This window comes from Streptomyces sp. NPDC048361 (assembly GCF_040651795.1).
GTDB lineage: Bacteria > Actinomycetota > Actinomycetes > Streptomycetales > Streptomycetaceae > Streptomyces.
Map to the genome: position 1 here is coordinate 55234 of NZ_JBEZKW010000027.1, position 40970 is coordinate 96203.

37 protein-coding genes, 1 pseudogene and 1 riboswitch (1 of these 39 running past the window's edge) are annotated in these 40970 nt (G+C 72.5%); of the genes and pseudogenes, 21 read left to right on the forward strand and 17 right to left on the reverse strand.

Going from position 1 to position 40970, the window contains the following annotated elements; translation table 11 throughout:
• Positions 1–415 carry the 5' portion of an Asp23/Gls24 family envelope stress response protein gene (locus AB0D31_RS17590; RefSeq protein ID WP_362723424.1) on the reverse strand. It extends 86 nt beyond the left edge of the window, so 415 of the gene's 501 nt are visible here — the first part of the coding sequence; its start codon is at positions 413–415; the stop codon falls past the left edge of the window.
• Positions 416–503: 88 nt separating this feature from the next.
• On the opposite strand from AB0D31_RS17590, the gene AB0D31_RS17595 reads away from it, so the two are divergent.
• A complete protein-coding gene (locus tag AB0D31_RS17595) occupies positions 504–1172 on the forward strand; it encodes a hypothetical protein (RefSeq protein WP_362723427.1) in 669 nt (222 codons plus the stop codon).
• Between the two features lie 91 nt (positions 1173–1263).
• Here the strand turns inward: AB0D31_RS17595 and AB0D31_RS17600 are convergent, their stop codons facing one another.
• The 4 genes from AB0D31_RS17600 to AB0D31_RS17615 form a co-directional block, all read right to left on the reverse strand.
• Positions 1264–2064, reverse strand: coding sequence for an enoyl-CoA hydratase/isomerase family protein (locus AB0D31_RS17600; protein ID WP_362723429.1), 801 nt, complete (start codon positions 2062–2064; stop codon positions 1264–1266).
• Between the two features lie 149 nt (positions 2065–2213).
• Entirely contained in the window at positions 2214–2435 is a 222-nt protein-coding gene (locus AB0D31_RS17605) for a helix-turn-helix domain-containing protein (protein WP_005477683.1), read from the reverse strand.
• Positions 2436–2810: 375 nt separating this feature from the next.
• A complete protein-coding gene (locus AB0D31_RS17610; RefSeq protein ID WP_267053905.1) occupies positions 2811–4409 on the reverse strand; it encodes an ABC-F family ATP-binding cassette domain-containing protein in 1599 nt (532 codons plus the stop codon).
• A gap of 147 nt (positions 4410–4556) precedes the next feature.
• Complete coding sequence (locus AB0D31_RS17615; protein WP_362723432.1) at positions 4557–5405, reverse strand: hypothetical protein; 849 nt, start codon at positions 5403–5405, stop codon at positions 4557–4559.
• A gap of 156 nt (positions 5406–5561) precedes the next feature.
• On the opposite strand from AB0D31_RS17615, the gene AB0D31_RS17620 reads away from it, so the two are divergent.
• Both AB0D31_RS17620 and AB0D31_RS17625 read left to right on the forward strand, forming a co-directional pair.
• Positions 5562–6458, forward strand: coding sequence for a neutral zinc metallopeptidase (locus AB0D31_RS17620; RefSeq protein WP_362723435.1), 897 nt, complete (start codon positions 5562–5564; stop codon positions 6456–6458).
• Between the two features lie 90 nt (positions 6459–6548).
• On the forward strand, positions 6549–6938 hold the full coding sequence (locus AB0D31_RS17625) for a VOC family protein (protein ID WP_362723438.1): 390 nt from the start codon (positions 6549–6551) through the stop codon (positions 6936–6938).
• A 245-nt stretch (positions 6939–7183) separates the two neighbouring features.
• On the opposite strand, the gene AB0D31_RS17630 is transcribed toward AB0D31_RS17625, so the two are convergent.
• The 3 genes from AB0D31_RS17630 to AB0D31_RS17640 form a co-directional block, all read right to left on the reverse strand.
• On the reverse strand, positions 7184–8545 hold the full coding sequence (locus AB0D31_RS17630; protein ID WP_362723515.1) for a hypothetical protein: 1362 nt from the start codon (positions 8543–8545) through the stop codon (positions 7184–7186).
• A 355-nt stretch (positions 8546–8900) separates the two neighbouring features.
• Positions 8901–10028 carry an alpha/beta fold hydrolase gene (locus tag AB0D31_RS17635; RefSeq protein WP_362723440.1) on the reverse strand — a complete coding sequence of 376 codons (1128 nt, stop codon included), beginning with the start codon at positions 10026–10028 and terminating at the stop codon, positions 8901–8903.
• A gap of 116 nt (positions 10029–10144) precedes the next feature.
• Entirely contained in the window at positions 10145–10798 is a 654-nt protein-coding gene (locus AB0D31_RS17640; protein ID WP_362723443.1) for a class II aldolase/adducin family protein, read from the reverse strand.
• Positions 10799–10904: 106 nt separating this feature from the next.
• Here AB0D31_RS17640 and AB0D31_RS17645 point away from each other — a divergent pair, with 106 nt between their 5' ends.
• From AB0D31_RS17645 to AB0D31_RS17680, 8 genes are all read left to right on the forward strand, one after another.
• Positions 10905–11693, forward strand: coding sequence for a lysozyme (locus AB0D31_RS17645; protein ID WP_362723445.1), 789 nt, complete (start codon positions 10905–10907; stop codon positions 11691–11693).
• Between the two features lie 131 nt (positions 11694–11824).
• The gene (locus AB0D31_RS17650; protein ID WP_362723447.1) at positions 11825–13075 is read left to right on the forward strand and encodes an inorganic phosphate transporter; all 1251 of its coding nucleotides are present in this window, start codon (positions 11825–11827) and stop codon (positions 13073–13075) included.
• A 31-nt stretch (positions 13076–13106) separates the two neighbouring features.
• On the forward strand, positions 13107–13331 hold the full coding sequence (locus AB0D31_RS17655) for a hypothetical protein (RefSeq protein ID WP_100574363.1): 225 nt from the start codon (positions 13107–13109) through the stop codon (positions 13329–13331).
• Positions 13332–13522: 191 nt separating this feature from the next.
• A riboswitch (cobalamin riboswitch) is annotated at positions 13523–13664 on the forward strand.
• Positions 13665–13758: 94 nt separating this feature from the next.
• Complete coding sequence (locus AB0D31_RS17660; protein WP_362723518.1) at positions 13759–14715, forward strand: cobalamin biosynthesis protein; 957 nt, start codon at positions 13759–13761, stop codon at positions 14713–14715.
• Positions 14697–16241 (forward strand): cobyric acid synthase, encoded by a 1545-nt coding sequence (locus AB0D31_RS17665; protein ID WP_362723450.1) that lies wholly within the window; start codon positions 14697–14699, stop codon positions 16239–16241. The genes AB0D31_RS17660 and AB0D31_RS17665 overlap by 19 nt, the downstream gene beginning before the upstream one ends.
• A 52-nt stretch (positions 16242–16293) precedes the next feature.
• Positions 16294–18342 (forward strand): putative cobaltochelatase, encoded by a 2049-nt coding sequence (locus AB0D31_RS17670; RefSeq protein ID WP_362723453.1) that lies wholly within the window; start codon positions 16294–16296, stop codon positions 18340–18342.
• A complete protein-coding gene (gene cobO, locus AB0D31_RS17675; RefSeq protein ID WP_362723456.1) occupies positions 18342–18950 on the forward strand; it encodes a cob(I)yrinic acid a,c-diamide adenosyltransferase in 609 nt (202 codons plus the stop codon). The genes AB0D31_RS17670 and cobO overlap by 1 nt, the downstream gene beginning before the upstream one ends.
• On the forward strand, positions 18944–20404 hold the full coding sequence (locus AB0D31_RS17680; protein ID WP_362723459.1) for a cobyrinate a,c-diamide synthase: 1461 nt from the start codon (positions 18944–18946) through the stop codon (positions 20402–20404). The genes cobO and AB0D31_RS17680 overlap by 7 nt, the downstream gene beginning before the upstream one ends.
• A 5-nt stretch (positions 20405–20409) precedes the next feature.
• Here AB0D31_RS17680 and AB0D31_RS17685 read toward each other — a convergent pair whose 3' ends face one another.
• Positions 20410–21132, reverse strand: a complete 723-nt coding sequence (locus AB0D31_RS17685; protein ID WP_362723461.1) for a ZIP family metal transporter — start codon at positions 21130–21132, stop codon at positions 20410–20412.
• An 88-nt stretch (positions 21133–21220) separates the two neighbouring features.
• On the opposite strand from AB0D31_RS17685, the gene cobC reads away from it, so the two are divergent.
• Positions 21221–22810 (forward strand): Rv2231c family pyridoxal phosphate-dependent protein CobC, encoded by a 1590-nt coding sequence (cobC, locus tag AB0D31_RS17690; protein ID WP_362723464.1) that lies wholly within the window; start codon positions 21221–21223, stop codon positions 22808–22810.
• 98 nt (positions 22811–22908) lie between these two features.
• Here the strand turns inward: cobC and AB0D31_RS17695 are convergent, their stop codons facing one another.
• Positions 22909–23883: an SCO1860 family LAETG-anchored protein gene (locus AB0D31_RS17695; protein ID WP_362723467.1), complete on the reverse strand. Its 975-nt coding sequence runs from the start codon at positions 23881–23883 to the stop codon at positions 22909–22911.
• 353 nt (positions 23884–24236) lie between these two features.
• Positions 24237–25322, reverse strand: a complete 1086-nt coding sequence (locus AB0D31_RS17700; protein ID WP_362723470.1) for an amidohydrolase family protein — start codon at positions 25320–25322, stop codon at positions 24237–24239.
• Positions 25323–25423: 101 nt separating this feature from the next.
• Between AB0D31_RS17700 and AB0D31_RS17705 the strand changes: the two genes are divergently transcribed.
• From AB0D31_RS17705 to AB0D31_RS17730, 6 genes are all read left to right on the forward strand, one after another.
• Positions 25424–26518, forward strand: a complete 1095-nt coding sequence (locus AB0D31_RS17705; protein ID WP_362723473.1) for an aminotransferase class V-fold PLP-dependent enzyme — start codon at positions 25424–25426, stop codon at positions 26516–26518.
• Between the two features lie 358 nt (positions 26519–26876).
• Complete coding sequence (ectA, locus tag AB0D31_RS17710; protein ID WP_362723475.1) at positions 26877–27398, forward strand: diaminobutyrate acetyltransferase; 522 nt, start codon at positions 26877–26879, stop codon at positions 27396–27398.
• Positions 27395–28666: a diaminobutyrate--2-oxoglutarate transaminase gene (gene ectB / locus AB0D31_RS17715; RefSeq protein WP_362723478.1), complete on the forward strand. Its 1272-nt coding sequence runs from the start codon at positions 27395–27397 to the stop codon at positions 28664–28666. The genes ectA and ectB overlap by 4 nt, the downstream gene beginning before the upstream one ends.
• 160 nt (positions 28667–28826) lie before the next feature.
• The gene (locus tag AB0D31_RS17720) at positions 28827–29231 is read left to right on the forward strand and encodes an ectoine synthase (protein WP_362723480.1); all 405 of its coding nucleotides are present in this window, start codon (positions 28827–28829) and stop codon (positions 29229–29231) included.
• A 2-nt stretch (positions 29232–29233) separates the two neighbouring features.
• Positions 29234–30094, forward strand: coding sequence for an ectoine hydroxylase (thpD, locus tag AB0D31_RS17725; RefSeq protein WP_362723483.1), 861 nt, complete (start codon positions 29234–29236; stop codon positions 30092–30094).
• A gap of 193 nt (positions 30095–30287) precedes the next feature.
• Positions 30288–30956: a hypothetical protein gene (locus AB0D31_RS17730; protein WP_362723486.1), complete on the forward strand. Its 669-nt coding sequence runs from the start codon at positions 30288–30290 to the stop codon at positions 30954–30956.
• A gap of 123 nt (positions 30957–31079) precedes the next feature.
• On the opposite strand, the gene AB0D31_RS17735 is transcribed toward AB0D31_RS17730, so the two are convergent.
• Positions 31080–32153: an alkene reductase gene (locus AB0D31_RS17735; protein WP_362723487.1), complete on the reverse strand. Its 1074-nt coding sequence runs from the start codon at positions 32151–32153 to the stop codon at positions 31080–31082.
• A 128-nt stretch (positions 32154–32281) separates the two neighbouring features.
• Here AB0D31_RS17735 and AB0D31_RS17740 point away from each other — a divergent pair, with 128 nt between their 5' ends.
• On the forward strand, positions 32282–32782 hold the full coding sequence (locus tag AB0D31_RS17740; RefSeq protein ID WP_362723490.1) for a MarR family transcriptional regulator: 501 nt from the start codon (positions 32282–32284) through the stop codon (positions 32780–32782).
• A gap of 68 nt (positions 32783–32850) precedes the next feature.
• Here AB0D31_RS17740 and AB0D31_RS17745 read toward each other — a convergent pair whose 3' ends face one another.
• From AB0D31_RS17745 to AB0D31_RS17760, 4 genes and pseudogenes are all read right to left on the reverse strand, one after another.
• The gene (locus AB0D31_RS17745; RefSeq protein WP_362723493.1) at positions 32851–33900 is read right to left on the reverse strand and encodes an aminotransferase class V-fold PLP-dependent enzyme; all 1050 of its coding nucleotides are present in this window, start codon (positions 33898–33900) and stop codon (positions 32851–32853) included.
• 129 nt (positions 33901–34029) lie between these two features.
• Positions 34030–34740 (reverse strand): DsbA family oxidoreductase, encoded by a 711-nt coding sequence (locus tag AB0D31_RS17750; RefSeq protein ID WP_362723496.1) that lies wholly within the window; start codon positions 34738–34740, stop codon positions 34030–34032.
• A 148-nt stretch (positions 34741–34888) separates the two neighbouring features.
• Positions 34889–35392: pseudogene (locus AB0D31_RS17755) on the reverse strand (GNAT family protein); the annotation flags it as partial.
• A 41-nt stretch (positions 35393–35433) separates the two neighbouring features.
• Entirely contained in the window at positions 35434–36393 is a 960-nt protein-coding gene (locus tag AB0D31_RS17760) for a helix-turn-helix domain-containing protein (RefSeq protein ID WP_362723499.1), read from the reverse strand.
• A gap of 70 nt (positions 36394–36463) precedes the next feature.
• Here AB0D31_RS17760 and AB0D31_RS17765 point away from each other — a divergent pair, with 70 nt between their 5' ends.
• Positions 36464–37876: an MFS transporter gene (locus AB0D31_RS17765; RefSeq protein ID WP_362723502.1), complete on the forward strand. Its 1413-nt coding sequence runs from the start codon at positions 36464–36466 to the stop codon at positions 37874–37876.
• A gap of 184 nt (positions 37877–38060) precedes the next feature.
• Here AB0D31_RS17765 and AB0D31_RS17770 read toward each other — a convergent pair whose 3' ends face one another.
• Positions 38061–39590, reverse strand: coding sequence for an aldehyde dehydrogenase (NADP(+)) (locus AB0D31_RS17770; RefSeq protein WP_362723505.1), 1530 nt, complete (start codon positions 39588–39590; stop codon positions 38061–38063).
• Positions 39591–39765: 175 nt separating this feature from the next.
• Between AB0D31_RS17770 and AB0D31_RS17775 the strand changes: the two genes are divergently transcribed.
• Positions 39766–40536, forward strand: coding sequence for an IclR family transcriptional regulator (locus AB0D31_RS17775; RefSeq protein WP_362723508.1), 771 nt, complete (start codon positions 39766–39768; stop codon positions 40534–40536).
• The last annotated feature ends 434 nt before the right edge of the window (positions 40537–40970 follow it).

Genomic DNA, 40970 nt, shown 5'->3' on the forward strand with positions numbered 1-40970 from the left:
GCCCGGTCATCCGCTCGACGGCGGAGATCACGTTCTCGCGGACGTCGCGGGCCACTTCGGCGATGGACACGCCGTAGTCCACGACGATCTCCAGGTCGAGCGCGGTCTGCACCTCGCCCACCTCGGCCTTCACGCCGCGCGTGACGCCCGACTTGTTGCCGCCCGGCACCCGGTCCCTGACCGCCCCGAACGTGCGGGAGAGCCCGCTGCCCATCGCGTGGACGCCCACGACGTCACGGGCCGCGAGACCCGCGATCTTCTCGACCACGCCGTCGGCGATCGTGGTGCGGCCGCGCCCCGCCGGGTCGCCGCCGCCACGCTTGACCGTGGACGGCTTCCTGGCCTGGTCGGCCGCACCGCCGAGCGGGTCGTTCGCGGATGCACCGGGCCGGTTGCTCTGTTCGCTGTCGCTCATGACCATTCGTCCCTTCGCCCTTGGACTCCAATGCCCACATTAAGTGCGCTTGCCCCGACTCGCGCCCGCGATGCGGCAGGCTGGGGGCATGACGGGTGATGGATGGAGTACGGCGGTACGCCGTCGACTGGGGCTGGGCCGGCTGCTCGCCCTCGGTGGTCGCGAGGACGGCGTGTGGATCACGGAGCGGGCCGCGGTGTCGGTGCTGCGGGCGGCGACTGCCGCGGTGCCGGGCTGCGCCGTGACGTCGCTACGGCTCGCCCCTGCCGACCCCGGGGCCCTGACGGAACCGGTGGTCCCGGCACCGCCGTCAGCGCTCTCCCCCGGCCCGCTCCGCATCGCGGCACAGCTCGCGGCGCTGGGCGGCCGGCCGTTGCCGGAGCTCGCGGCGACCGTGCGGGAAGCCCTGTTCACGGCGGCTCGGGACCGGCTCGGGCTCATCGTGTCGGATGTCGACGTCGAGGTGACGGCCCTCCTGGACGAGCTGCCGGATCCCCCGGACGGCGGTCCCCCGCCCGGCCCAGCGGACCCGGCGGCCTCGGTGGCGGCGACCGCCGCGTTCACCACGCCCGGGGTGGCACGGCTGACGTCCGAGCTGGGCCCGCCGGTACACACGGCGGACGGCCACATCCGCGTGGAACTGGCCACGGACCCGCTCCACAACCCGCTGGAGGTCGCGCGGGCGGTCCGCGCGGAGGTACGCCGGGACGTCCCCGACGCGGCCTCGGTGGCGGTCCTGATCACCTGGGCGGGCTGACCCGGAGCGCGGGCAGCGGCGGGCCGGGTACATGAGCCGGCAGCGGCGGGCCGGGCACTGAACCGTCCTGGGCGATCCCGGGCGGCGCCGCTCAGTCCGAGAGGCCCGCGAGGTCGCGCAGTCGGCGGGCCTGGGCGGCGCGCTCGGCCAGGCGCTGCTCCTCGTAGCTCCGCCCGGCGGCGCCCCGCAGCAGTGCCTTCGTCTCGACGACGGCGTCGCGGGGCGCGGCGAGCAGCGCGCCCGCCAAGTCCCGTACTGCGGAGTCGAGTTCGTCGCCGGGCACGGCGAGGTTGGCGAGGCCGGTGCGCTCGGCCTCCTCCGCCCCGACGAACCGTCCCGTCGCGCAGATTTCGAGCGCGCGGGCGTATCCGACGAGCCCGACGAGCGGGTGCGTGCCGGTGAGGTCGGGGACGAGACCGAGGCTGGTCTCGCGCATGGCGAACTGCACGTCCTGCGCGACGACCCGGAGGTCGCAGGCGAGGGCGAGCTGGAAGCCGGCACCGATCGCGTGCCCCTGGACGGCCGCGATCGACACGATGTCGTTGCGGCGCCACCAGGTGAACGCCTCCTGGTACTCGGCGATCACCGCGTCGAGCTCCTGGTCGGAGCCGCGCGCGAGGTCGAGGAAGGAGGGCTCGCCGTCGAAGCCTTCGGGGGTGAAGGCCTGGCGGTCGAGGCCGGCGGAGAAGGACTTGCCCTCTCCGCACAGCACGACGACGCGGACACTGCCCGGAAGCGACCGTCCGGCCTCCGCCAACGCCCGCCACAGAGCGGGAGACTGAGCGTTGCGCTTGGCCGGATTGGTCAGGGTCACGGTGGCGACCGCGTCATCGACGGAGAGCCGGACACCGTCCTTGTCGAATACGTCGAGTGCGGATGCGGGCGTAGCCATGGGGCGCCTCCGGGTGCGTGGCCGTCAGTGAATGACCGCCTCGGCGGTCATTAAGTGACTGCACAGTAACCACCCGGTCGACCGCTGAGCCGACCGGGTGGCCACCACCGCAACCGGTGGGCCACAGGAGCTGCCCGGGACCGCCTCGGTCAGGCCGAGGCGGTCTTCTTGCCCCGTGTCGCTCCGCCGCGTCCACGGAGAGTGACCCCGGACTCGCTGAGCATCCGGTGGACGAACCCGTAGGACCGGCCGGTTTCCTCGGCCAGCGCCCGGATGCTCGCACCGGAGTCGTACTTCTTCTTCAGGTCTGCCGCGAGCTTGTCGCGCGCGGCGCCGGTAACCCGGCTGCCCTTCTTCAGAGTCTCGGCCACCCGTGCCTCCTCATGGGAAGTGCGCTCTGGACTTCTCATGATCACCCCTCTCGCGCTTCCTGGCCACCCATTCGGCAAGGTCCGTGCAACAACCTTGGAGGCGTGGACGGCGTCCGGGCGGGGCGGAATAGCGCATTCCGCCTGCGCTTGGACATATCCAGGCCCGAAAGTCGATACGAAGCGCCAGGTCAGCGCTGTGTTCCGGGTCACACACGGAAAAAGGCCCGTCCCACAAGGGACGGACCTTGATCCCGCGCATGACACACCGGGGTACGAGACGCTCTCACTCAGATTGAGGATCACGCGTAAGCCGAATGATCCAGAGGAAGTGGATCAGTGGATGGATCATGCGCGGAAGCCGCGCCGGAGCAACGGTCAGGCGAGCGCGACCAGGTCCGCGTAGTCCGGGCCCCACAGGTCCTCGACGCCGTCGGGCAGCAGGATGATCCGCTCCGGCTGGAGCGCCTCGACGGCGCCCTCGTCGTGGGTGACCAGGACGACCGCGCCCTTGTACGTACGCAGCGCGCCGAGGATCTCCTCGCGGCTGGCGGGGTCGAGGTTGTTGGTGGGCTCGTCGAGCAGCAGCACGTTGGCGGACGACACCACGAGCGTGGCCAGGGCGAGACGGGTCTTCTCGCCGCCGGAGAGGACCCCGGCCGGCTTGTCGACGTCGTCGCCGGAGAAGAGGAACGAGCCGAGCGTCTTGCGCACCTCGACCAGGTCCAGGTCGGGCGCCGAGGAGCGCATGTTCTCCAGGACCGTACGCTCCGGGTCGAGCGTCTCGTGCTCCTGCGCGTAGTAGCCCATCTTGAGGCCGTGCCCCGGGGTGACCTCGCCGGTGTCCGCCTTCTCGGCCCCGGCGAGCAGCCGCAGCAGGGTCGTCTTGCCGGCGCCGTTGAGGCCGAGGATGACGACGCGTGAGCCCTTGTCGATGGCCAGGTCGACGTCGGTGAAGATCTCAAGGGAGCCGTACGACTTCGACAGGCCCTCGGCCGTCAGCGGCGTCTTGCCGCAGGGCGCGGGCTCGGGGAAGCGCAGCTTGGCGACCTTGTCGGAGACGCGGACCGCTTCGAGGCCGGACAGGAGCCGCTCGGCGCGCTTGGCCATGTTCTGCGCGGCGACGGTCTTGGTGGCCTTGGCGCGCATCTTGTCGGCCTGCGAGTTGAGGGCCGCGGCCTTCTTCTCGGCGTTCTGGCGCTCGCGCTTGCGGCGCTTCTCGTCGGCCTCGCGCTGCTGCTGGTAGAGCTTCCAGCCCATGTTGTAGACGTCGATCTGGGAGCGGTTGGCGTCCAGGTAGAAGACCTTGTTGACGACCGTCTCGACGAGGTCGACATCGTGGGAGATCACGATGAAGCCGCCGCGGTACGTCTTGAGGTAGTCCCGCAGCCAGACGATGGAGTCGGCGTCGAGGTGGTTGGTCGGCTCGTCGAGGAGCAGGGTGTCGGCGTCCGAGAAGAGGATCCGGGCGAGCTCGATGCGGCGGCGCTGACCACCGGAGAGGGTGTGCAGCGGCTGGCCGAGCACCCGGTCGGGCAGGCCGAGCGCGGCGGCGATGGTGGCGGCCTCGGCCTCGGCGGCATACCCGCCCTTGGTGAGGAACTCGGTCTCCAGGCGCTCGTACTTCTTCATCGCCTTCTCGCGCGTGGCGCCCTTGCCGTTCGCCATGCGCTCCTCGTTCTCGCGCATCTTGCGCAGGACTTCGTCGAGGCCGCGGGCGGACAGGACGCGGTCGCGGGCGAGCACGTCGAGGTCGCCGGTGCGCGGGTCCTGCGGCAGGTAGCCGACCTCGCCCGAGCGCGTGATGGTGCCGGCGGCGGGGATGCCCTCGCCCGCCAGGCACTTGGTGAGGGTGGTCTTGCCCGCTCCGTTGCGGCCGACAAGGCCGATGCGGTCGCCCTTGGCGACGCGGAAGGATGCGGACTCGATGAGGACTCGGGCGCCGGCGCGCAGCTCGATGCCGGTGGCGGTGATCACGGAAAGACTCCAGGGCGGTATGGACGGCGGACGGGACGGCAAGAGGCGCCGCGCGAAGCGCGTCCTTGGAAGGGCGGTGTCGGGCGACGGCAGGGCGTGGAGGTCGACGCCGCCTAATGCACAAGGAGAATTGCCATGGGGTCAATTCTAACTGGGCGGTGCAACCCGCTTTCCGCCCCCGTCCGCACGCCGCTCACCTGGGAGGTCGTTGCCGAGCGGGGTGCGGTGCCCGGTGATCTCGCCGAGGCCGTCGACGGCGGTCATCTGCCCGCTCCAGGAGCCGCGGTTCCGGCAGGGCCGCGCGATCAGCAGTACGCCTCGGGTGTGCGCCGTGCGCGCGGGGTCGAAGGCGCAGCCGTCGCGGGCGGTGAGCAACCAGCGCAGATCGCCGTCGGCGGCCCGGAAGGCGCTGACGCGTTCGGGGGTGACGACGGCGAGCATGCGGGCGCCGGGGTCGAGCCCCTGGAGTACCCCGGCGGCCCGCTCGGACCGCCCCGCGAGCCATCCGGCGAGACCGGGCACGGCCCGGTGCCAGCGCACCCGGTGGCCGCGATTGTCCTGGGCAGTGCCGTCGTCGTGGCGGGTGCCGTCGTGGCCGCGGCCGTCGCCGGTGTTCGCGCCCCTGCCCGTGCCCATCCCCATCCCCATGCCCATGTCCATTTCCGCACCCGTACCCGTACCCGTGCCCAAGGGGTCGGTGTCCGTGTCCGTGACCATGCCGTCGGACCACACGGCGAAGGCGTGTCCGGGGGCCCGGTGCAGGGCGAGGGGCCGGCTGCCGCTTCTGCCGTACGTCCACTCCCGCGCCCCGGTCGCGCCGTCGTACGCCTCCACGACCGCGCCCCGGATCCGTACCGAGACGGGTCCGGCTCCCGTTGCGGCGAAGGTCTCGAAGCGGTCGCCGTACGGGGTCTGGCGGGTGTGCTGTGCCGCGGTGACCAGCGGCAGAGCGAGTACGGCGGCGACTGCGGTCAGTGCGAGGCGGGTCCGGTCCATGACGCGCCGAGCGTATCCGCCGACGCGGCAAAACGGGCGTACCGCAATGAGCTGGTCGATACTCGGGGTGACCTCTTTGATACGCGGGGTGGCTCCGGGCGGACCGCTCCGCGTGCGACCCCGATGGAACACGATGGAACACAGGGTGGTGCGCCCATGCAGTTCGACGACGACGCCGATCTGGACACCTCGGAGGTCAACGACGCGCGGGGCGGAGGCCGTATCCCGGGCGGCCGGGCCACGATCGGCGGCGGGATCGTCGGTGTCATCGCGCTGCTCCTCGGTCTGTTCTTCGGCGTGGGGCCGGAGCAGCTGGGGCTTTCGTCGGGCGACACCGCGCCGGGCGCGAGTTCGTCGTCGCAGGCACAGGTCGGCCAGAGCTGCCGTACGGGCGCGGACGCCAACACCAAGGAGGACTGCCGGATCGTCGCGGTGGTCAACAGCGTCCAGGACTACTGGGGTCAGGAGTTCCCGCGCCGCGGCGGCAGGTACTCCCCCGCCCGGACCGTGTTCTTCACCGGTCGCGTCAACACCGCGTGCGGGACGGCCACGTCGGCGGTCGGCCCCTTCTACTGCCCCGGCGACCGGCAGGTCTACCTCGACCTGGGGTTCTTCGACGAGCTGCGGACGAAGTTCGGCTCGAGCGGCGGCCCCTTCGCGCAGGCGTATGTGGTGGCGCACGAGTACGGCCACCACATCCAGAACCTGATGGGCACCCTGCAGAAGGCGCAGGACGGGCAGCAGGGCGCGGGCAGCAACGCGGTGCGGGTGGAGTTGCAGGCCGACTGCTATGCCGGGGTGTGGGCGCGTCATGCGACGACGACCCCGGACAAGTCGACCGGCCGCCCCCTCGTCTCCAAGCTCACTGACCAGGACATCAAGGACGGCCTGGACGCGGCGGCCGCGGTCGGCGACGACCGGATCCAGGAGAAGTTCCAGGGTCGGGTGACCCCGGAGACCTGGACGCACGGCTCGGCGCAGCAGCGCCAGCAGTGGTTCTACACCGGTTACCAGACCGGCGACACGGGCCGCTGCAACACCTTCGCGCGCTGAGTCCCGGCGCCGGAGGGCGTTGTCAGTGCCGGGTGCAAGACTGAGTTCCAGGTCACACTCTGCGGTTTTCACGGGGAAGGAGCGATCGGCATGAGCCTGTATCCGACGATTCTCTACAGCGACGCGAAGGCGGCGATCCGCCAGCTCAAGGATGCCTTCGGCTTCACGGAGGTGTGTGCGTACGAGGCGGAGGACGGCAGCGTGATGCACGCCGAGCTGTCCTACGGCACGGGCGTGGTGATGCTCGGCTCCAAGGGCCGCGGGGGCCTGTTCGCACAGACAATGGCGAACGCGGGCCCGGCCGGGGTCTATGTGGTGGTGACCGATGTCGACGCGCACCACAAGCGCGCCGCGGAGCAGGGCGTGGAGATCCTGATGGAGCCCACCGACCAGGAGTACGGCTCGCGGGACTACATGGCGAGAGATGCGGAGGGCAACGTGTGGAGCTTCGGCACGTATGCCCCGGGCGGCGGGGAGTAACGAGGGCCGCCTGGCGACCGGAGTGAGCGGGGCCCGATGGCCCGCCTGGGCCCTGGACCCTGGGGCGGTGGGCGGTGGGCGGTGGGCGGTGGGCGGTGGGCAGTGGGTAGTGGGCAGTGGGTAGTGGGCAGTGCCCAACGAGCCTGCGGGGGGCGGAAGTTGACGGCGTAGCGACGCCCCATGCACTTCGTGCGCCCCCGGGGTTGGGCGATTTCCAGGGGCGTCGGGCGTCGCTACGCGCGTCGCTACGCGGAACCCGTGTGGACCTGGAAGGCCGCGCGGCGGACCGCCTTGGCCAGGGCGGGGTCGGGGTGGGCCGCGGCGAGGGCGACGAGGACCTGCACGGTGCGGGGATGCCCGACGGCCCGTACCTCGTCGAGCAGCGCCGGAACCGTGCCCTGCACCGCCGAGTCGAGGTGGCGTACGAGCAGCTCGCTCTCGCCGTGGTCGGCCACGGCGGCGGCCGTGTCGACCCAGAGCCACGTGGACTCCTCCCGGGACAGCACCCCGAGCACGTCTTCGGGATCGCCGCCCTCGTGCTCGGCGAGCCACAGCAGGGCGTAGGGGCGCAGGCACGTCTCCGTGACGGCGGCGCGCACCCCGGCCTCGGCGGGTGCGCCCACGACCCGCAGCGCCTCGAAGGCGAGGCCCCGCAGCAGGGCGTCGTCGCCGCGGGCGACGTCGAGGAGTTCGGTGACCGCGCTGCCGACGGTGCGGGCGGCGATCCACGCGCGGTACTCGGCGCGGGCCGGGCCGGGCGTGAGGCCGGCGCAGCCCCGCAGCATGTCCTCCGCGGGCTGCTCGATGTTGCCGGCCGGGCTCTGCGCGGCGACGCAGATCTGCTCCAGCTTGACCCAGACCGCCCAGTTGCCGAGCGGCGTCAGGGTGGCCTGACCTTCGCCGAGCACCAGCGCGCCGACCGCGGCGAGGCCGGCCAGGGCCCAGTCGAGGAGGTCCGCGAGACGCTGCGGTGGGGAGGCGGGATCGGGCAGCGGGCCGGTGCCGGACTGGGGGCCGTAGGGGACTTCGCAGCGCTCTTCGCGGAGTTCGGCGACGCGCTGTTCGAGAAGGTCGAGCAGGGCCGGCACGAGAACGGGTCCGTTGGAGAGCTGGAGAAGGGAGAGCACCTGGGGGATGGCCTCGACGACCTCGGCGACCGCCGTGGGGGCGGTGTCGCCCGGCGCGGGGTGCACGAGGGACCACGCGTCGAACAGGGCGACCCAGCCGCGCAGAACGGCCGCGTCGTCGCGATCCCAGGCGCGCAGCCGCCAGCCGGGGCGGACGGTGGCGCCGTGCAGCTCGACGAGCCCGGCGAGCCGGGCCCGGTCCCAGGCGGCCCGTACCTGACCGGGTGTCAGGCCGAGCGCGGCGGCGGCCCGCTCGGTGACCGGCGCGGGAAGCGGGCCCGGCCGGCCGGGCCCGGGGGCGGCGCCGCGAGTGCGCTCGGCATCGGTCCAGCGGGCGACGCGTACGGCATCGGCGAGCACCGCTCTGGCCTGGCGGGCCAGTTCGCCGGCGGCCGGGGTGCCCGCGGGCGGCCGGGGGGCCGACCGGGTGCGCCGGTCGGACACGGCCCTGCGGGCTGCGGCGAGGGGCCGGGCCTGCATCGGGTGCGGGGCGCGGACAAGCCGCAGTCTGGAGTCGCGCGGCAACTTCTCATCAGGCTTCCGGGACGTCACGCATGCAGTCTTCCCGCTCACTGCCCGAAAGCCCAAACGGAATCGGCCGGGGCCGTCGCCCCGGGGGCCCCGGGGGCGCCCGGTGCGCCAGGGGCCGTGCCCGCGAAGAAAGCCGTCCCCCACGCCGTCCGAACACCCAAGCGGAATCAGCCGTATCCGGCCCCTCAGGGGGACATGGGCGCCCGTCGGCCAAGGGGGCGCCCTCGTGGGGACGGGTCGCGGCCCCCTGTCCGCAAGGCCAAGCGGAACCAGCCGTGCCGGGGTGGCCCGGGCGGGGCGGGTGTCACATGAGGGGGGTGAGGAAGCGGCGCAGGGTTTCTTCGTAGCCGGCCGGGTCGGCGTTCCACATCGAGGCGTGCGGGGCGTCGGGGACGGTGTGCAGGGTGATCAGTTCCGGGCGGCGGTCGGCCAGTTGACGTGAGGGGCCCCAGGGGGCGAGCGCGTCGTCGGGGCCGTGGAAGAGCAGCGTCGGGACGCGCAGGGCCTCGGGGTCGACGGCTTCCCGGAGCCGGTCGCCGTGGAGGCCGGTGCGGCCCTGGGCGGCGCGGACGGCGAGCGGGAGCAGCGCGCCGGGGGTGCCGTTGGCGGAGGCGAGGGCGCGCAGCGTGAACTCCCAGTCCAGGACCGGCGAGTCGAGGACGACGCCGCTGATGCGGTCGCGCTGCGCGCAGTGCGCGGCGGCGTGCAGGGCCATCGTGGCGCCGGTGGACCAGCCGTGCAGGATGACCTGGCGGGCCCCGGAGCGCAAGGCGTAGCGGATCGCCGCGTCGAGGTCGCGCCACTCGGAGTCGCCAAGGTGGCCGAGGCCGTCCGGGGAGCGGGGCGCGCCCTCGTCGCCGCGGTAGGAGAGGGCGAGCACGGGGAGCTGCTGGCGGTGCAGGAACTCCAGGACGTTGAGCGGGTGTTCGCGGGTGGTGCCGAGGCCGTGCACGGCGATCACCCAGGTGGTGCGTGGCGCGGGCACCAGCCAGGCGGGCAGCGGCCCCAGCTCGGCCGGGATCTCCACGTCCCGGTACTCGATGCCGAGGGCGGTGCTCGGGGTGCCGTGGTGCACCTGGGGTGTGAGGGCGACCCGGTCGCCCGCGACGAGGACGCCGCGGGTGACGCGCTCGAGGCGGCGTACGACCGTGTCGGCGGTGTGCGGGGCCCGGTCGAGTACGTCGCCGACGACGGCGTGGACCCCGTCGCCCTCCAGGCCGTAGGTCCCCGGCCGCAGCGCCGAGAGCGAGCGGGTCAGCGTGATGGTGCCGGGTTCCGTGGCGTGCACGGTGATCCGGCGGTCGGCGGGCAGCGGCCGGCCTGGCGGCGCCTTGAGGGCGGCGTCGCTGGCGTAGCGTCCGGCGACGACTGCTGCCGCGCCGACGCCGAGCAGTGTGGTGACGGCCGCGGCCGTCTTCGTAGCGGGGCGCACCTGCCCAGTCTCGGGGCGAAGCCGCCCGGGTGCCAGTGGGCGGGGCCGTAGAGATCGTGGATCACCGGGTCAGAGGAGTCCGGTGGCGGCCGAAGAGCGCGTGGGGCGGCCCGGGCTCAGGGCTGTCCGTAGCCGCTCAGCCGGCGGGCCACTTCGTCGAGCTGTGCGGGGCTGAGCAGGGACGGGGTGCGGCCGGGCAGGGTGGCGGCGGTGAGCCAGAGCCGGCACATCCACTCCAGTTGGGCGGTGCGGTCGTAGGCCTGGTCGAGGCCGGCGCCGTAGGTGACGGTTCCGTGGTTCTGGAGGAGGCATCCGGTGCGGCCCTCCAGGGCCTTCAGCATGTTCTGGGCCAGTGCCTCGCTTCCGTACACGGCGTACGGGGCGACGCGGACCGGGCCGCCGAGCGCGGCCGCCATGTAGTGGATCAGCGGGAGTTCGGGCACCAGGGTGGAGACGGCGGTGGCGTGCACGGCGTGGGTGTGGACGACGGCGAGGGCGTCGGTGGTGCGGTACACGGCGAGGTGCATCGGGAGTTCGCTGGTGGGCCGCAGCGCGCCCACGACCTGGCGGCCTTCGAGGTCGACGGCGATGGTGTCGGCGGGCCCGAGCCGGTCGTAGGGGACGCCGGTCGGCGTGACGAGGACGAGTTCGCCGACCCGGACCGACACATTGCCCGATGTTCCGACCACCAGCCCTTCGGCCGCGGTCCTGCGCGCGGTGTCGACCAATTGGGCCCATGCCGCGGCGATGGCCGCCTCGTTGTCGCTCATGAGACTGATCCTGCCAGGGCGGACGCGTCCCACGGACGGGCCGGGAAGCGATCGTCCACTAGCCTCTGCACGTTTGGGTCCGTACACCGCAATTCGGGGGAAATCCATGGTTCGGGACCAGGGTCCGCTCGCCCGCCTCAGCCGCGCGCGGGCCGCGCTCGCACTGCGCCTGGCGGCCCTCGCGCTGGGCTGTACGGCCCTCACCGCGCTCGCGGCGCCGCACGGTGCGTCGGCGCAGGACAAGCCCGCCGGCCATGACGTCTCCTCGCACCAGCGGAGCGTCGACTGGGCCGCCGCGAAGAGCCGTGGGGCGACCTTCGTGTACGTGAAGGCAACCGAGTCGACGACCTACCGCAACCCGTTCTTCGGGCAGCAGTACGACGGCGCCCGGCGGGTGGGCCTGATCCGGGGCGCCTATCACTTCGCGGTGCCCGACCAGTCCTCGGGCCGGGCGCAGGCGGCGTTCTTCGCGGCCAACGGGGGCGGCTGGCGGGGTGACGGCTGGACCCTGCCGCCCGCGGTCGACCTGGAGCACAACCCGTACGGCAAGGACGCCAGGGGCGGCAGCGGCGACACCTGCTACGGGCTGAGCCCCGCCGAGATGACCGACTGGGTCGCCGGGTTCAGCGACGAGGTGCGGCTGCGCACCGGCCGCCGTCCGGTGATCTACACGACCACGGCGTGGTGGAACCGGTGCACCGGCCACAGCACAGCCTTCGCCGCCGACCACCCCCTGTGGCTCGCCCGGTACGCCGTCGCGCCCGGCGCGCTGCCCGCGGGCTGGTCGTACTGGACGGTGTGGCAGCACGCCAATGGCGGCGGAGCCCTGCCGGGTGACCAGAATCTCTTCAATGGGACTTTTGCGCAGTTGAAACGGTTCGCGGCCGGGCGCTGAACGGCCCCCGGCGGACCGGGGCGGCGCGGGAACCGGCCACGGTCACCAGTGCGCCCGCCCCAGTTCATCTTCCGTTCATTCAGGTTACTTACGTTCGTCCCGCCACTGACGTCGAACGATTGCCTGGGTAAATGGAACACATCACGCTGCTGCTCGCGATTGTGATCGTGACAGCTCTAGTGTTCGATTTCACGAACGGTTTCCACGACACCGCCAACGCGATGGCCACCACCATCTCGACCGGCGCCCTGAAGCCCAAGACGGCGGTCGCCATGTCCGCCGCGCTCAACCTGGTCGGCGCGTTCCTGTCGGTGGAGGTCGCCAAGACGATCTCCGGCGGGATCATCGACGAAAAGGGAATCCGCACCGAGGTCATCTTCGCTGCCCTGGTCGGTGCCATCCTCTGGAATCTCCTGACCTGGCTGCTCGGGCTGCCCTCCAGCTCCTCCCACGCCCTGTTCGGCGGCCTCATCGGCGCCGCGGTCATGTCGGCCGGCTGGTCCTCGGTCCACGGCTCCACCGTCGTCACCAAGGTGCTGCTCCCGGCCGTGGCCGCCCCGATCGTCGCGGGCATCGCCGCGATGCTGGCCACCAGGCTCACGTACCGGCTCAACCGGAACACCGCCGACAAGGCCACCGCCAAGGGGTACCGCGCCGGGCAGATCGCATCGGCCGGCCTGGTCTCGCTCGCCCACGGCACCAACGACGCCCAGAAGACGATGGGCATCATCACCCTCGCCCTGGTCACCGCCGGGGTGCTGCACCCCGGCGCGAACCCCCCGCTGTGGGTCATCGTCTCGGCCGGTCTGGCCATCGCGATGGGCACCTACCTCGGCGGCTGGCGCATCATCCGCACCATGGGCAAGGGCCTCACCGAGTTGCGTCCGCCGCAGGGCTTCGCCGCCCAGACCGGCGCGGCGACCGTCATCCTCGCCTCCTCGCACATCGGCTTCTCGCTCTCCACCACCCAGGTCTGCTCGGGCTCGGTCATGGGCGCCGGCATCGGCCGCAAGGGCGGAGTGGTCCGCTGGTCCACCGCGACCCGCATGGCCGTCGCCTGGATCCTGACGCTGCCGGCCGCCGGACTCGTCGGCGCGGGCGCGGAGTTCCTCACCCAGCAGGGCCCCTGGGGCATCGCCGCCGTCGCGCTCCTCCTGATCGCCGGCTCGGGCATCATCTGGAAGCTGTCGCGCCGCCAGCCGGTCGACGCCCACAACGTCACCGCCGACGACGCCCCCGTGGCCGAGCCCGCCGGTGTCATCACCACCGCCATCGCCGCGGTCAGCCCGCCGCCCACCGGTCTGGCGCTCGCGTCGACCGACCTCAGGGCCACGATCCAGGCCCCGGCCCCCGCCGACCCGCCCACTCCGGCGGCGGTCTGACTCGGTCGCTCCGGCCAGCTAAGGAATCCTCATGCACATCGACTGGGCAGCTCTTGGCTCCGTCTTCGGCGTCAGCCTCGCGGTGACCGTCGGCCTGGTGGGCCTGTTCACCCTCGGCATCGTCGGCCTCACCAAGCGGGAGGCCGCGGCCTCCGGCACCGCGGGCAACGTGGCGATGGCCCGCACCGGGGCGTACGCCTGCTTCGCGCTCTGCGCGGCGGCCGTGGCGTACGGGATCTACCTGATCGTCGCCTGACCCGCGGGCGTCGTCAGACGCCTGATCCGCGGGTGACAGCCACCTGACCCGCGGACATCAGTCACCTGACCCGCGGGCATCGGTCGCCCGACCCGCACGCCCCACCCGAACCGCCCCGTGGCCCGCGCCGCGGGGCGGTTCGCTGTGGTGCCGGGCACTCTCTCGCGCCGCAGGTCAACGGCAAGTTGACGGCTGTTCTCGGGGCGTGGTGGACTGCACCGGCCAGCTACGGCGGCAGAAGAGGAAGCCGGTGCGAATCCGGCGCGGTCCCGCCACTGTCACCGGGGAGCGATCCCCGCGAGCCAGGAACTCTCACCGCCGGTCACGTCGAACCAGGGCGCGGACACCCTGAGTGAGGACATACCGCCATGCGCGCCTGCCCGTTGAGACCTTCCGGCCCGTGCCGCTCCGCCCTGGCGCGCTGAGCATGCGAGCCGACCGCACCTTCGTCTACGGCGCGACCGCCGGACTCATCGGCGACCTCCTGCTCGGCGACCCGCGCCGCGGCCATCCCGTCGCCGCGTTCGGCCGGGCGGCCGGCGCCGTCGAACGCGCCCTGTGGCGCGACCACCGCGGCTGGGGCGCCCTGCACACCGCCGTGTGCGCGGGCGGCGCCGCGGGCGCCGCGGCCCTGCTCTCCCGTGCCGTACGCGACCGTTCCGTCGCGGCCGCCGCGCTGACCGCGGCCGCCACCTGGAGCGTGGTGGGCGGCACCTCGCTCGGCCGCGAGGCGCGGGCCATCGGGGCCGCACTCGCCGCGGGCGATGTGGACGCGGCGCGGGAGCGCCTGCCGCACCTGTGCGGACGCGACCCGCACTCCCTGGACGCCGACGGCGTCGCGCGCGCCGTGGTCGAGTCCGTCGCCGAGAACACCTCCGACGCGGTCGTCGGCGCCCTGGTGTGGGGCGCGCTCGCGGGCGTGCCGGGCCTCGTGGGCTTCCGCGCGGTCAACACCCTCGATGCGATGGTCGGGCACAAGTCGGCCAAGTACCGCCGGTACGGCTGGGCCTCGGCACGCCTGGACGACGTGATGGGCTGGCCGGGCGCCCGCCTCACCGCCGCCCTCGCCGCGCTCGCGGGGCCCGACTCCAGGGGCGCGGTACGGGCCTGGCGCACCGACGCGGGCCGGCACCCGAGCCCCAACGCGGGCCCGGTGGAAGCCGCGTTCGCGGGGGCGCTCGGCGTGCGGCTCGGCGGCACGCTCTCCTACGCGGGACGGGTCGAGCACCGGCCGGTCCTGAACACGGCGGGCCGCGCCGTCGAAGTCGCGGACATCGAACGGGCGGTACGGCTCTCACGCACGGTGGGCTGGCTGACGCTGGCCGGCGCCGTGGTCGCGCGAGCCGCTGTGAGGAGGGGACGTACATGGGTGGCGGGCTGCTGATCGCGGGCACCACATCGGACGCCGGCAAGAGCGTCGTCACGGCCGGGATCTGCCGCTGGCTGGTGCGCCGGGGCGTCAAGGTGGCCCCCTTCAAGGGGCAGAACATGTCGCTGAACTCGTTCGTGACGCGCGAGGGCGCGGAGATCGGCCGGGCGCAGGCGATGCAGGCGCAGGCGGCCCGGGTGGAGCCGACCGCCCTGATGAACCCGGTGCTGCTCAAACCCGGCAGCGACCGCTCCAGCCAGGTCGTCCTGATGGGCAGGCCGGTGGGCGAGTTGAGCGCCCGCGGGTTCTTCGGCACGTCCGGCGGGCCGTCCGCCGGGAAGGCACTGGGCGGAGGGCGCCGAGAGGCGCTCCTCGGCCCCGTGCTGGACTGCCTCGCGGAGCTCCGGACAACGTATGACGCCGTGATCTGCGAGGGGGCGGGCAGCCCGGCGGAGATCAATCTGCGGCGCACCGACATCGTCAACATGGGCATCGCGCGGGCCGCCCGGCTGCCCGTCGTCGTGGTCGGCGACATCGACCGGGGCGGGGTCTTCGCCTCGTTCTTCGGCACCACGGCGCTGCTGAGCCCCGAGGACCAGGCGCTGGTCGCGGGGTACGTCGTCAACAAGTTCCGCGGCGATGTGACGCTCCTGGAGCCCGGCATCGAGATGCTGCGCGGCCTCACCGGACGGCACACCTACGGGATCCTGCCCTACGCCCACGGCCTCGGCATCGACGAGGAGGACGGCCTGCGTGTCTCGATGCGCGGAACCGTACGCGAGTCGGTGGTGGCACCGCCCGTGGGCGAGGACGTGCTGCGGGTCGCGGTGTGCGCGGTGCCGCTGATGTCCAACTTCACCGATGTGGACGCACTCGCCGCCGAACCCGGCGTCGTCGTGCGGTTCGTGGACCGGCCCGAGGAGCTCACCGACGCCGACCTCGTGGTGGTGCCCGGCACCCGCGGCACCGTCCGCGCCCTGGAGTGGCTGCGCGAGCGCGGCCTCGCGGCAGAGCTGGCCAGAAGGGCCGCCGACGGCCGCCCGGTGCTCGGCATCTGCGGCGGGTTCCAGCTGCTCGGCGAGCACATCGAGGACGACGTCGAGTCGAAGGCCGGCTCGGTGGCCGGGCTCGGTCTGCTGCCGGTCCGGGTGCGGTTCGCCGCGGAGAAGACCCTGGCCAGGCCCGTCGGCGAGGCTCTCGGTGAGCGCGTCGAGGGGTACGAGATCCATCACGGCGTGGCCGAAGTCCTCGGCGGGGAAGCCTTCTTGGACGGGTGCCGGGTCGGTTCCGTCTGGGGCACGCACTGGCACGGCTCCCTGGAGAGCGACGGGTTCCGGCGCCGCTTCCTCGAACAGGTCGCGCGGGACGCGGGCCGCCGGTTCGTGCCCGCGCCCGACACCTCCTTCGGGGTGCTCCGCGAGGAGCAGCTCGACCGGCTCGGAGACCTGATCGAGGAACACGCCGACACCGACGCCCTGCTGCGCCTGATCGAGCAGGGCCCGCCCGCCGGCCTGCCCTTCATCCCGCCGGGCGCGCCGTGACCTGCACCGCCCGCCCGCCGCGTACAGCACTACTCGAAGGAGAGATCGGCACATGAGCACCCGGTATCCGTTCACCGCCGTCGTCGGCATGGACGACCTGCGGCTCGCGCTGCTCCTGAACGCCGTCAGCCCGGCCGTGGGAGGTGTTCTCGTCCGGGGCGAGAAGGGCACCGCGAAGAGCACCGCCGTGCGGGCGCTCGCGGATCTGCTGCCGGAGGTGGCCGTCGTGCCGGGCTGCCGGTTCAGCTGCGACCCGGCGGCGCCCGACGCTCAGTGCCCGGACGGGCCGCACGAGAGCGGTCCCGGCGGGCTGCGCGCGGCGCGCATGGTCGAGCTGCCCGTCGGCGCGTCCGAGGACCGTCTGGTGGGTGCCCTCGACATCGAGCGGGCACTCGGCGAGGGCGTGAAGGCCTTCGAACCGGGCCTGCTCGCCGACGCCCACCGCGGCATCCTGTACGTCGACGAGGTCAACCTGCTCCACGACCACCTCATCGACCTGCTGCTCGACGCCGCCGCGATGGGGTCCTCCTACGTCGAGCGCGAGGGCGTCTCGGTGCGGCACGCCGCGCGGTTCCTGCTGGTGGGCACGATGAACCCCGAAGAGGGCGAGCTGCGGCCGCAGTTGCTCGACCGGTTCGGCCTGACCGTCGAGGTGGCGGCCTCGCGCGAGCCCGGGCAGCGCGTCGAGGTGGTGCGCCGGCGCCTCGCCCACGACGACGACCCGGCCGGGTTCGCCGCGCGCTGGGCCGAGGACGAAAGCGCCCTGCGTCAACGGATCGTGGCGGCACGGGAGTTGCTGCCCTCCGTCGTCCTCGGCGACGCGGTGCTGCTCCAGATCGCGGCGACCTGCGCCGCGTTCGAGGTCGACGGGATGCGCGCCGACATCGTGATGGCTCGCACCGCGACCGCGCTCGCCGCGTGGGCCGGGCGGACGGAGGTGACGAGCGACGACGTCCGGCAGGCGGCGCTGCTCGCGCTGCCGCACCGGCGCCGGCGCAACCCGTTCGACGCTCCGGGCCTCGACCAGGACAAGCTCGACGAGACCCTGGAGCAGTTCCAGGGCGACGAGAGTGGCGAGGGTGCCGAGGGCGACGACGATCCGGACCCGGGCCCCGAGGGCCCCGGCGGCGGTGGCGGCGGCGGGGTGCCGCCGCAGGGCGACTCCCCCGAGAGCCCCGCGGACGCCCCCGAGCCGTCCGCGTCCCCGGACACCTCCGAGGCGCCGGAGCCGCCCGCCGCACCTGCTCCGAGCGGCCCCGGCGAGCGCGCCGCGGTGAAGGCCGCCGAGCCGTTCCGTACGAAGATGCTGAGCGTGCCGGGGCTCGGCCAGGGCGCGGCGGGCCGGCGCTCCCGGGCCCGCACCGACCACGGCCGTACGACCGGTTCGCGCCGCCCCCAAGGGGCCCTCACCAAGCTGCACTTGACGGCCACCGTGCAGGCCGCGGCCCCGCATCAGCGGGCGCGCGGCCGTTCGGGCCGCGGCCTGGTCGTACGCCGCGACGATCTGCGCCAGGCCACCCGCGAGGGCCGCGAGGGCAACCTCGTGCTCTTCGTGGTCGACGCGTCCGGGTCGATGGCGGCACGGCAGCGGATGAGCGCGGTCAAGGGCGCGGTGCTCTCGCTGCTCCTCGACGCCTACCAGCGCCGCGACAAGGTCGGCCTGGTCACGTTCCGCGGCAAGGACGCCGAGCTCGCGCTGCCGCCCACCTCGTCGGTGGACGCGGCCGCCGCCCGGCTCGAAACGCTGCCGACCGGCGGGCGCACCCCGCTCGCCGCGGGGCTCCTGAAGGCCCATGACGTGCTGCGCGTGGAGCGCCTTCGCGACCCGTCGCGGCGGCCGCTGCTCGTGGTCGTCACCGACGGCCGGGCGACGGGCGGTCCCGAGCCGGTGGCGCTCGCCGGGCGGGCGGCGCGGCTGCACGCGGCCGACGGCACCGCGTCGGTGGTGGTGGACTGCGAGTCGGGGATGGTGCGGCTGGGGCTCGCCGGGGAGCTCGCGCGTGAACTGGGCGGCAGCGCCGTCACGTTGGACGAGCTGCGGGCGGATTCCATCGCCGGTCTCGTCAAGGATGTCCAGGGAACTTCGAGGAGGGCCGCGTAATGCCGCAGGGACAGGTCAGTGTCGTACCCGAGGACGGACTGACGACTCGTCAGCGTCGCAACAGGCACCTGGTCATGGTGCACACGGGTGTCGGCAAGGGGAAGTCGACGGCCGCGTTCGGGATGGCGCTGCGCGCCTGGAACCAGGGCTGGCCCATCGGGGTGTTCCAGTTCGTGAAGTCGGCGAAGTGGAAGGTCGGCGAGGAGAACGCGCTGAAGGTGCTGGGGGCCTCCGGTGAGGGCGGCCTCGTCGACTGGCACAAGATGGGCGAGGGCTGGTCGTGGATCCAGCGCGAGACCGCCGAGGGCGAGCCGACCCACGAGGAGAAGGCCCGCGAGGGCTGGGAGCAGGTCAAGCGCGACCTGGCGGCCGAGACGTACAAGTTCTATGTGCTCGACGAGTTCGCCTATCTGCTGCACTGGGGCTGGGTCGACGTCGATGAGGTCGTCTCGGTGCTCCGCGACCGCCCGGGCACCCAGCACGTGGTCATCACCGGGCGCAACGCGCCGGAGCAGCTGGTGGAGTACGCGGATCTGGTGACCGACATGTCCAAGGTCAAGCATCCGATGGACGCCGGCCAGAAGGGCCAGCGGGGCATCGAGTGGTAGCACGTCTCGTCATCGCGGCCCCCGCGTCGGGCAGCGGCAAGACCACCGTGGCGACGGGCCTGATGGCCGCGTTCGCGTGCTCCGGTCTCGCCGTCTCCCCGCACAAGGTGGGCCCCGACTACATCGACCCCGGCTACCACGCGCTGGCGACCGGGCGGCCCGGCCGCAACCTGGACGCGTACATGTGCGGGCCCGAGCTGATGGCCCCGCTGTTCGCGCACGGGGCGCGCGGCTGCGACCTCGCGGTGGTCGAGGGCGTGATGGGCCTGTACGACGGGGCGAGCGGGCTCGGCGAGCTCGCCTCCACCGCACAGGTGGCCAAGCTCCTGCGCGCGCCGGTGGTGCTCGTCGTGGACGCCTCCTCGCAGTCGCGGTCGGTGGCGGCCCTGGTCCACGGGTTCGCCTCGTGGGACCCCGGGGTGCGCATCGGCGGCGTGATCCTCAACAAGGTCGGCTCGGACCGGCACGAGGCGCTGCTTCGCGAGGCGATGGAGGATGTGGGCATCCCGGTCCTCGGCGCCCTGCGCCGCGCCCCCCAGGTCGACACGCCCTCCCGCCATCTCGGTCTGGTCCCGGTCGCGGAGCGGCGCGCGGACGCGGTGGACGCGGTGGCGGCGATGGCCGCCCAGGTCCGGGAGGCCTGCGACCTGGAGGCCCTGCTCGCGCTGGCCCGGTCGGCTCCGCCGCTGGGGGTGGAGGCGTGGGAGCCGGGGTTTGATCCGCTCCGCCCCGCCCCTTCCCGAAAGCCTCCGGCGGAGGCGACCGGCTCGGGCCAGAGGGCACCGGGCTCCGCCCCGGACCCCGCTCCTCAATCGCCGGACGGGCTGGATTTCGCTCGTCCTGCGCCTCGGCAGCGGCCCGTCGTCGCCGTCGCGGGCGGCTCCGCGTTCACGTTCTCCTACGCAGAGCATCCCGAACTCCTCACCGCCGCCGGCGCGGACGTCGTCACCTTCGACCCGCTCAGGGACGAGCAACTCCCGCCCGGCACCAGCGGGTTGGTGATAGGCGGCGGCTTCCCCGAGGTGTACGCGGCCGAGCTGTCCGCCAACGAACGGCTCCGCAAGGCCGTCGCCGAGCTCGCCCGCTCGGGGGCGCCCGTGGCCGCCGAGTGCGCGGGGCTGCTCTATCTGTCGCGCTCGCTCGACGGGCAGCCCATGTGCGGGGTGCTCGACGCCGATGCGCGGATGGCGGGCCGCCTCACCCTCGGCTACCGGGAGGCCGTCGCGGTCCGCGACAACAGCCTGGCCGTCGCCGGGACGCGGCTGCGCGGCCACGAGTTCCACCGCACCGTCATCGAGCCGGGCGCGGGCGCCGACCCGGCGTGGGGCATCGTGCACCCCGAGCGCCGCGTCGAGGGATTCGTGCAGCAGGGTGTGCACGCGAGCTATCTGCACACGCACTGGGCGGCCCGCCCCGAGGTGGCCCTCAGGTTCGCCGGGGCCTGCGCGCGATGACCTGCTCAGCCGGCGACGCCCACCACCAGCCAGATGAACCCCACGCCCGCGACGGTGAAGAGCAGTGTCGACAGGGCGGGGTGCTCGTGGTGGGCCTCGGGGAGGATCTCGGCGGCGGCCAGATACAGCAGGACACCGCCGAAGAACCCCAGATAGCTGCCGAGCAGCTGCTCCGGAAGAGTGAACAGCAGGGTCGACGCGGCCCCCACCATCGGAGCAAGCGCGTCGGCGAACAGCATCGCGAGTGCCTTGCGCTTCTCGTTTCCGTACAGGCTGGTGATCGTGTACGTGTTGAAGCCGTCGGCGAAGTCGTGGGTGATGACGGCGAGGGCCACCGCCACGCCCATGCCGGCGCCCACCTGGAAGGCGGCGCCGATCGCGATGCCGTCCATCAGGCTGTGCCCGACCATCGCCGACGCCACCGCGACGCCCACCTCGGGTGCCCGGTGCTCGCCCGCCCCGTGGGCCGCCTGGCGCACCGCGAGGACGCGCTCGACGACATGCGCGAAGAGGAAGCCGCCGACGAACAGGAGCAGCGCACGGGGCACCCCGAAGAGGTCCTCGCCGGCCGCGTCGAGGGCCTCCGGCAGCAGGTCGAGGCCGACCACGCCGAGCATGAGGCCGCCGGCGAGCCCGAGCACCAGGTGGCGCCGGTCGGTGACCCGCTGGGCGGTCCAGCCGCCCACCAGGGTCATCAGGAACGCGCCGAGCGCGACGATTACCGCCATGCGCCCTTGCTAACCGACGGTGCCCGCACTCCGCATGTCCAGCCCTCGCCCCCGTGCCGCCCGCCGGCGCCCTGAGAGGATCCCCGCCATGGCCGCCGACGACGCCGTCCCCCGCGCAGCCGCCCCGGCCGCGCCGGGCGCCGGGGCGTGTCCCGTGGCGGGCGGTACGGGGGCGTGTCTCGTGGTGGGGGTCGGCGCCTCGAAGGGGGTGACGGCCAAGGAGGTGCTCGCCCTGATCGGGGCCGCGCTGTCGGAGGCCAGGCTCGACCCCGCCTCTGTCGCCGAACTGGCCACCCTGGACGCCAAGTCGCGGGAGCCGGGGATCGTCGGGGCGGCCGTAAGCCTCGGCGTGCCCGTGCGCGGGTTCGCGGCCGCCGAGCTCGCGACGGTCGCGGTCCCGCACGGCTCACGGGCGGCCCTCGCCGCGGTCGGAACGCCGTCCGTGGCGGAGGCCGCGGCGCTCGCCCGGGGCGGCGAACTGCTCGTACCCAAGCGGAAGTCGAGCGGCACGGGCCGTGCCGCGATGGCGACGTGTGCGATCGTACGTCGACCCCACCTCCGGGCGTCCGCCGCCGGGCGCGACGCACCCCCCACCAGGAGCGAGGAAGCCATGCCCATCCCCACCACCGAGGCCCCCTTCGATCTGCGCCACCACGGTGACGCGGAGGTACGCGACGACGGCGGCGAACTGATCGATCTCGCGGTCAACGTCCGCACCGGCACTCCCCCGGCCTGGCTGCGCGAGCGGATCGCCGATTCACTGACCGGACTCGCCGCCTACCCGGACGGGCGGGCCGCGCGTGCGGCGGTCGCGGCCAGGCATGGCGTCGCGGTGGAGCGGGTCCTTCTGACGGCAGGCGCGGCGGAGGCGTTCGTCCTCATATCGCGTGCCCTGACGTTCCGTCATCCGGTCGTGATACACCCGCAGTTCACGGAACCGGAGGCGGCACTGCGCGACGCGGGTCACGAGGTGCGGCGGGTGCGGCTGCGCGCCGAGGACGGTTTCAGACTCGATCCGGCGGCCGTGCCGGACCAGGCGGACCTGGTGGTGGTCGGCAACCCGACCAACCCCACATCGGTACTGCACCCCGCCGCCATACTGGCCCAACTTGCCCGCCCGGGACGGACGTTGGTGGTGGACGAGGCGTTCATGGACGCGGTGCCGGGTGAGCGCGAGGCGCTGGCGGGCCGCACCGACCTGCCGGGCCTTGTCGTCCTGCGCAGCCTGACCAAGACGTGGGGCCTGGCCGGCCTGCGCATCGGATACGTCCTGGGCGATCCGGACACGGTCGCGGCTCTCCATCGGGCCCAGCCGCTGTGGCCGGTGTCGACTCCGGCGCTGGTCGCCGCGGCCGCCTGCATGGAGCCCCGCGCCCTCGCGGAGGCCGAGGCGGCCGCCGTACGCCTCGCCCAGGACCGGGCCCATCTTCTGGCCGGGCTTGCGGAGTTCGACGAGGTACGGGCGGTGGAGCGGGCGGAGGGGCCGTTCGTGCTCGTACGCATCGAGGGCGCGGCCGAGGTCAGGGAGCGCCTGCGAGGGCTGGGCTTCGCGGCCCGGCGCGGCGACACGTTCCCGGGCCTCGGGCCACAGTGGCTCCGCCTGGCGGTCCGGGACCGCCCCACGACGAACCACTTCCTCCAGGCGCTGGATCAGGCCCTGACGCTCACGGCCCGCTGACCCGAGGGGCGCCCGGTCGACACCGGGTGCCCTACCGGAGCGCCGGGAACTGCACGAGCAGCCCCGCCCCCTCAGCCGCGCCCCTCAGCCCCCGTCCCTCAGCCCCGTCCCCGGCGCCGCGCAGCGACCAGCCCGCCCGCCCCACCCACAAGCAGCACCGCCGCCCCACCCGCAAGGTAAGGCGTGGCCGAACTCCCCCCGGTCTCGGCCAACTTGGAGTCGGCGACGCTCTGCGTCTGCACCGCGGTCTCGACGGGCCCCTTGTCGGGGGCGGCCGCGGCGCCCGGCTGCGGCTTGGCGGGCGCCGGCGGCGCCGGGGGCGCCTTGGGTGTCCGGCACGTCGCCTCGGCGAGCGTGACCTCGCCCTTGACGTCGGCGACGTTCAGATGGAGCGGGTTGACCGAGACCTTGAGCTGGAGCGCGACGGCCGCCGCGGTCCGCGAGGTGGTGGTCGCCTTCGACAGGTCGAGGGTGACCTCGCCGACCCCGGGCACCTGCACACGCGTCGTGCCGCCCGCCGACAGCGTGACCTTCCTGCCGAGCACGGTCACCGCGCCCAGTACGTTCGACTTGGCGACCGGCGCGCGGCCCGCCTCGCAGACCGCGCTCGACGTCACCTCGCCCACCTCGACGAGGGAGAGCAGCGGAAGGCCGGGCAGATGGAGTCGGGCGTTGACCAGCCGGGTCGAGCCTTCCGCCTTCTTCGCGTCGACGCTCGCACGGGCCGTGGCCACGTCCGCCTTCAGCACATTGACGGGCTGCCCGCCCCCGACCCCGTCGAGCTTCACGGTCAGCGCGGTCTTTTCGGCGCTCGCCGGGGCCTGCACCTCGTTCAGCGTGGCCTTGAGCGGCACGTCGATCGCCTTGTTGAGCAGGGAGACGTCGAGTCCGGTGCGCAGCACGACGGCGCTCGCCCGGCCGCCGCCGTCGCCTTCGACGCCGGTGGCCGACGCGGGTGCGGCGAGGAGCAGCGGCCCGACGGCCAGCGCCACACAGGACGCGACGGCGAGGGAGCGACGGGCCGGGCGGGCGGCCGGACCGTGCGCGGGCAGGCGGAAGTTGTTGCTGTTCAAAATGGTGGAACCCCCACAGGAGACATGGCTGGCCGGGCGCCCGCCACGGGGACTCGTGGGACTCCTGCGAATCGAGGGGCGCGTCGGCAACTTGAGACACCGCATCTTTACGCACTGAGAGTGAACTGGCCGTCACACGGCGCCAGTTCACCCCAAAGGGTGGTTTCCGCCCTCATATTCGATTCTTCCAGCCCCGAGGCCCCCACCCGTCACCCCCGCACCCGAGCAGAGCCCCGTACGCCGCCCCTCACCCCGGCGTTCACCCCGGCGGGCCCATGAAGACCGTCAACGATCCGGCCCCGCCTCGCGTCACGCCCCGGTCAACCGGGCGCCCATGAACCCATGAACAGGGCTCAGCCCACCACACGCCCATTGAGCACGATCCGGCTCGGCGCCGCGAGGACCCGGACGTCCGCGCGCGGGTCCTGGTCGTAGACCACCAGGTCGGCCGGGGCGCCCTCCTCAAGGGCGGGGCGGCCGAGCCAGGCCCGGGCGCCCCAGGCCGTCGCGGAGAGCGCGTCGAGCGCGGGGATGCCGGCCTTGACCAGTTCGGCGACCTCTGCGGCGACCAGGCCGTGGGCGAGCGAGCCGCCCGCGTCCGTACCGACGAAGACGGGCACCCCGGCGTCGTACGCCGAGCGCACCGTGTCGTAGCGGCGCTCGTACAGCCGTCGCATGTGGGCGGCCCAGTCGGGGAACTTGGCCTCGCCGCCGTCGGCCATGTGCGGGAACGTGGCGATGTTGACCAGCGTCGGCACGATGGCCACGCCCCGCTCGGCGAAGAGCGGGATGGTGTCCTCGGTCAGGCCGGTGGCGTGCTCGATGCAGTCGATGCCCGCCTCGACCAGGTCGCGCAGCGAGTCCTCGGCGAAGCAGTGCGCGGTGACGCGGGCGCCGAGCCGGTGGGCCTCGGCGATGGCCGCCTCGACCTCGCCGCGCGGCCAGCAGGGAGCCAGATCACCGGCGCCGCGGTCGATCCAGTCGCCGACCAGCTTGACCCAGCCGTCGCCGCGCCGCGCCTCCCGGGCCACGTACGCGACGAGGTCTCCGGGCTCGATCTCGTGGGCGTAGTTGCGGATGTAGCGGCGGGTGCGGGCGATGTGCCGGCCCGCCCGGATGATCTTCGGCAGGTCCTCGCGGTCGTCGATCCAGCGGGTGTCGGAGGGCGAGCCCGCGTCGCGCACCAGGAGCGTCCCGGCGTCGCGGTCGGTGAGTGCCTGCTTCTCGCTGACCTCGTCGGGCACCGGGCCGTGCTGGTCGAGGCCGACGTGGCAGTGCGCGTCGACCAGGCCCGGCAGCGCCCAGCCGGTCACGGTGAGCGCGTCGCCCGGTGGCCGCTCGTAGGTGATCCGCCCGTCGACCGCCCACAGTTCGTCCCGTACGTCCTCGGGTCCCACGAGGACGCGCCCCTTCACATGCAGCACCGTGCGATCGCTCATGCCCAGCACTGTACGAGGCGCTGGGTAGTCTCCCTCCAGAGGATCGAACACCTGACGCGTTCCCCGATCCGGCCCCCGACCCGACTGAAGAAGGCACCGCCGTGACACACCCGCTCCTGGACCTCGCCCCGCTGACCGCCGGCCACTTCGCGGCGATCGAGCGACGGGTGGCCGCGCTGCTCGCCACCGAGCAGGACGTGGTGATCATGCAGGGCGAGGCGCTGCTCCCCCTTGAGGGCTGCATCCGGGGCGCCGCACACCCCGGCTCCACCGCGCTCAATGTGGTGACCGGCCCCTACGGGCAGACCTTCGGCAACTGGCTGCGCGACTGCGGCGCCGAGGTCGTCGACCTGGAGGTGCCCTTCCATGCGGCGGTCACCGCCGAGCAGATCGACCGTGCACTCACCGAGCACCCTGAGATCGACTTCGTGTCGCTGGTCCACGCGGAGGCGGCGACCGGCAACACCAACCCGGTCTCGGAGATCGGTGAGGTGGTGCGCCGGCACGGCGCGCTGTTCATGCTGGACGCGGTGGCCTCGGTGGCCGCCGAGCCGCTGCTTGTGGACGCCTGGGGCGTGGACCTGTGCGTGATCGGCGCGCAGAAGGCGATGGGCGGCCCGGCCGGCGTCTCGGCGGTCTCCGTCAGCGCCCGCGCCTGGGAGCGGATCGCCGCCAACGCGAAGGCGCCACGCCACTCCTACCTTTCGCTCCTCGACTGGAAGCAGCGCTGGATCGACGGCGGCCGCAAGGCCCTGCCGCACGCGCCGGCCCAGCTGGAGATGCTGGCGCTCGAAGCGTGTGTGGAGCGCATCGACTCCGAGGGCCTCGACGCGGTGACGGCCCGGCACGCGTCGGCCGCCGCGGCGACCCGGGCGGGCGCCCTCGCGCTCGGCGGTGTCGCCCCGTACGTCCACGCGGCCGCGGACGCCGCTCCGGTGGCCACGACCCTGCGCGCCCCCGAGGGCGTGGACGCCTCCGAGCTGGTGGCCAAGGCGCTCGCGGCCGACCCGTCGCTGCCTTTGATCGCGGGCGGCGGGACGCTGGCCTCGACGATGATCCGGGTCAACCACTACGGCGTGGACGCCACGCGGGGCGTGGTCCAGTCGTCGCTCGCCGCGCTGGGGGCGGTGCTCGGTGAATACGGGATCGCGGTGGACCTGGAAGGCGCCCGCAAGGCCGTGTCCGAGACCTGGTGAAGCTGGCGACACCTCTGCAGCGATCCTCCGGACGTCATGCGCACACGGACAGCGCACACATAAAGCACAACTGAATTCACTAGGCGTTCTTCCGCTGAACGCAACTAAACGGGAAGCTGCTTATCCACCGCAGCTTCCCGTTTTCTTCTGCCCCGCCTTTGCGGCCTCAAACACATGGATTTCATCAAGGTCTGAGACACGTCCACAGGTGTGATCGACTCCACAACGCTGCCCTTTTGTCCGGTAATTACCGGACAAACCGGCACGCGCGCATGCTCGCGTGATAACACGGATGACCTCGTTGCACACCCCCTGACGGGAATGCGATTTCAATTTCCGGTCGGTAAATTCCCTCGGCATGACCGCCGCGCAAACAGCAGTCCGAATCGAAAGCCCACGAGTGGAGGACGGAGCCGCTATATGGCGCATCGCCCGTGACTCCGAGGTACTCGACCTCAACTCCTCGTACAGCTATCTGCTCTGGTGCCGCGACTTCGCCCGGACCTCCGTGGTGGCCCGCGGCGCCGAGGGTGAGCCGATCGCGTTCATCACCGGCTACGTACGGCCCGAACGACCGGACACCCTGGTCGTCTGGCAGGTGGCCGTCGACCACGCCCACCGTGGCGAGGGTCTCGCGGGACTGCTGCTGGAAGCGCTCACCTCGAAGGTGACCAACTCGCACGGGATCACCCGCGTCGAGACCACGGTGTCGCCGGACAACATCCCCTCCGACCGGCTCTTCACCTCGTACGCCACGCGGCGCGGCGCCCTGCTGAGCCGTGAGGTCCTCTTCGACGCCGGGCTGTTCCCGGACGACGGGCACCAGCCCGAGGTCCTTTACCGCATCGGCCCCCTCCACCCCCAGGGAGAATCGCTGTGACCATCACCCCGCCCGCCCTCAGTGTCTTCGAGTCGCTCGAATCGGAGGTGCGCAGCTACTGCCGCGGCTGGCCCGCCGTGTTCGACCGCGCGCAGGGTGCCCGCCTCACCGACGAGGACGGCCACAGCTACCTGGACTTCTTCGCCGGAGCCGGCTCACTCAACTACGGGCACAACAACCCCGTGATGAAACGCGCGCTGATCGATTACATCGAGCGTGACGGCATCACGCACGGCCTCGATATGGCGACGACCGCGAAACGGGCGTTCCTGGAGACGTTCCAGAACGTGATCCTGCGCCCGCGCGATCTGCCGTACAAGGTGATGTTCCCCGGCCCGACCGGCACCAACGCCGTCGAGGCGGCGCTGAAGCTGGCCCGTAAGGTCAAGGGCCGCGAGTCGATCGTGTCCTTCACCAACGCCTTCCACGGCATGTCGCTCGGCTCGCTCGCGGTGACCGGGAACGCCTTCAAGCGGGCCGGCGCGGGCATCCCGCTCGTGCACGGCACACCGATGCCGTTCGACAACTACCTCGACGGCCGGGTGCCGGACTTCCTGTGGTTCGAGCGGCTCCTGGAGGACCAGGGTTCGGGCCTCAACAAGCCGGCCGCCGTGATCGTGGAGACCGTGCAGGGCGAGGGCGGGATCAACGTGGCCCGCCCCGAGTGGCTGCGCGCCCTCGCCGACCTGTGCCGTCGCCGCGACATGCTGCTCATCGTCGACGACATCCAGATGGGCTGCGGCCGTACCGGCGCCTTCTTCTCCTTCGAGGAGGCGGGCATCGTGCCGGACATCGTCACCGTCTCCAAGTCGATCAGCGGCTACGGACTCCCGCTCTCGCTCTGCCTGTTCAAGGGCGAGCTCGACGTGTGGGAGCCGGGCGAGCACAACGGCACCTTCCGCGGCAACAACCCGGCGTTCGTCACCGCGACCGCCGCGCTCGAGGCGTACTGGGCCGACAGCGGCCAGATGGAGAAGCACACCCTGGCGCGCGGCGAGCAGATCGAGCAGGCCCTGCTCGCGCTGTGCACCGAGCACAGCCGGCTCGGCGCCTCCTACCGCGGCCGCGGCCTGGTGTGGGGCCTGGAGTTCGCCGACCCGGCCCGCGCCTCCGAGGTCTGCGCCCGCGCCTTCGAGCTGGGGCTGCTCCTGGAGACCTCCGGGCCCAAGAGCGAGGTGGTCAAGATGCTTCCGCCGCTGACCATCACCCCGGACGAGCTGGACGAGGGCCTGCGCACGCTGGCCCGCGCGGTCGCCGCGACCGTCTGACCCGTTCCGCGGGGCACACCCGGCCGCACCCCGGCACCGACGTACCGACGTACCGACGTACCCACGTACGCCGGGGTCGGCCGACCGATCCAGACGTACACAGACGCGTACAGACGCATACAGACATACATAGACGTAAACAGAAAGGCAGCAACTCACCGTGATTGTCCGCTCGTTCAAGGACATCGAGAACACCGACCGCCATGTGAAGGCCGCCTCGGGCACCTGGGAGAGCAAGCGGATCGTCCTCGCGAAGGAGAAGGTCGGCTTCTCCCTGCACGAGACCGTGCTCTACGCGGGCACCGAGACCTCCATGTGGTACGCCAACCACATCGAGGCGGTCCTGTGCACCGAGGGCGAGGCCGAGCTCACCAACGAGGAGACCGGCGAGACCCACTGGATCGAGCCGGGCACGATGTACCTCCTGGACGGCCACGAGCGCCACACCATGCGCCCCAAGACCGACTTCCGCTGCGTCTGCGTCTTCAACCCGCCCGTCACCGGACGGGAGGACCACGACGAGAACGGCGTCTACCCCCTGCTGACCGAACCCGAGGAGGGCTGACCATGACTGCCCAGGATCTCTACCCCACGCGTGGCGCCGCCGAGGTGATCACTCCCCGCCAGGACCCCGTCGTCTGGGGACCGTCGGCCGGGCTCGAATCCTTCGAGCAGGACGGCTTCCTGTCGATCCAGGATCTGCTCACCGACGACGAAGTGGCGGTCTACCGCGCCGAGTTGGAGCGCCTGATCGCCGACCCGGCGGTACGCGCCGACGAGCGGTCGATCATCGAACCGCAGTCGCAGTCCGTACGTTCGGTCTTCGAGGTGCACCGCATCAGCGAGCTGTTCGCGCGTCTGGTGAGCGACGAGCGCGTGGTGGGCACGGCACGCCGGATCCTCGGTTCGGACGTGTACGTCCACCAGTCGCGGATCAATGTGAAGCCGGGCTTCGGCGCCTCGGGCTTCTACTGGCACTCGGACTTCGAGACCTGGCACGCCGAGGACGGCCTGCCGAACATGCGGACGGTCTCGGTCTCGATCGCGCTGACCGAGAACCACGACACCAACGGCGGCCTGATGATCATGCCCGGCTCGCACCGGGACTTCCTCGGCTGCGCGGGCGAGACGCCGAAGGACAACTACAAGAAGTCCTTGCAGATGCAGGACGCGGGGACGCCGTCCGACGAGGCGCTCACGAAGATGGCCGACCGGCACGGCATCAAACTGTTCACGGGGCGCGCCGGCTCGGCGACCTGGTTCGACTGCAACGCGATGCACGGCTCGGGCGACAACATCACCCCGTTCCCGCGCAGCAACGTGTTCATCGTCTTCAACAGCGTGGAGAACACCGCGGTGGAACCGTTCGCCGCGCCGATCCGGCGTCCGGAGTTCATCGGAGCGCGGGACTTCACCCCGGTGAAGTGAACGACGGCTCGCTGACACCGGTGCGGTGACGCCGGTGTGGTGACACCGGCTCGCTGACACCGGCTCGCTGACACCGGTGCGGTAGGCCGGCGACGTGAACGACCTCCAGGCCGGGGGTCCGGGGCCATCCCCTGGACCCCCGGCCTGGGAGCCGTCTCACCCCCTCCACAGAGATCGTTGGTACGGTCGCCCCATGTCGATGGTCGATGAACCTTCCCGAACTCCCGTGACCGCCGCCGACGTCGAGCACACGGTACGGCTCTCCGTGACCGCCCTGCGCGCCGGGCTCGCGGCGGACTGGAGCACGAAGGCGGGGACGCTGGAGTGGGACTGCTGGGAGACCGTCGAACACCTCTCGGACGACCTCTTCGCGTACGCCGTACAGATCGGCCCCGCCCAGCCGCCGCTGGACGGCGAGGTGCCGTACCTGTGGGAGGCCAAGCGGCCCGGTGGGCCCCGCAACGCGGTGCACGCGGACCGCGCGGCCGGCCCCGGCGGGCTCCTCCAGACCCTGGAGGCGAGCGGCGCGCTGCTCACCGCGATGGTGCGCACCACATCGCCCGACGTACGCGCCTACCACAGCTTCGGCATCTCGGACCCCGAGGGCTTCGGCGCGATGGGCATCGTGGAGACCCTGCTGCACACGCACGACGTGGCCGAGGGACTCGGCCTGACCTGGGCGCCTCCCGCCGGACTGTGCGACCGGGTGCTGGCCCGGCTCTTCCGGGACGTACCCGACGATCAGGACCGCTGGCAGGTGCTGCTCTGGACCACCGGCCGCGCGGACCTGCCGGGGCGGGCCCGCCCGGACGACTGGCGCTGGTACGGAGAGCCGCTCAGCCCCGGCGCAACCACACTCTGATCGGTCAACTCACCTTCACCCAGGATGAGTTGCCCACCCTGACCAAACGGCATGGGCCCCATGTCACACGTCGCACGTGGCGAGCCATGGGCCGCATGTCACGGTCCCACTCGATACGTCACGTCACGCGTCGAGCGCGGGATAGTCCAGGTAGCCGCGGTCGTCGCCGCCGAAGAAGGTCGATACGTCGGGGGCGTTGAAGGGGCCGCCGGCCGCGAGTCGGGCCGGGAGGTCCGGGTTGGCCAGGAACAGCGCGCCGTAGGAGATGAGGTCGGCGGTGCCGTCCTCGATCAGGGCGAGCGCCTCGGGCCCGGTGGGGCCTTCGGTGGCGGCGTTGAGGATCAGCACGCCCGAGAACGCCTTGCGCAGCCGCAGCGTCAACTCCCGCCGCTCCGGAGCCACTTCGAGCAGGTGCAGATAGGCGAGGCCGAGCGGTTCGAGGGCGTCGACGAGTGCCGTGTAGAGGGCCTGCGGCTCGGGCTCGTCGATGCCGTTGTACGGGTTGCCCGGTGAGAGGCGGATCGCGGTGCGCTCGGGGCCGATCTCGGCGGCGACCGCCTTGGTGACCTCGACCGCGAACCGGATGCGTCCTTCGACCGAACCGCCCCAACCGTCTTCACGCACATTGGAGTTGGGGGCGAGGAACTGGTGGATGAGGTAGCCGTTGGCTCCGTGCAGTTCGACGCCGTCGAAGCCGGCTTCTATCGCGTTGCGCGCGGCAGCGGTGAACTCGCCGATGGTGACGAGGATCTGATCCTCGCTCAGCGCCTGCGGCGTGATGAACGGCTTCGGGCCCTCGTGGGTGTAGACCTGGCCTTCGGCGGCCACCGCCGAGGGCGCCACGTTGATCAGGCCGTCGGGCAGCAGATCCGGGTGGCCGATCCGGCCGGCGTGCATCAGCTGGGCGAAGATCCGGCCGCCCTTGGCGTGCACGGCGTCGGTGACCTTGCGCCAGGCGGCGACCTGCTCGGCGCTGTGCAGACCAGGGGTGTCGGGGTAGCCCTGGCCGACCGGGGAGGGCTGCACCCCTTCGGTGATGACGAGTCCGGCGGACGCGCGCTGGGCGTAGTACTCAGCCATGGACGCGGTCGGCGTGTTGCCGGGGCCGTGTGCGCGGCTGCGGGTCATCGGCGCCAGGGCGATGCGGTTGGCGAGCGGGGTACCGGCCAGGTCGATCGGGTCGAATGCGGTGGTCACAGCGGCCTCCAGAGAGACGGGCAGAGGTGGCGAGCACGGGGCGGTGCGGAGAGTTATGTGGTCGGCCAAGCATTGCCGACGAGTGCCACTGTAACGCATTGATTGGCCGACCAAGGTAATCTGTGGGCATGACTTCCGATGACCCCGTCTGTCCCGATTACGGCCATCTGCCGAGCGCCGCGCGCGGCGGCCCGTTCAGCCACGCCGTCTCCCGGGTGGCCCGGCTGCACCGCATCGCGGCGGGCCGGCAGCTGCGGTCCATGGGGCTCTACCCGGGGCAGGAGCTGCTGATGATGTACCTGTGGGACGCGGGGGCGACCCGCCAGTCCCAGCTGATCAAGCTGCTCGAACTCGACCCGTCGACGGTGACGAAGATGCTCCAGCGCCTGGAACAGGCCGGCTATGTGCGGCGCACCTCCGACCCGAAGGACCGGCGCGCCTCGCTGGTCGAGGCCACCGACGACGGCTGCGTCCTGCACGAGCGGGTGCGCGACGCCTGGACGGAGCTGGAGGAGCAGACCCTGGCCGGGCTCGACGAGGATGAACGGACCGAGCTGGCACGGCTGTTGGCCAAGGTGGAGGCCAACCTGTGCCCCTCCGCCGGCGACGAGCCGGGCTGCGACGGCTGAGCGGGCCGGCGGCCGCCTCAGCCGACGTGCAGGTCAACGTGCGGGTAGGCCTAGCCGGCCGGCCAGGGTCAGCGGGCGGGGAGCAGGTCGAGGAGCCGGTCCACGTCGCGCCCCGAGGTGTAGAAGTGGAAGGCCGCACGCAAGTTGCCGCTGCGGTCGGACAGTTCGACGCCTGCGCGGCTCAACTCCGCCTGGCGGTGGCCGAGTCCGGGCACCGAGACGATCGCGGATCCGGGTGCGTCCACCGGTTCGTACCCCAGCGGGGCGAGCCCGGCGCGGAAACGGTCGGCGAGCGCGGTGTTGTGCGCGTGGATCCGTTCGACGCCCAGTTCCTCAAGGAGCGCCAGGGAGTGCCGGGCTCCGGTGTAGCAGAAGAGTGCGGGGCTTTCGTCGAACCGGCGCGCGGAGTGGGCGAGTTCCGCGACGGGGCCGTAGCAGCTGTCCCAGGGGTGCTCGCCCGCGACCCAGCCGGCGAAGACGGGGGTCAGCGCGCCGAGATCGTCGGGGACGGTGAAGAAGGCGACCCCGCGCGGGCCGGTCAGCCACTTGAAGCCCGCGGTCACGGTGTAGTCGTACGCGTCCGCGTCCACCGGGTGCCAGCCCGCGCCCTGGCTCACGTCGACCAGGGTCCGGGCGCCGTGGACGCGGGCGGCGTCGCGGATCGCGGCGAGGTCGGCGATGCGGCCGTCGGCCGACTGGACCGCACTGACGGCGACGAGTGCGGTGCCGGGCCGCACCGCCTCGGCGAGGCTCTCCAGCGGGGCGGTACGCACCTTCAGATCGCGGCGCACGTGGAACGGGTTGACCACCGAGCTGAAGTCGGCCTGCGCCACGAGGACCTCGGACCCTTCGGGCAGTGACGTGGCGACGAGGCCGGCATAGACGGCGACGGACGCGCCGGCCGCGACCCGCCGCACGGGCACGCCGGCCAGCCGGGCGTAGGCAGCGCGGGCGGCCTCCACATCCCCGAACATGTCGGTCGGCCGCCCCGCGGCCGCGGCGGCGATGGCCTCGTTCATGGCCGCCACGGCCCGGGCGGGCAGCAGCCCCGTGCTCGCGGTGTTGAGATAGGTGGTCTTCGGGGCGAATTCGCCGGGCGCGAGGGAGTCCAGTTCCATGGAGTCCAGCCTGAATCCCCGGCAACCTCACGTCAATTGGGCGAAATTTCCGGAGAGCCCCAAGCGAGCCTTATGGAACGGCCCAGAGGGGCACCCTCTGGGCCGTTCCACCGGCACCGTCCCGGGGTCTCAGCGGGGAACCTCGCACCCATCAGGCCCGCAGACCTCGGCGTCGTCGCCCGCGAGGGTCTTCAGTGCCGGGGTGTGCTCCTGCCAGGCCTGTTCCAGCGCCTGGGTGAAGACCTCGGCGGGCTGGCCGCCGGAGATGCCGTACGTGCGGTCGAGCACGAAGAACGGGACGGCGTTGGCGCCGAGCTCGGCCGCCTCGCGCTCGTCGGCACGCACCTCGTCGGCGTACGCGTTCTCGTCGCCGAGGACGGCCCGTACTTCGGCGGCGTCGAGACCGGCCAGGACCGCGATGTCGGCGAGGACCTCGCCGTCGAAGACGGAGCGCTCCTCGGCGAAGTTGGTGCGGTAGGCGAGGTCGAGCAGCTCGCTCTGCCGGCCGCGCGCCTTGGCCAGGTGCAGCAGGCGGTGGATGTCGAAGGTGTTGCCGTGGTCCCGTCCGTCGGCCAGGTAGCCGAGCCCCTCGGCGTGCGCGTTGGACGCGACGTTCGCCTCCATCGCGCGGGCTTCCTCGATGCTCCGGCCGTACTTCTTGGCCAGCATCGGGATCACCGGCCCGACGTCACCCTTCGCCCGGCCGGGGTCGAGCTCGAAGGAACGGTGCACCACCTCGACGTCGTCCCGATGAGCGAACTCCGCCAGGCCCTTCTCGAAGCGGGCCTTGCCGATGTAGCACCAGGGGCAGGCGATGTCGCTCCAGATCTCGACGCGCATGTCACTTCTCTCAGATTGTTGAAGCCCGTACGGTCCCTGGAACGCGGATGCCGCCCGCCCCATTCCCGCACCCCTGCGCAGACCGGGCCAGATCAGGGTATTGCGGTCAGCCCGACCCGAGGACCGGCCCCTTGCCGCCGGCCGTGACTCAGGCCGAAGCCGGGATATTCGCTCCGGGCTGTCTGTCCATGTGGCGCGCGATCCGCTCCTGGAGTCTCGCCTGGCACTCGGGCCACTCCGCTGCCGTGATCGAAAAGATCGCGGAGTCACGGAGGCGGCCGTCCTCGCCCGGCGCCCGCGACGTGGACCAGTTCCGGAGCACGCCCTCGAAGTGTGCGCCGACTCCTTCGATCGCGGCTCGGGAACGGCCGTTGCGCGCGTCCGTCTGCAAGTCGAGTCGTTGCACTCCCCAGTTCTCGAACGCGTGCCGGAACAACAAGTACTTGGCCTCGGTGTTGACCCCCGTGCCCTGGGCCGATGCCGCGAGCCAGGTGAACCCGACTTCGATCGCGCGCAAACCGCCCCCCGTTGGCAACAGTCGCGGATCCCAGTAGGCCGTCGCTCCGACCACCCGCCCCGACACTTGGTCGATCTGCGCGTACGGAGCCAGCTTGCCGTCAGCAGCCCGGGCGAGCTGAGCATCGATGTACTGACCGACTCCGCGACGGCGGACTGCGGGGCCCGTTCCCCGGCTCAGGCGGCCGCCGTGAGTCTGCTGAACGTGGCCCGGTAGGCGCTCGGGGTGAGGCCGGTGCGGCGGGTGATGTGGGTGCGCAGGGAGTCCGCGCTGCCCAGGCCGCCGGCCTCGGCGATCTGGTCCATCGTGAGCGTCGTCGTCTCCAGGAGCTCCTTGGCACGCTCGATGCGCTGGTGGAGGAGCCATTGCAGAGGGCTGACACCGCTCTCCGCGTGGAAGCGGCGGGTCAGGGTGCGCACACTGACCCCCGCGTGCCGCGCCAGGTCGGTGAGGGTGAGGGGCTTGTCGAGGTTGCGCATGGCCCAGCCCCGGGTGTCCGCGCAGGCCGTGCCGCGTTCGACGGGCAGCGGGGTCTGGGTGAACTGGGTCTGGCCGCCGGGACGCACCGGGGCGACCAGCGCCTGGCGAGCCACCGTGTTGGCGACGGCGGCGCCGTAGTCGGTGCGGATGATGTGCAGGCACAGGTCGATCCCGGCGGCGTATCCGGACGAGGTCATCACATTGCCGTCCTGGACGTACAGGACGTCGCCCTTGAGGTCGAGCGCCGGATAGCGTCTGCGCAGCTCCTCGGCCAGCTCCCAGTACGTCGTGGCGCTGCGGCCGTCGAGGAGCCCCGCCTCCGCAAGGACGAACGCGCCGCTGCAGATGGACGCGATGCGCACACCCCGGGCGGCCGCTTCGACGACGGCGCTCACCGTGCGCGGGTCCACCTCGTACCGCTGTCCCGTCCCGGCGACCAGCACCGTGTCGGCCCCCGCGACCGCCTCGAGGCCCCGGCCCACATACAGGTCGAGGCCGCCGGTGGTGGCGACGGGGCCGGGGTCGGGGGTGCACACGACCACCTCGTACCCGGGGCCGCCGTCGATCTCCACCTTGCCGAACAGCAATTCAGGAATGGCCAGGTTGAACATCGAGACGGGCGAGGGCGCGACGACGGCGACCCGATGCAGCGGCATGGCCAGAACCTCCGGGTGTATGGCATTCGGGCCACTACTGTACGCGGCGCACACTCGCCAAGCTGGGGACATGTCTCCGAAGCCCACGGCGAGTCCCACAGCAAGCACCGGAGTGAACTCTCCGCTCCAAGCTCCGCCCACCGAACGGCAGTTGGCCACCGAGCCGCGCTCCTCGCCCGCCCTCACCCTCGGCGCCGCCCTGCTGGGCTTCGCCCTGATCACCTTGGACGCCTCCGTGGTGAACGTCGCGCTGCCCGCGATCGGCGGTGACCTCGGCGGCGGGATGTCCGGGCTGCAATGGGTGGTGGACGCCTACACCCTCGCGTTCGCCGCGCTGATGCTGTCGACCGGCGCCTTCGCGGACCGCGTCGGCCCGGCGAAGGCGTACGCACTGGGCACGGTCGTCTTCACCCTGGCCTCGGCGGGATGCGGCCTAGCCCCGGATCTCGGGATGCTGATCGGCGCTCGAGTCGTGCAGGGAGTGGCGGCCGCGGTGGTACTGCCCGCCTCGCTCGCCCTCGTACGCCAGGCCTATCCCGGCCCGCGGCGCCGGGCCAGGGCCGTGGCGCTGTGGGCGGCGGGTGGTTCGGTGGCCGTGGCGCTCGGGCCGGTCGCGGGTGGTGCGCTGACCACGCTCTGGGACTGGCGGGGGATCTTCTTCATCAACCTTCCGCTGGGGCTCGTGGCCCTCGCCCTGACGGCCCGCGCCCCGCGCGCCGAGCGCCGCCCCGCCCCGCTCGACCTGCCGGGCCAGCTGGCCGCCGTCGTGGCCCTGGCCGCGCTCGCCTTCGCGGTGATCGAGCAGGGCACGGTGGGGATCGTGGCGGGTACGGTCGCGGCGGTCGCCGGGGCGGCGTTCTGGGTGATCGAACGCCGGGTCGTTCATCCGGTGGTGCCGCTCGGGCTCTTCCGCAGCCGGGCGGTGGTCGTCGCCGTCGCCGGGGGTGCGGCGGCCAGCGTCGCCTTCTACGGTGTGGTCTTCGTCTTCAGCCTGTACTTCCAGCGGGTGCGGGGTGCGTCCGTGCTGACGGCCGGGCTGATGTTCCTGCCGATGACGGCGCTGATCCCGGTGACGAACGTACTGTCCGGAAAGTTGTCCAACCGCTACGGGCCACGCATGCCGATCCTGACCGGTCAACTACTGTCGCTGACAGGCCTGTTGATGCTGCTGCCCGCCGATGAACACACCCCTGCACTGCTCGCGGCCTTCCTGCTGGTCCCGCTCGCGCTCGGCTGCGCCATAGCGATACCCGCGCTGACCGCGGCCATGCTGGAGGCGCTGCCGCCCGAGCGGGCGGGACTGGCGGCGGGGGTGCTCAATGCGGGACGGCAAGTGGCGGGGGCGCTCAGCATCGCGGTCTTCGGCTCCCTTGTCACCGGGCCCGCGGGCTTCGTGCCCGGCCTGCGGGTCAGCCTGCTGCTGGCGGCTGCGCTGTTCGCGGTGGCGACCGCGAGCACCCTACGCCTCCGTCACCGGGGCTGACCCAATCCTCCGGCGGCTCCGCCCCGGACCCCATTCGCGCCCGAAGGCGCTCGCCCTCAAACTCCCCCAAGGCCTCAACGGCCAGGCACCCGAAGGGCGGGGTCGACAGGGGCGCGGGAACTGTGCGAGGGGCCGGCCGCCGGCGAGGGCGGGCCGGGGCCGGCCCCCGGTCACCTCAACTCGCTTACTCCATGACCCCGTCCACCCGGCGCGGCAGCCCCAGCGGGTTGTCGTCGCGCAGTTCCGGCGGGAGCAGGGCCTGGGGGGTGCTCTGGTACGTGACCGGGCGCAGCCAGCGTTCCACGGCGGTGGCGCCCACCGAGGTGGAGGTGGAGGTCGTCGCCGGGTAGGGGCCGCCGTGGTGCTGGGCGGGGGCGACCGCGACCCCGGTGGGCCAGCCGTCGACCAGGACCCGGCCCGCCAACTGGGTCAGGGAAGCGAGGAGTTGGGCACCAGTGCCCTCACCGGCCGCCTCGGCGGTGGAGAGCTGGAGAGTGGCCGTGAGGTTGCCGGGCAGCCGCGAGAGCACCGCGCCGATCTCCGACTCGTCCGCGTACCGGGCGACGACCGTGACCGGTCCGAAGCACTCCTCCAGAAGCAGCTCGTGCTCGCCCTCCGTCGCGAGCAGGGCCGCCGGTACGGCCAGGAATCCGCCGCTCACCGTGTGCTCGCCGCCCGCGCCGGGCGTGACCGGGGCCTCGACGCCGGGCAGCGCCGCCCGCTCGGCGACCCCGGCGACGAAGGCGTCGCGCATGCGGTGGTCGAGCATGACCCCGGCGTCGGTGTCGCTGACGGCCGCGGTGAGGGCCTTGAGCAGCCCGTCGCCCGCCTCACCCTGGGGCGCGAGCACGAAGCCGGGCTTGGTGCAGAACTGGCCCACCCCCATGGTCATCGAGGCGCCGAGCCCCGCCCCGATCGCCTCGCCGCGCTCCTCGGCGGCGGCCGCCGTCACCACGACGGGGTTGAGGGAGCCGAGCTCGCCGTGGAAGGGGATCGGCACCGGACGCGACGCCGCCGCGTCGAACAGGGCCCGCCCGCCCCGTACCGAGCCGGTGAACCCGGCCGCCGACACCAGCGGATGGCGTACGAGTTCGACGCCCGCGGTGAAGCCGTGCACGAGGACGACGACATCCTCGGGCAGCCCCACCTGGACGGCCGCGCGGCGCAGGAGCGAGACGCAGAGCTCGGAGGTCGCCGGGTGGTCGGGGTGCGCCTTGACGACGACCGGGCAGCCCGCCGCGAGCGCGCTCGCGGTGTCGCCGCCGGGCACGGAGAAGGCGAGCGGGAAGTTGGAGGCCGAGTACACGGCGACGACCCCGAGCGGGATCTTGATCCGCCTGAGGTCCGGCCACGGCGGGGTCCGGGACGGGTCGGCGTGGTCGATCCGTATGTCGAGGAAGGATCCGTCCTCGACGGCCTCCGCAAAGGCCCTCAACTGGGCCGTGGTACGCGCCAGTTCGCCGGTGAGGCGAACGGGGCCGAGCGCCGTCTCGGCGTCGGCAGCCTCCACCACGTGGCCGGCGGACGCGTCCAGGAGGTCTGCCGCGGCCCGCAGGAAGACGGCGCGTACGCTCAGGTCGGCCAGCGCCCCGAGCGTGGACCGGGCCGCCCTGACCGCCTGGTCGACCTCCTCGGGTGTGGCTTCGACCGCAACCTCTTCGCGCGGCTTCCCCGTTCGGGGGTCGACACTCCAGACTGGTGCTGCTGCGCTCACCGCGTTGTCCTTCCGCTGCCGGTCCGCTACTGCCGGTCCGCTACCGCCGCCCACCAGGACTTGTTCGGTATTCTGAACAGAGTTCCCGATGCTGAATAAGCTCAATATGCTGGGACTCTATTAACGGGCGTTCCGCCTTGGCAAGAAGCCTCGGCGAGAAGGAGCGGGGTGCTGGATGTCGGCTGGCGATGCGGGTGGAGCACAGGTCAAGTCCGCGGTGCGAACCGTGGAGTTGCTGGAGTATTTCGCAGGACGGCCCGGAATGCACTCCCTGGCCGCCGTGCAGGAGGCGGTCGGCTACCCCAAGTCCAGCCTCTACATGTTGCTCCGCACCCTGGTGGAGCTCGGCTGGGTCGAGACCGACGCCACCGGCACCCGGTACGGGATCGGTGTACGGGCGCTGCTGGTCGGCACCTCGTACATCGACGGCGACGAAGTCGTGGCGGCGGCCCGCCCCACCCTCGACCGGCTCTCGGACGACACCACCGAGACGATCCACCTGGCCCGGCTCGACGGTACGAACGTCGTGTACCTCGCCACCCGCCAGTCCCAGCACTACCTGCGCCCCTTCACCCGCGTCGGCCGCCGGCTCCCGGCCCACTCCACCTCGCTCGGCAAGGCGCTGCTCGCCACCCACAGCGACGAGCAGGTACGCAAGATGCTCCCGGAGACGCTCCAGCAGCTCACCGAGCACACCATCACCGACCGCGAGAAGCTCATCGAGGAGCTGCACCTCGTGCGCGAGCAGGGCTACGCGGTGGACCGCGAGGAGAACACGCTGGGCCTGCGCTGCTTCGGCGTCGCCATCCCGTACCGCACCCCGGCCCGCGACGCGATCAGCTGCTCGGTCCCGGTGGCCCGTCTCACCCCGGCCCACGAACAGACGGTGAAAGACGCCCTGTTCGACGCCCGGGACCGCCTGACCCTGGCCACCCGCCGCCTGTAACACCCCAACCCCGCAACCGCCGGGGGGGGCGCACCCCTCGACAGGGGGGCCGAGCCCCCAAGGGGCGCGGGGAACTGCGCGACCAGCCCCTGGGGGCGCAGCCCCCGTCAAGGGGCGCGGGGAACTGCGCGGCCAGCCACAACGCACCCGCAGGCGAACAGCGACGAGGCCCCGGGGCGCAGCCCGGCTCACGGCACGGGGCCCCGGGACACAGCCCCGGCTCACGGCACGGGGTCCCCGGGGCACAGCCGCGGCAAGGAGTCCCAGGGCCCAACCCCGGCACCCCGCACCCCGCACCCGGCGCCCGCACCCCGGACAACCCCACCTCCCCCACACCTCCACCCCCCGTTATGTTTTCCGCGGTTCCGCAACGGAGCCGCTGGCCTCCGGGCTCGGCATGACTGTGTCCCCCTGTCGAAGGAATGACCTGGGGG

Excerpts from the sequence above, each read along its gene's own strand:
- AB0D31_RS17595 (WP_362723427.1), top strand. The coding sequence starts at position 504 with ATGACGGGTGATGGATGGAGTACGGCGGTACGCCGTCGACTGGGGCTG.
- AB0D31_RS17600 (WP_362723429.1), bottom strand. The coding sequence starts at position 2,064 with ATGGCTACGCCCGCATCCGCACTCGACGTATTCGACAAGGACGGTGTC.
- AB0D31_RS17615 (WP_362723432.1), bottom strand. The coding sequence starts at position 5,405 with ATGGACCGGACCCGCCTCGCACTGACCGCAGTCGCCGCCGTACTCGCT.
- AB0D31_RS17620 (WP_362723435.1), top strand. The coding sequence starts at position 5,562 with ATGCAGTTCGACGACGACGCCGATCTGGACACCTCGGAGGTCAACGAC.
- AB0D31_RS17625 (WP_362723438.1), top strand. The coding sequence starts at position 6,549 with ATGAGCCTGTATCCGACGATTCTCTACAGCGACGCGAAGGCGGCGATC.
- AB0D31_RS17630 (WP_362723515.1), bottom strand. The coding sequence starts at position 8,545 with ATGCAGGCCCGGCCCCTCGCCGCAGCCCGCAGGGCCGTGTCCGACCGG.
- AB0D31_RS17640 (WP_362723443.1), bottom strand. The coding sequence starts at position 10,798 with ATGAGCGACAACGAGGCGGCCATCGCCGCGGCATGGGCCCAATTGGTC.
- AB0D31_RS17645 (WP_362723445.1), top strand. The coding sequence starts at position 10,905 with ATGGTTCGGGACCAGGGTCCGCTCGCCCGCCTCAGCCGCGCGCGGGCC.
- AB0D31_RS17650 (WP_362723447.1), top strand. The coding sequence starts at position 11,825 with ATGGAACACATCACGCTGCTGCTCGCGATTGTGATCGTGACAGCTCTA.
- AB0D31_RS17655 (WP_100574363.1), top strand. The coding sequence starts at position 13,107 with ATGCACATCGACTGGGCAGCTCTTGGCTCCGTCTTCGGCGTCAGCCTC.
- AB0D31_RS17660 (WP_362723518.1), top strand. The coding sequence starts at position 13,759 with ATGCGAGCCGACCGCACCTTCGTCTACGGCGCGACCGCCGGACTCATC.
- AB0D31_RS17665 (WP_362723450.1), top strand. The coding sequence starts at position 14,697 with ATGGGTGGCGGGCTGCTGATCGCGGGCACCACATCGGACGCCGGCAAG.
- AB0D31_RS17670 (WP_362723453.1), top strand. The coding sequence starts at position 16,294 with ATGAGCACCCGGTATCCGTTCACCGCCGTCGTCGGCATGGACGACCTG.
- cobO (WP_362723456.1), top strand. The coding sequence starts at position 18,342 with ATGCCGCAGGGACAGGTCAGTGTCGTACCCGAGGACGGACTGACGACT.
- AB0D31_RS17685 (WP_362723461.1), bottom strand. The coding sequence starts at position 21,132 with ATGGCGGTAATCGTCGCGCTCGGCGCGTTCCTGATGACCCTGGTGGGC.
- cobC (WP_362723464.1), top strand. The coding sequence starts at position 21,221 with ATGGCCGCCGACGACGCCGTCCCCCGCGCAGCCGCCCCGGCCGCGCCG.
- AB0D31_RS17700 (WP_362723470.1), bottom strand. The coding sequence starts at position 25,322 with ATGAGCGATCGCACGGTGCTGCATGTGAAGGGGCGCGTCCTCGTGGGA.
- ectA (WP_362723475.1), top strand. The coding sequence starts at position 26,877 with ATGACCGCCGCGCAAACAGCAGTCCGAATCGAAAGCCCACGAGTGGAG.
- thpD (WP_362723483.1), top strand. The coding sequence starts at position 29,234 with ATGACTGCCCAGGATCTCTACCCCACGCGTGGCGCCGCCGAGGTGATC.
- AB0D31_RS17730 (WP_362723486.1), top strand. The coding sequence starts at position 30,288 with ATGTCGATGGTCGATGAACCTTCCCGAACTCCCGTGACCGCCGCCGAC.
- AB0D31_RS17740 (WP_362723490.1), top strand. The coding sequence starts at position 32,282 with ATGACTTCCGATGACCCCGTCTGTCCCGATTACGGCCATCTGCCGAGC.
- AB0D31_RS17745 (WP_362723493.1), bottom strand. The coding sequence starts at position 33,900 with ATGGAACTGGACTCCCTCGCGCCCGGCGAATTCGCCCCGAAGACCACC.
- AB0D31_RS17750 (WP_362723496.1), bottom strand. The coding sequence starts at position 34,740 with ATGCGCGTCGAGATCTGGAGCGACATCGCCTGCCCCTGGTGCTACATC.
- AB0D31_RS17760 (WP_362723499.1), bottom strand. The coding sequence starts at position 36,393 with ATGCCGCTGCATCGGGTCGCCGTCGTCGCGCCCTCGCCCGTCTCGATG.
- AB0D31_RS17765 (WP_362723502.1), top strand. The coding sequence starts at position 36,464 with ATGTCTCCGAAGCCCACGGCGAGTCCCACAGCAAGCACCGGAGTGAAC.
- AB0D31_RS17775 (WP_362723508.1), top strand. The coding sequence starts at position 39,766 with ATGTCGGCTGGCGATGCGGGTGGAGCACAGGTCAAGTCCGCGGTGCGA.